The sequence below is a fragment of the Eudoraea adriatica DSM 19308 genome (genome assembly GCF_000382125.1).
In the GTDB taxonomy this organism is placed as follows: domain Bacteria; phylum Bacteroidota; class Bacteroidia; order Flavobacteriales; family Flavobacteriaceae; genus Eudoraea; species Eudoraea adriatica.
The window spans coordinates 459,972-517,642 of sequence record NZ_KB907548.1; the positions used below are offsets into that span (position 1 = coordinate 459,972).

Annotated in this window: 51 protein-coding genes and 3 pseudogenes (2 of these 54 cut by a window edge); 36 read left to right on the forward strand and 18 right to left on the reverse strand. The window is 36.7% G+C overall.

Features of this window, described 5'->3' with window-relative positions; translation table 11 throughout:
- Positions 1 to 71, reverse strand: the beginning of a protein-coding gene (locus tag G504_RS0109130) for a (2Fe-2S)-binding protein (protein WP_019669865.1). Its footprint begins 418 nt before the window's first position; 71 of the gene's 489 nt are visible here — the first part of the coding sequence; it begins with the start codon at positions 69 to 71; its stop codon lies beyond the left edge, outside the window.
- Between the two features lie 820 nt (positions 72 to 891).
- Between G504_RS0109130 and G504_RS0109140 the strand changes: the two genes are divergently transcribed.
- The 7 genes from G504_RS0109140 (at position 892) to G504_RS19175 (ending at position 11,299) form a co-directional block, all read left to right on the forward strand.
- Positions 892 to 3,141: a tetratricopeptide repeat protein gene (locus G504_RS0109140; RefSeq protein ID WP_083930718.1), complete on the forward strand. Its 2,250-nt coding sequence runs from the start codon at positions 892 to 894 to the stop codon at positions 3,139 to 3,141.
- A 170-nt stretch (positions 3,142 to 3,311) separates the two neighbouring features.
- On the forward strand, positions 3,312 to 5,768 hold the full coding sequence (locus tag G504_RS0109145; protein ID WP_019669868.1) for a hypothetical protein: 2,457 nt from the start codon (positions 3,312 to 3,314) through the stop codon (positions 5,766 to 5,768).
- A gap of 143 nt (positions 5,769 to 5,911) precedes the next feature.
- Entirely contained in the window at positions 5,912 to 7,138 is a 1,227-nt protein-coding gene (locus G504_RS0109150) for an aminotransferase class V-fold PLP-dependent enzyme (RefSeq protein ID WP_019669869.1), read from the forward strand.
- A 150-nt stretch (positions 7,139 to 7,288) separates the two neighbouring features.
- Entirely contained in the window at positions 7,289 to 7,555 is a 267-nt protein-coding gene (locus tag G504_RS0109155) for a hypothetical protein (RefSeq protein ID WP_019669870.1), read from the forward strand.
- Between the two features lie 342 nt (positions 7,556 to 7,897).
- Complete coding sequence (locus tag G504_RS0109160; protein WP_019669871.1) at positions 7,898 to 9,685, forward strand: hypothetical protein; 1,788 nt, start codon at positions 7,898 to 7,900, stop codon at positions 9,683 to 9,685.
- 28 nt (positions 9,686 to 9,713) lie between these two features.
- A complete protein-coding gene (locus G504_RS0109165; RefSeq protein WP_083930720.1) occupies positions 9,714 to 10,268 on the forward strand; it encodes a DinB family protein in 555 nt (184 codons plus the stop codon).
- Positions 10,269 to 10,522: 254 nt separating this feature from the next.
- Positions 10,523 to 11,299, forward strand: a complete 777-nt coding sequence (locus tag G504_RS19175; RefSeq protein WP_019669873.1) for a DUF6090 family protein — start codon at positions 10,523 to 10,525, stop codon at positions 11,297 to 11,299.
- A 248-nt stretch (positions 11,300 to 11,547) separates the two neighbouring features.
- Here G504_RS19175 and G504_RS0109175 read toward each other — a convergent pair whose 3' ends face one another.
- Entirely contained in the window at positions 11,548 to 12,852 is a 1,305-nt protein-coding gene (locus G504_RS0109175) for a serine hydrolase domain-containing protein (protein WP_019669874.1), read from the reverse strand.
- 259 nt (positions 12,853 to 13,111) lie between these two features.
- Between G504_RS0109175 and G504_RS0109180 the strand changes: the two genes are divergently transcribed.
- From G504_RS0109180 to G504_RS0109190, 3 genes are all read left to right on the forward strand, one after another.
- The gene (locus tag G504_RS0109180) at positions 13,112 to 14,368 is read left to right on the forward strand and encodes an MFS transporter (RefSeq protein WP_019669875.1); all 1,257 of its coding nucleotides are present in this window, start codon (positions 13,112 to 13,114) and stop codon (positions 14,366 to 14,368) included.
- A gap of 148 nt (positions 14,369 to 14,516) precedes the next feature.
- Positions 14,517 to 15,038: a YybH family protein gene (locus G504_RS0109185; RefSeq protein WP_019669876.1), complete on the forward strand. Its 522-nt coding sequence runs from the start codon at positions 14,517 to 14,519 to the stop codon at positions 15,036 to 15,038.
- Positions 15,039 to 15,407: 369 nt separating this feature from the next.
- The gene (locus G504_RS0109190) at positions 15,408 to 16,427 is read left to right on the forward strand and encodes an META domain-containing protein (protein WP_026348483.1); all 1,020 of its coding nucleotides are present in this window, start codon (positions 15,408 to 15,410) and stop codon (positions 16,425 to 16,427) included.
- Here G504_RS0109190 and G504_RS0109195 read toward each other — a convergent pair.
- Positions 16,411 to 18,174 carry a mechanosensitive ion channel family protein gene (locus G504_RS0109195; protein WP_019669878.1) on the reverse strand — a complete coding sequence of 588 codons (1,764 nt, stop codon included), beginning with the start codon at positions 18,172 to 18,174 and terminating at the stop codon, positions 16,411 to 16,413. The genes G504_RS0109190 and G504_RS0109195 overlap by 17 nt on opposite strands.
- A 350-nt stretch (positions 18,175 to 18,524) precedes the next feature.
- Between G504_RS0109195 and G504_RS0109200 the strand changes: the two genes are divergently transcribed.
- The gene (locus tag G504_RS0109200; protein WP_019669879.1) at positions 18,525 to 18,794 is read left to right on the forward strand and encodes a hypothetical protein; all 270 of its coding nucleotides are present in this window, start codon (positions 18,525 to 18,527) and stop codon (positions 18,792 to 18,794) included.
- An 89-nt stretch (positions 18,795 to 18,883) separates the two neighbouring features.
- On the opposite strand, the gene G504_RS0109205 is transcribed toward G504_RS0109200, so the two are convergent.
- A complete protein-coding gene (locus G504_RS0109205) occupies positions 18,884 to 19,213 on the reverse strand; it encodes a winged helix-turn-helix transcriptional regulator (protein ID WP_019669880.1) in 330 nt (109 codons plus the stop codon).
- Positions 19,214 to 19,353: 140 nt separating this feature from the next.
- Between G504_RS0109205 and G504_RS0109210 the strand changes: the two genes are divergently transcribed.
- The 5 genes from G504_RS0109210 (at position 19,354) to G504_RS18450 (ending at position 25,971) form a co-directional block, all read left to right on the forward strand.
- Entirely contained in the window at positions 19,354 to 20,175 is an 822-nt protein-coding gene (locus G504_RS0109210) for a CPBP family intramembrane glutamic endopeptidase (protein WP_019669881.1), read from the forward strand.
- Positions 20,176 to 20,224: 49 nt separating this feature from the next.
- Complete coding sequence (locus G504_RS0109215) at positions 20,225 to 20,593, forward strand: cupin domain-containing protein (RefSeq protein WP_019669882.1); 369 nt, start codon at positions 20,225 to 20,227, stop codon at positions 20,591 to 20,593.
- Positions 20,594 to 20,695: 102 nt separating this feature from the next.
- Positions 20,696 to 21,916 carry an alpha/beta hydrolase-fold protein gene (locus G504_RS0109220; RefSeq protein WP_019669883.1) on the forward strand — a complete coding sequence of 407 codons (1,221 nt, stop codon included), beginning with the start codon at positions 20,696 to 20,698 and terminating at the stop codon, positions 21,914 to 21,916.
- Positions 21,917 to 22,000: 84 nt separating this feature from the next.
- Positions 22,001 to 24,067: a serine hydrolase domain-containing protein gene (locus tag G504_RS0109225; RefSeq protein WP_083930724.1), complete on the forward strand. Its 2,067-nt coding sequence runs from the start codon at positions 22,001 to 22,003 to the stop codon at positions 24,065 to 24,067.
- Positions 24,068 to 24,228: 161 nt separating this feature from the next.
- On the forward strand, positions 24,229 to 25,971 hold the full coding sequence (locus G504_RS18450) for a hypothetical protein (protein WP_019669885.1): 1,743 nt from the start codon (positions 24,229 to 24,231) through the stop codon (positions 25,969 to 25,971).
- Between the two features lie 343 nt (positions 25,972 to 26,314).
- Here the strand turns inward: G504_RS18450 and G504_RS0109235 are convergent, their stop codons facing one another.
- The 3 genes from G504_RS0109235 to G504_RS0109245 all read right to left on the reverse strand — a co-directional run bounded on the left by G504_RS0109235 (position 26,315) and on the right by G504_RS0109245 (position 29,959).
- Positions 26,315 to 26,674, reverse strand: coding sequence for a cyclic nucleotide-binding domain-containing protein (locus G504_RS0109235; RefSeq protein WP_019669886.1), 360 nt, complete (start codon positions 26,672 to 26,674; stop codon positions 26,315 to 26,317).
- Positions 26,643 to 28,028, reverse strand: a complete 1,386-nt coding sequence (locus G504_RS0109240; protein ID WP_019669887.1) for an NAD(P)/FAD-dependent oxidoreductase — start codon at positions 28,026 to 28,028, stop codon at positions 26,643 to 26,645. The genes G504_RS0109235 and G504_RS0109240 overlap by 32 nt, the downstream gene beginning before the upstream one ends.
- A gap of 272 nt (positions 28,029 to 28,300) precedes the next feature.
- On the reverse strand, positions 28,301 to 29,959 hold the full coding sequence (locus tag G504_RS0109245) for a DUF885 domain-containing protein (protein WP_019669888.1): 1,659 nt from the start codon (positions 29,957 to 29,959) through the stop codon (positions 28,301 to 28,303).
- Between the two features lie 434 nt (positions 29,960 to 30,393).
- Here G504_RS0109245 and G504_RS0109250 point away from each other — a divergent pair, with 434 nt between their 5' ends.
- Positions 30,394 to 31,821, forward strand: coding sequence for a M20 family peptidase (locus G504_RS0109250; RefSeq protein ID WP_019669889.1), 1,428 nt, complete (start codon positions 30,394 to 30,396; stop codon positions 31,819 to 31,821).
- A gap of 329 nt (positions 31,822 to 32,150) precedes the next feature.
- Positions 32,151 to 32,900 (forward strand): DUF6090 family protein, encoded by a 750-nt coding sequence (locus tag G504_RS19180; protein WP_019669890.1) that lies wholly within the window; start codon positions 32,151 to 32,153, stop codon positions 32,898 to 32,900.
- Between the two features lie 64 nt (positions 32,901 to 32,964).
- Here G504_RS19180 and G504_RS19465 read toward each other — a convergent pair.
- A pseudogene (locus tag G504_RS19465) lies at positions 32,965 to 33,144 on the reverse strand (magnesium chelatase subunit ChlI family protein); the annotation flags it as partial.
- Positions 33,145 to 33,157: 13 nt separating this feature from the next.
- Positions 33,158 to 33,568, reverse strand: a complete 411-nt coding sequence (locus G504_RS0109260) for a nuclear transport factor 2 family protein (RefSeq protein ID WP_019669891.1) — start codon at positions 33,566 to 33,568, stop codon at positions 33,158 to 33,160.
- 819 nt (positions 33,569 to 34,387) lie between these two features.
- Here G504_RS0109260 and G504_RS19185 point away from each other — a divergent pair.
- The 3 genes from G504_RS19185 (at position 34,388) to G504_RS19655 (ending at position 35,854) form a co-directional block, all read left to right on the forward strand.
- Positions 34,388 to 35,131: a DUF6090 family protein gene (locus G504_RS19185; RefSeq protein ID WP_019669892.1), complete on the forward strand. Its 744-nt coding sequence runs from the start codon at positions 34,388 to 34,390 to the stop codon at positions 35,129 to 35,131.
- Positions 35,132 to 35,199: 68 nt separating this feature from the next.
- Positions 35,200 to 35,628 carry an SRPBCC family protein gene (locus G504_RS0109270; protein WP_019669893.1) on the forward strand — a complete coding sequence of 143 codons (429 nt, stop codon included), beginning with the start codon at positions 35,200 to 35,202 and terminating at the stop codon, positions 35,626 to 35,628.
- Positions 35,629 to 35,716: 88 nt separating this feature from the next.
- Positions 35,717 to 35,854 (forward strand): hypothetical protein, encoded by a 138-nt coding sequence (locus tag G504_RS19655; protein WP_157473173.1) that lies wholly within the window; start codon positions 35,717 to 35,719, stop codon positions 35,852 to 35,854.
- Here the strand turns inward: G504_RS19655 and G504_RS19470 are convergent.
- From G504_RS19470 to G504_RS0109280, 4 genes and pseudogenes are all read right to left on the reverse strand, one after another.
- Positions 35,851 to 36,147 (reverse strand): four helix bundle protein, encoded by a 297-nt coding sequence (locus G504_RS19470; RefSeq protein WP_083930730.1) that lies wholly within the window; start codon positions 36,145 to 36,147, stop codon positions 35,851 to 35,853. The genes G504_RS19655 and G504_RS19470 overlap by 4 nt on opposite strands.
- 191 nt (positions 36,148 to 36,338) lie before the next feature.
- Positions 36,339 to 36,449: pseudogene (locus G504_RS19475) on the reverse strand (magnesium chelatase subunit ChlI family protein); the annotation flags it as partial.
- 56 nt (positions 36,450 to 36,505) lie between these two features.
- Positions 36,506 to 37,237, reverse strand: a complete 732-nt coding sequence (locus G504_RS0109275; protein ID WP_019669894.1) for a CPBP family intramembrane glutamic endopeptidase — start codon at positions 37,235 to 37,237, stop codon at positions 36,506 to 36,508.
- Between the two features lie 113 nt (positions 37,238 to 37,350).
- Entirely contained in the window at positions 37,351 to 38,481 is a 1,131-nt protein-coding gene (locus G504_RS0109280; RefSeq protein WP_019669895.1) for a helix-turn-helix domain-containing protein, read from the reverse strand.
- Positions 38,482 to 38,831: 350 nt separating this feature from the next.
- On the opposite strand from G504_RS0109280, the gene G504_RS0109285 reads away from it, so the two are divergent.
- The 4 genes from G504_RS0109285 (at position 38,832) to G504_RS19200 (ending at position 42,279) form a co-directional block, all read left to right on the forward strand.
- A complete protein-coding gene (locus G504_RS0109285) occupies positions 38,832 to 39,548 on the forward strand; it encodes a DUF6090 family protein (RefSeq protein ID WP_026348485.1) in 717 nt (238 codons plus the stop codon).
- A gap of 300 nt (positions 39,549 to 39,848) precedes the next feature.
- Positions 39,849 to 40,637, forward strand: a complete 789-nt coding sequence (locus G504_RS19190) for a DUF6090 family protein (RefSeq protein ID WP_019669897.1) — start codon at positions 39,849 to 39,851, stop codon at positions 40,635 to 40,637.
- A gap of 95 nt (positions 40,638 to 40,732) precedes the next feature.
- Positions 40,733 to 41,536, forward strand: a complete 804-nt coding sequence (locus G504_RS19195; protein WP_019669898.1) for a DUF6090 family protein — start codon at positions 40,733 to 40,735, stop codon at positions 41,534 to 41,536.
- A gap of 20 nt (positions 41,537 to 41,556) precedes the next feature.
- On the forward strand, positions 41,557 to 42,279 hold the full coding sequence (locus G504_RS19200; protein ID WP_019669899.1) for a DUF6090 family protein: 723 nt from the start codon (positions 41,557 to 41,559) through the stop codon (positions 42,277 to 42,279).
- Between the two features lie 287 nt (positions 42,280 to 42,566).
- Here the strand turns inward: G504_RS19200 and G504_RS19205 are convergent, their stop codons facing one another.
- On the reverse strand, positions 42,567 to 43,385 hold the full coding sequence (locus G504_RS19205) for a DUF6090 family protein (RefSeq protein WP_019669900.1): 819 nt from the start codon (positions 43,383 to 43,385) through the stop codon (positions 42,567 to 42,569).
- Positions 43,386 to 43,750: 365 nt separating this feature from the next.
- Between G504_RS19205 and G504_RS0109310 the strand changes: the two genes are divergently transcribed.
- The 5 genes from G504_RS0109310 (at position 43,751) to G504_RS18490 (ending at position 47,877) form a co-directional block, all read left to right on the forward strand.
- Complete coding sequence (locus G504_RS0109310) at positions 43,751 to 44,521, forward strand: DUF6090 family protein (protein ID WP_019669901.1); 771 nt, start codon at positions 43,751 to 43,753, stop codon at positions 44,519 to 44,521.
- Complete coding sequence (locus G504_RS0109315; protein WP_019669902.1) at positions 44,518 to 45,261, forward strand: DUF6090 family protein; 744 nt, start codon at positions 44,518 to 44,520, stop codon at positions 45,259 to 45,261. The genes G504_RS0109310 and G504_RS0109315 overlap by 4 nt, the downstream gene beginning before the upstream one ends.
- 20 nt (positions 45,262 to 45,281) lie before the next feature.
- Entirely contained in the window at positions 45,282 to 46,004 is a 723-nt protein-coding gene (locus G504_RS19210; RefSeq protein WP_157473175.1) for a DUF6090 family protein, read from the forward strand.
- Positions 46,005 to 46,152: 148 nt separating this feature from the next.
- Entirely contained in the window at positions 46,153 to 46,875 is a 723-nt protein-coding gene (locus G504_RS0109325) for a DUF6090 family protein (RefSeq protein WP_026348486.1), read from the forward strand.
- A gap of 270 nt (positions 46,876 to 47,145) precedes the next feature.
- Positions 47,146 to 47,877, forward strand: a complete 732-nt coding sequence (locus G504_RS18490) for a DUF6090 family protein (protein ID WP_019669905.1) — start codon at positions 47,146 to 47,148, stop codon at positions 47,875 to 47,877.
- 251 nt (positions 47,878 to 48,128) lie between these two features.
- Here G504_RS18490 and G504_RS0109335 read toward each other — a convergent pair whose 3' ends face one another.
- On the reverse strand, positions 48,129 to 48,701 hold the full coding sequence (locus tag G504_RS0109335; RefSeq protein ID WP_019669906.1) for an REP-associated tyrosine transposase: 573 nt from the start codon (positions 48,699 to 48,701) through the stop codon (positions 48,129 to 48,131).
- Positions 48,702 to 48,944: 243 nt separating this feature from the next.
- Positions 48,945 to 49,658, reverse strand: a pseudogene (locus G504_RS18495) (YifB family Mg chelatase-like AAA ATPase); the annotation flags it as partial.
- 96 nt (positions 49,659 to 49,754) lie between these two features.
- Between G504_RS18495 and G504_RS0109345 the strand changes: the two are divergent.
- From G504_RS0109345 to G504_RS0109365, 6 genes are all read left to right on the forward strand, one after another.
- Positions 49,755 to 50,519: a DUF6090 family protein gene (locus G504_RS0109345; protein WP_019669908.1), complete on the forward strand. Its 765-nt coding sequence runs from the start codon at positions 49,755 to 49,757 to the stop codon at positions 50,517 to 50,519.
- A gap of 239 nt (positions 50,520 to 50,758) precedes the next feature.
- Positions 50,759 to 51,130, forward strand: coding sequence for an ArsR/SmtB family transcription factor (locus G504_RS0109350; protein ID WP_019669909.1), 372 nt, complete (start codon positions 50,759 to 50,761; stop codon positions 51,128 to 51,130).
- A gap of 1 nt (position 51,131) precedes the next feature.
- On the forward strand, positions 51,132 to 51,734 hold the full coding sequence (gene merTP, locus G504_RS0109355; RefSeq protein WP_019669910.1) for a mercuric transport protein MerTP: 603 nt from the start codon (positions 51,132 to 51,134) through the stop codon (positions 51,732 to 51,734).
- On the forward strand, positions 51,734 to 51,943 hold the full coding sequence (locus tag G504_RS19980; protein WP_083930726.1) for a GDCCVxC domain-containing (seleno)protein: 210 nt from the start codon (positions 51,734 to 51,736) through the stop codon (positions 51,941 to 51,943). Before merTP ends, G504_RS19980 begins: the two co-directional genes overlap by 1 nt.
- A 269-nt stretch (positions 51,944 to 52,212) precedes the next feature.
- Positions 52,213 to 52,974 carry a DUF6090 family protein gene (locus G504_RS19215; protein WP_157473178.1) on the forward strand — a complete coding sequence of 254 codons (762 nt, stop codon included), beginning with the start codon at positions 52,213 to 52,215 and terminating at the stop codon, positions 52,972 to 52,974.
- Between the two features lie 194 nt (positions 52,975 to 53,168).
- On the forward strand, positions 53,169 to 53,783 hold the full coding sequence (locus G504_RS0109365; RefSeq protein WP_019669912.1) for a hypothetical protein: 615 nt from the start codon (positions 53,169 to 53,171) through the stop codon (positions 53,781 to 53,783).
- A 246-nt stretch (positions 53,784 to 54,029) separates the two neighbouring features.
- On the opposite strand, the gene G504_RS18505 is transcribed toward G504_RS0109365, so the two are convergent.
- Both G504_RS18505 and G504_RS18510 read right to left on the reverse strand, forming a co-directional pair.
- A complete protein-coding gene (locus G504_RS18505; protein WP_019669913.1) occupies positions 54,030 to 57,071 on the reverse strand; it encodes a restriction endonuclease in 3,042 nt (1,013 codons plus the stop codon).
- 5 nt (positions 57,072 to 57,076) lie between these two features.
- Positions 57,077 to 57,671, reverse strand: partial view of a site-specific DNA-methyltransferase gene (locus tag G504_RS18510; protein ID WP_019669914.1) — the end only. 1,241 nt of this gene lie beyond the right edge of the window; only the last 595 of its 1,836 coding nucleotides appear in the window; the start codon falls outside the window, past its right edge; its stop codon occupies positions 57,077 to 57,079.

A 57,671-nucleotide genomic window follows, 5' to 3' on the forward strand; every position in this document is an offset into this window, starting at 1 on the left:
ATAACCCATAATAAAGGAGTTGCCGGATCAACATCTACCTCTAAACTCTGATTGTTTATTTTTAAAATCATAATATTCTTTATAAAGGGATATCAAGTATATGAAAACCATCCTTATAGATTTTCCTAAACTACAGCAAATTATGGCTCCGGGCAAGTTTAATGATAAATTAGATTCCCAATATGTTTTGCATTTTTTGGGTTACCAAAGGCGCTGTGAATTGGAAAGTTATATTTAGAGAAAAGAATCAGGTGGTTGTTTTGACATACACCGGTTCTAATTCCGCAAAGAACATATTTGAATCTACGTTTTCAGTAATAGAACTTATCAAAAAAAGGTATATAAAACTCAGGCAGGGTCACGGAATATTATTATTAAATTAAACGGGGCTGACGTTTTTAAGCTTCCCTTCGAATTGTACATAAACGGGTAATGAATAAAGCCATTCGCATCGTACTTATCAAACCGGAAGATATTGAATTATAAATAATGGCTTCATTCACGAAATATCTACCAGGAAGCTGGGTTTGGAAACAAAATTTTTCCGGAACGCAATCTAGCCCTGAAATGGTTGTTGGAAGAGTATTGAATCTGATTATCTTTTATTCAAAAAAGATACAACCAGTTAAAGAATAGTTTCAATTAATTAAATAGAATCATTTTCCAATTCTCCTAGTCCTTGCTGATAGCATTTCCCCATTTTAAACCACCATCAATTTAATATCCAAAATGATAACTATTGTTTCTCTTGGAAAACCAATCCCAGATTATATGGGTAAACCTAAAAGCTGATAAAAATCATTGCCTTTTAAATATACTGCGCCTAAATTGATTAAGAATAATAATTCTTTCGGTCATTAACATGACCGGCTAGTATAACGGTATCTTCACATGCAACAGCATCGACTCGCAGCTATAATGTTTACCGATATTGCAGGCTATACTGCCTTAATGGGTTCAGATGAGGATCGCGCCTTTGAGGTGTTAAAGAATAACCGTGATATACATACCCATTTCCTTAAAAAGTACAATGGGACCCTGGTAAAGGAAATGGGAGATGGAATGCTAATCAGTTTTGATCTTCCTTCTTATGCGGTTCGTTGTGCTATTCAAATTCAGATAGCTTGTCGCGAAAAAAATATTCCTTTGAGAATTGGTATACATGAGGCAGAAGTGGTATTTGAAAATTCTGATGTGTTTGGCGACGGGGTTAACATTGCTTCCCGGTTGCAGGAATCCACGAAAGAGGGTTGCATAAGCATTTCTGAATCGGTCTACCGGGATGTTAAAAATAAGGCTGATATAAAAACGCAATTTATAGAAGAGAAATCTTTAAAGAATGTCGATGAGCCGGTTAGAATGTACAATGTCAGCTGTAAAGAAATTACAGTCAGAGAAAACCTGGCAGGGAATGTTGTAAAAGATCAACGGAAGACGCTAATAACCCGACTTCTCAGAACAGTAACTCCTGTCGCGATTACCATTGCCATTGCCATAATTATTTTTATTACCTATAGTGGCACTACCATTCCTTTTACGGAAAGGGATTGGATTGTGATAACGGATTTTGAAAACCTAACCGATGAAACAATTTTTGATCATTCGTTGAATACAGCCTTTGTCCTTAGTATAAATCAATCTCGATATTTAAATGTTTTAACCCGCAAGAGAATTATAGAGACATTAAAGCGAATGGAAAAAGACAACATAACAAATATCGATGAAGAAACCGGTACTGAAATAGCCATGCGCGAAGGGGTTGAAATAATAATTGTACCAACTATTAGTAAGGTGGGAACCCAATATATTCTTACGTCCAAAATAGTGGATGTTAAAACAGCAAATATCTTAAAATCAGAAGTGCTTTATGCCCAAGATGAGGATGAAATTATCGAAAAACTGGATAAGCTAAGTAAAAAGATCAGGCGAAGCCTTGGAGAATCTATAAATATGATCTCGGACCAAAGTAAACCACTCTATAAAGTCACTACCTCTTCTTTGCAGGCACTTAAACAGTATTCCCTGGGTATTGAAAGTCACCTCCTCCTCGATTTTGAAACGGCGAAAAATCATTATAAAAACGCAATAGTTCTTGATAGCAATTTTACTGCTGCAAAAGCTTCACTGGGGAATTTACTTTTTGAAAAATTTGATAGGAACGAAGGACGCAAATGGTTGGATGAGGCTATAATATCTGTTGATAATCTTACCGACAGGGAAAAATTTGCCATTCTTGCCTTTTATGCAGTAAATGTTGAAAACGACCTTGATAAAGGCATTGAATACACAAAAAGGCGGGTTGCGTTATACCCGGATGATCCGGCCGCGCACCATAATTTGGGCTGGTATTTTCAGAATCAGGGTCATTATGATATGGCTTTGGACGAATACAAAAGAACACTTCATATTGATCCGTATATAATCCTTACCAATAGTGGAATAATCAGGATATATATGGAAAATTATGGTCAAATAGATTCTGCTTTGGTCTGGTCTAATCGTATGATTGACTATTCACCTGATAATCCCTGGGGTTATTTTTATCTGGGCTCATGTTATATCGGACTAAATGAATTTGAGCAAGCTGAAGCAGCTTATCTTAAGGCAGCAGATCTTAACCCGGGTTTTTTAATTAATCAATACCGACTGGCACATGACTACCGGCTTCAAGGAAAGTATGACAAAGCGATTGTAGTTTTGGAAACAATCCTTGAAAAAAATTCTCAGGAAGCCTCAGCTCATTATGATCTGGGAATAAACTATAATTTAATAGGGAAAAGTGAAACCGCCAGAGATCATTTTCTTGAATATCAAAAAACCGCCATAAAATGGCTAGATGACTATTCCAATGACCCAAAATCATATATTTATAACGGAATCACACTTACTCGTTTAGGAGAAAAAGATACAGGTTGGGAAATTGGAAAAAGAGCAATGGAACTCGATTCAACAATTTATTTTGAGTATACTAAATTACTGGCGGTTCAGGACCGAAAAAATGAAGCCCTCGACTATTTGGAAAAAGGCCTTAAAAATGGATACAGAGACCTGGTCTGGATAAAACTTGATCCTGATTTACAAGTACTACATGAGGAAAAAAGGTTCAAAGATTTAATCAACAGCTACTTTAAAGGTCTTTGATATTATTGCCTATTCTTATAAAATTAAATAATATCCAGTCCAACAATAATTGCTTAATGTTTTCAAATCAAGAAACCGGCAGAACTGCATCGTAACCTTGGGAATGCTACAAAATTTAATTTTAGATTCAATCTCATTGATTGTCTTCATTATTAGGACTATATTTAATCATGGGGAAAACTTTCTATGTACTAATGCTGTCTGTACTTTTATCCAACGGACTTCTTGCACAAAACAATTCAACAATAGAAGAATCTTACAAATCCTATTTTGAACTCCCCAGAGAATCAATATTCCTGCACTTAAACAAGAGTACTTATGTTGTCGGGGAAGAGCTTTGGTTTAGCGCTTACGCATACGACAGGAAGAATGGAGTGCCCTTTACCCAAACCACCAACCTGCAGGTTTCCATATACAATGAACAAGGGCTACCCTTAGAGGACCAACTGGTAATGATGGTTAATGGGTATGCCAAAGGGAATATCAGTATTGACTCCACCTACGCAAGTGGCGACTACTTTATAAAAGCCTCAACCAACTGGATGAGAAACTTTACCGAGGAAGATTCCTTTGTACAAAAGATACAGGTCATTAATGGAAATACAAAAGTCAGGCAACTGGTTGAAACAAAATACGATCTGCAATTGCTACCGGAAGGAGGCAGCCTGGTGGAAGGATTGGAAAGCGTAATTGGTGTTAAGCTTATAAACAGCGATGGCCGCAGCGTAGTTTTTGACAAAGGCAGCCTGGTTAATGATCAGGGGGAAAGCATTATGGATTTTAAGGGTAATGCTTTCGGAATGGCTAGTTTTCCCTTCCGTCCTCTAAATGGTAGTTACAATGTGAGTATTAAACTGGGAAACAACAGGGAGGTAATGGCTCCCCTGCCCCCCGTATCGGAAAAAGGCATTGTCCTCAGGGTAGTAAATAATTATGGTGAGAGTGATATATTAATAGCTTTGACCACCAACAAAAAGACTTTAAAGAATATTAAAAATGAAGAATTCAGGCTTCTGATTCACAAGGATGGAGATATTGCAACGACAAGATCTCTTGTTTTTGACACTGCGCAAATGGAAACCCTCCTTTCTATAAACCGGGAACTACTCTTTCCAGGGGTAAACACGGTAACACTATTTGATGAAGAAAACAAGCCCATTTTAGAACGCCTCTTTTTTAATCCGACGAGATTAAAGGACATGCAAGCCGAAGTTTACATTGATGAAAAAGTAAAGGATTCCCTGGTGATTGGCCTCAAGGTATCATCAGAGTTTGCAAATAACGGGAGTCTCAGTATTTCGGTATTGCCCTCAGGAACAAGGGCCTACAATCAGAAAGTCAATATTTTATCTGAATTCTTTTTGAAACCATACCTAAGCGGATATATAGATAATCCAGCTTATTATTTCAGAGAATTTGGGCCAAGAAGGAATTTCGACCTGGACCTGCTTCTGCTTATACAGGGGTGGAGCAGGTATGAATGGAAGAATATCTTCAACCATGCGCCCAATGTCAACTTTAATTATGAAAATGGTCTCACCCTCAAGGGACGCTTCAACAACATTGATACGGACAAGTTTCCGCAATTTGTTATGGAAGATTCCAGATATCATAATTCTCGAGTGGTGTTATTAGATGGGCCGGATTTTAGTATCCCAAACCTTTTGGTTGAAAAGGGAGAAGAAATAGGAATAAAGCTCGTCAGGAATAATGGCGAGTTGAAGTCGCCTGGTCTTTATGCAAGAATTCTTACCTCTTCATGGCCTGGCTATTTATCCAACACAGAATCAAATAACACTCCGGATATCAATGCTCCGGAACTACCAGCACTGGACTATGCGTTAGAGAATAAAACCATCTTTTTAGATGAAGTGAACCTAGTTGGGGAAAAGCGAAAATTTTCTAATATAATTGGCCGGAAAGAGATCGTAGTAGATCAACAAGTAGTAAATATGTACCCACGGGTAACAGATCTTATCCGAATGAAAGGATATAATATTGTGCCGGGGATGGGTTCTGTTGGGATAAGGAATAGAAGGAGTCTTGGTGGTGCACCCCCTGTAATATATTTAGATGGCACACGTATTTTGGCTGAAGGATCATCGCCCGCATCCTCTTCATCGCAAAGTCAGGGCAATGGCTTCGGAGGTATGAATAAGACTCCGGGTACCCCTGTAGCATCCAACTTTCAGAATTCCGGTGGTTTTAGTTTTCTTTACGAGCTGTATACCGCAGATATTGAGCGTATTGAAGTCAATCCCAGGCCTGATGTTACAGAGGGCGTAAATGGTGCAGGTGGTGTAATCAGGATTTGGACCAGAAGGACCCGACTTCAGGGGAATTCCACTGCAGCGGATAAAAGAAAATTTATAGATACAACCAACGGTTTCGATGTTCCAAAAAAGTTTTATACCCCAAAATACATTTATGCTAATCCTCTTTTTGAGTTAACAGGAGCCATCCACTGGGAACCCCTTTTAACCATAGGCCCCAATGGCAAAGCACTATTTAATATTGCAGATACCGGAATGCAAAATATATCGTTTTACATAGAGGGTATGTCTGAAAACGGTAGTCTGATCTCCACGATTAAAACAATTAACCTGGCAGAAAAGAGCAATCCATGAGGGTCTAACTCTACTCAATTCCGGAAGCATTTGATTTTTGGCGTCAAACATCGTATAAGTTGTGTAGAATAATTCTCTATCTTAGAGAAAACAACCAGTTACTTCAAATAGTGATCAACTATTAGTCAACATTCTCATTAGTTATGAAACTCGATTTACCATTTATACGCACACAATTTCCTGCTTTTACAGAACCTGCGCTTCAGGGATGGGCTTTCTTTGAAAATGCCGGGGGTTCTTATCCCTGTATCCAATTCATTGATAAACTGACTGCCTTTTACATGAAAAATAAGGTGCAGCCCTATTATCCGTATCCCGCATCCATGAAAGCAGGAGAAATGATGGATGCTTCCTATAAACGGATGGCGGAGTACCTGAATGCAGATGCCTCCGAAATACATTTCGGCCCCTCTACCACACAAAATGTGTATGTGTTGGCCAACGCTATGCGTCCTATGTGGAAAGACGGGGACGAGATCATTCTTTCATGTCAGGATCATGAGGCTAATGCCGGAGCATGGAGGCGATTAGCAGAAAGGGGAATTAAGATTGTAGAGTGGCATGTAGATAAAGATTCAGGATTGCTAAGCCAGGAGGACTTGGACCGTTTATTCTCTGAGCGAACCAGGATGGTAGCATTCCCCCATTGTTCAAATGTAATCGGCCATGTGAACCCTGTAAAAGAAATAAGTGAAAAGGCACATGCCCATGGAGCACTTTGTGTGGTAGATGGGGTGGCTTATGCTCCACATGGCCTGCCAGATTTAAAGGCGTTGGGAGCAGACATTTACCTGTTTTCCTTATACAAGACTTTTGGGCCGCATTTGGGGATGATGTACGTTAAGAATGAGTTGATTAAAAAGATGGAGAACCAGTCGCATTTTTTTAAGGAGGGTATCACCAGAAGTATGCTTACCCCTTCAGGCCCGGATCATGCGCAAATTGGATCAGTTAGCGGTATTTTGGATTATTTTGATGCAGTTTATGCACATCATTTTACGAAAGAGGCATTGCCTTCTCAAAGGAACATTGCCCTAAACAGATTATTTCGTTCTCAGGAAAAAGCCCTCCTGGTGCCTCTACTTGAGTTTTTGAGATCCCGGGGCGACCTTAAGATTTTAGGTCCTGATTATGCAGATCAAAGGGTCCCCACCATTTCGATCCTTCCTCTTAATAAAAGCGTAAAAAAGGTATATACTGACCTCACTAACCATAGATTAATGTTAGGCATGGGCAATTTCTATGCTGTGCGGCCTCTTATGGATATGGGTATTCCCCTGGAGCCGGGAGTGTTGCGAATGTCTTTTTTGCATTATACCAGTATGGAGGACATTGATCAGTTAATAACCGGTTTAAAGACCGCCTTATAATAACTCATTCGGATAACCGGTGCTTCCCGCGCATATCCTAAAATCATCCTAATTATTTCCGGGCTGCCATTTTTTAACAAACACCACTGATGAAATATTTAGCAAAAAGAATCGTTCTGATTCTTTAACCCTTTTATAAAACAGATAGTTATGTTTAAGAAATGTATTTTAGGAATGTCCGTTTTAGCAACAATGGCCTTTGGCTTTAGCAGTTGCTCAGACGACGACGCTGACGATAGAAATTGTGATTCCTGCGATCTGCAAGGCCAAACCATAGAGATATGCGATAATGGTAATGATACTTATACGGTTACAGCGGCCGGGCAATCTGAAACAATTACAGCAGAGGAACTTGAAGGAGTATCACCCGCTGAATATATAGGACTGATATGTAGTTTAGGAGATCTTATTCCATAAGTTATTAAATTACCTAATATTAATATTTAGCCCAGCCTTTACCAGGTTGGGCTTTTTATTTGACCCCATACTGCTGCTGGATTACTACCCGGGTTTTAGCAGAATCAGAGGAAAGCGTGGATTCTAAGAATTAAAAGGAGTTACTATCGTTGCCAGGTGTCTTATCTGCAAGGGAATATCAGGTGTTTCCAATCATTAAAATAATGTGGGCTGAAATAAAGTTATTGGTCTAATATGGCTCCTCGATAAATATAAACAAGCCTTTTGAAAACCTGACAAATATCATTGCGCTTGCAGATTAAATATGATAACCTTTATAACTAGTATAATTATGTTCCTGGAATGAAGTTTTTTGAAGAGCTGAAACGCAGAAATGTTATTAAGGCAACAATGGCCTACATAGTTGTTGCCTGGGTATTAGTTCAGGTTTTAACAATAATTCTTCCCGAATTTGAGGCCCCAGGATGGGTGTTAAAAACCCTTATGATTTTAATGGCCGTGGGTTTACCCATTTGGATGATTTTCTCCTGGGTTTATGAGGTAACTCCTGAAGGTTTAAAAAAGACGGCTAATATTTCCTCAGATGAATCTATAACATCAGCAACCAATAGACGTCTGAATGTGGTTATAATTGTAGTTTTAATTATTGCCATTGCTGTTAATTTTATTGATACATCCGAACCACAGAATACTCCCGCGGTTTCCACCTATGACTCAAGCAGAGATAATACAATTGCGGTATTGCCATTCCTGGACATGAGCCCTAATAAGGATCAGGAATTTTACAGTGATGGTATAGCCGTGGAAATACTAAATTCTCTTTGCAAATTCAAAGAATTAAAGGTGGTTGGAAGAACCTCTTCTTTCTCATTCAAAAACACAAATGAGGACATAAGAAGCATCGGTGACAAACTAAATGTGAATAATATTCTTGAAGGCAGTGTTCAAAAGCAACAAGATAAAATCATGATTTCTGTACGATTGACAAATTCAAAAGACGGCTATACCATCTTCTCAGAATCCTATACGGAGTCATTGGAAAATATATTCGATTTGCAGTCAGCAATAGCCATGGATATAGCTCAAAAAATAGAATCAAAATTTTCACTAGGTGCCAATAAGTTATACCCCAGAAAAAAAATCGATCCCCTCTCCTACGAAACATTTTTGAAAGGAAAACTTGAGTTCGTCAACGGTCCGCTTAATATGAAACGAGGTGAAATCTTTAAAGCAAAAAAATATTTTGAATCCGCAGTGGCGTTAGATTCCAGTTTTGCCGAAGCTAATGCTTATTTGGCTCTGGTTTATTTTAACCTGGCAGATTGGGCCATATCAGGTGAGGAAAGCCAGAAAAGGGATATAGCTCTGGATTCAGCCAAGATGCTGGCCAAAAGAGCTCATGCCATGGATTCACTGAGCTCTGGTGCCCATTTGGCCATGGGCAGTTATTATTTTCATGAGTACAATTGGATACAGGCAGAGAAAGCAAAAAGACTTGCTGTAGCCCTCAACCCTGGCGGGGCGGAAGAAAAGTTTATGCTGGCCTCTTTCTTAGCTCAATTTGGACAAACTGATGAAGCCCTTAAATTGGATCTCGAAGCCATGAAACTGGATCCTTTGGACGAAATGGCTGAATTGAAATATATACGCGATTTGTTCCGTGCTGAAAAATTTGAAGAAGGTATTTTAAAGTGCAATACACTAATCAAAGAAAACCGCGCTCCTGTAGGCACATATCAATTCCTTTGGCTATGTCATGCCGGATTGAAACAATATGAAGAAGCTGGTAAAGCTTTTTCTAAATATGCCGAATTGATAGGTGAAAATGAAATCTATATCCTATTCCGGGATAATGATTTTAAGCCTGCCATTGAGAAAATGTTTACCTATGATAAAGAATCAAATTTGCAATTTCTCAGTCGTCCAATTATCAAAGCAATTTTCTATGCCTACCTGGAAGAGAAAGAAAATACACTCAAATACTTAAGCGAAGCATATGACAAACGGGAGCCTCAAATTTCATTTTTGCGAGATTCGAGGTTTGATTTTATGAAAGATGACCCAGAATATAAGGATTTATATGAAAAAGCAGGGTTTAAAGCCTATGACGAGCATTTAAGAAAGTTATAGTAAACGTAGAAACAAAGTTATTAAATCAATGATGGAAAGAAGGAAGTCTTTGAAATTGATGTCAGGGTTTGCACCAATGATATTTTTACCAACCAATAATACAGTAATTCCAAAAAAAATTGATTCCGCACAATTGTTGCGAATGTTTGTATTAAGAATGAAGAGCATTGAATCATATTGCTACGAACTGTTTAAATCTATGCCATTATCTGATTTTGACTTTCAACCCACTGCGGAGATAATGCCATATGGAAAGCTATTTACTCACATAGGAAATGGATTGGAGATTTATGCCGGAGTTCTCGATGGTTCATCAGTAGATAAAGAACCCGACTCCTCTGACAATAATAAAATTTTGGACTATGTTCAGAACGGTTTTAATCACTTTAATAAGGTTTTAAACCAACAAAATGACAAAGATCTCTTTTCCAGCAATCATCAATATCCTGATGAAGCACCATGGAAAGAATTTAGCATTGCAGAAATAATAATGCTGGCCTATAGTCATACCACCCATCACCAAGCCCAGGCTGCAGTTTATTTAAGGCTAAAAGATATTACCCCTCCCAAATATCGATTTTAGAATATGATCTATAGCCTCTTTTTTTAAATGGGATAAAGGTTGCTCCCGCAAATTCCCACTCCATTGTATATGCAAGTATACTGTTTTGGCTTAATGAATATTTCTTAGGCTACATAGAAATAATGCAAGGTAAGAAGGTTCCTTCTATAATGCTGGACTACGTATTTTTCTTTTAAGTAAATAACATAGATTGACTTAAAGTCTTAAACAAATTCATTACCTTAGAAAGAACAGCCAATTCCTATGTTCGTCTCATGATAACTTTCTTTGGTAAAATTCGCAGAAAACTTGCTGATGACAACAATATTCTGAAATATACCCGCTATGCCGTAGGTGAAATTTTATTGGTGGTTATAGGGATTTTGATTGCATTACAGATTAATAATTGGAATGAGGAGCGGCAAACAATTATTAAAGAAAAAAGTTATTTGCGGTCAATATATCAGGATTTAAAGACAGATCTCGGGAATATTGAAAATAATATAGAAAAATTATCCAATCAGTATGCAATTGGGTTTAGAGTACTTAATTCCCTTGAACAAAAAGAAACAATAAGAATAGATTCTGCAACCCTGGCAACAAATATTGGCTGGGAATTAACGCAGATTATCCCTGTGGAGCGCAAGGAGAATACCTGGGATGGTCTTAAAGTACGAGGAAGCGAGACTTTAATATTTGGCGATTCTCTTAAAGTGCTTTTAAATAATTTTTATGGGGACTTTGACCTCAATATTGAGCGGTTTAACCAGTTGCCCAAAAAAGTGCGGGAAGATTTACGCCTGGAAACCGGTAAGTGCCATGATTATAACAGTGTAAAAGGAGTTTATGAAAACGGAATTAATTCTTATGGAGAATTTTCTCCTTACCTGCGTTTTTGTATTTTGTCTAATGATAAAATTCCTGCACTTATTGGCGCTGTTAGCCTATCCTGTATAGTTAATATAGGTTTGCAAAAGGAATTAAAAAAAGAAGTGGAAAACGTAATTTCCTATATGGAAAATCAATTCCATTTTTTACAAAAGAAAACCTGAAACGGTTCTGCTTTCCGATTTTAAATCAATTTGAAGGTTTTTCTTTTCGTTCTGATTTTATCTTCTTTGGGAGAATAACTATACTTACGTATTGCCAGTATTGAAGCCGGGCATATTGGAATTAATTAGGTTCCCATCCTGGCTTTTGCTTTTGGGAAGTAACGATGCCAGCCAACAGTAAAACAACGGTTTAGTTATCTAATATGGTTTAACAAAATAATGTTGTTACCATTATTCCAAAGCGCTACTCATAGGTGAAGCATATTGTTAGGAACGCTGTTAGATGCTATCCTGGTGGCAGACTGGTCGTAGACCTTTTTAATAATTTCGTACAAGTCCGGCACTACAGTTCTTGCAAGCCTGGAATTATTGTTCAATAGTACACAAATCCCCAGATCTGCCTCGGGATAAACCGCTATTTCATTTCTGAAATTGTTTACACTCCCACCGTGGTGCCAAATGGTTTTTTCTTGCCTGGTCTGGTCCTCAACAAATTTGTGGATCCTCCACCCATAGCCATAATAAGATGCCTGGTGTCCCGGCCAACGCTGGTAATATTTGTAGTGGCCTTTAATTTCTATGGCAGGGTTAAAAGCTTCTTCTATTTCCTGCTTGCTCATAATCTCCGGGTTATGCCCAAGTAAAAATCGCATCCATCTGGCCATATCATCAGCGCTGGCATTTATACCTCCTGCGGCTATGGCATTGTAATAATTGTCCCTGAGCTTTTTGGATCTCCAGCTATTTCGTCTTTTTGAATGCGGTATTGCAATATTTTCTGTTTTTGCCAGGGTCTCATAATCCATGGTGGTGGAACACATTTCCAATGGCTTAAAAAACCTGTCCTTCAATGATGTGTTGATGTCCTCGCCGGTGGCTTTGTACATCATCTCCCCGGAAAGGGCAAACAGGGCATTCTGATAACTATATGTTAAACCGGGGTCACTTATAGGATCTACGTCTTTGAACCTTTTTGCAATTTCTGTCAATGGCAAACCGGCCTCAACCAAATTAGTATAGCTGTGGTATGGTGCTCCTGAAGTGTGCGATAGAATATTGGCTAAAGTAATTTTATCTGTATTACTGGGATCTCCCAACTGAAATTCCGGAATATAATCGCTAACCTTAGCTTCCCAGTCTATCTTGCCTTCATTTTCTAAATTGGCGGCCAATATCCCTGTGAATCCTTTAGAAAGAGATCCGAGTCTGAATACCGTTTGACCGTCAACTCCTGCATCGACGTTAATATTTCTTTTGCCGAATCCATCGGAAATCACAATCGAATCTCCTTTTACAATACTCACCCCTGCTCCTACTATTTGTCCTGATGCAATTGCTTTATCGAAATAGTCCTTTATGGCAAGCCTCAATTCCTGCTGTTTCCATTTATAGCGCTGAACAAATTTTTGATCTGCTTTGGTTTTAGCTGATTTATCTGTTGATAAGGCCTCTTTAGAGCCAGAAGTCGTTGCATCTGTTTTAATACTCATAGCAAGGGCAAAAAGGGCAAGAGCAAAAATCGACAGGACTCCCAGGATTTTGTATCGCGGCATAGGAAAAATACTATTTCGTTTGAGTTGTAACAAGATGAAAATAGGCTTTTATAAATTATTAACCGATTAAAAACGTGATTATTATGTATTTCATTGTTTTTCAGAGTGATTTTTATAGAAGTTGGAGGTAGAAGGTGGAATTGGGAAGTTGGAAGCGGGAAGAGAAATCTTGGTGTTATTGAGATATATTATCTTAGATGGTTTAAGTTGGAGATAATACTAATACAATTAGATCCTTACCTAAAATAAGCAAAACTCAATGCATAAAAATAAAGCCCCGTGGTACTTCCTCCTGTTACTAATACTAGCCGGGGAGTCTGTATTTATTCTTCCTTTTGTACTTTCAAGGGTCTTCAGGCCAACTGTCCTGGAGGCCTTTGGCCTGAACAATGTGGAATTGGGCATTTGTTTCACCGTATATGGCATAGTAGCCATGTTGTCTTATCTTTTTGGAGGACCCCTCGCCGATAAATACCCGCCCCGGAAATCGATAGCTGTGGCATTATGGATGACTGCCCTTGGAGGGCTGGTCTATGCCAATTTTCCCGGTTATACTATATTAAAAATACTTTATGGTTATTGGGGCTTTACAACCATTTTCATTTTCTGGGCCCCCATGATCAAGGCTACACGGGTCTGGGGTGGAACTGCTTCTCAGGGCAAAGCGTTTGGGTTCCTGGATGGTGGACGAGGATTAGTAGGGGCCCTGTTTGGGGTTATGAGTGTATTTGTTTTTTCACTATTCATAGATATTGACATCTCAGAGACAACCCTTTATGAAAGCAAATCTGCATTCAAGAATGTAATTTTAATTTGTTCGGGAATAGTTGTCCTTGTAGGCTTTTTGGTATGGTTCTTTATGAAAATGGATCGAAAAGCAGAAGAAGAGATAATCCTTGATAAAATAACGATATCTGAAATAAAAGAGGTACTTCGTTTGCCGTCCGTTTGGTTATTGATGATCATTATTTTATGTGCCTATGTAGGCTACAAAATTACAGATGTATTCTCCCTTTATGCCCGGGATGTGATGTTATATGACCAGGTGCAATCGGCCCAGATAGGTACTTTTTTGTTGTTTATCCGGCCTGTGATTGGCGCTTTAATCGGGGTTTTGGCAGACCGCACAGAAACCACCTATTGGTTGGTGGTTAGTTTTGTAGTCACATTTTTCGGTTCATTATTGTTCGCAACTGGTATTATTTCAAATTCAACGACAGCATTGTTTTTTACATCTATTTTGATCGTAGCAACCGGGGTTTACGCTGCCCGTTCTCTGTACTTCGCGGTAATGGAGAGGGGACAGATCCCGCTGATGCTGACAGGAACTGCTGTGGGCCTTATTTCACTTATAGGATATACACCGGATATATTTGCAGGACCGGCAATAGGATTTCTCCTGGAAAATTCACCGGGGGCAACGGGTCATCAGCATGTGTTCTGGCTGCTGGCATTATTTTCCTTAATTGGTTGTATCGCTGCCTGGTATTATTTCCGATTGTATGGAAAAAAGTAGCGTAGTTGCAGTGATCCAAAGCGGGAATCAATTATCCTGACATCAGTAATTTTATATACTGTCGTGGTGCTTAGTCCAATATCGGATAATTCTTTTTAATAAATATTGTACCTTTTATAGCAATTATTGACCAATCAATTATAAAATTATGAAAGCGAAATTGACATTTACTCTGACTATTATTTTTGCGATTTTAATAGTCGGATGCAAACAAAAAGAACAAAAAGTTGAAGTTGAGGAGGTGAAAATTGACCTTGTAAATGATGTCTTTCCAGAGTCTGAGGAAGCCATTAGGAAAACTATGGACAGTATTGCCCAAAGTGTTATGGATGGTGATATTGCCAGATTGATTTCCTTTCATGCATACAGCCCGAAGTTTACTGAATTTAAAAATGGAGAGCCAAGAAATGGTGGCCAGGAAAATGAAGAATTTGAAAGAAATGTATTTGGCTCGGTAACGGAAATCGTAAAATTTGATATGAATGATATGCAAGTTGCTGTATTCGGTGATGTGGCCAATGTAACCCTGCATTCCGATTTTCAATTAAAATTTGGAGAAGACCTTGCCGTGGTTAATGAACAAATCTCCCTGTTATTTGTTGATACAAAGGATGGCTGGAGGATAGTCCATGAGCATCCTTCTCCTTTAAAACAAGAAGAAAATGAATAAATTTCTGAACATACCCCTTCAGAAGGTAAATTTTTTAAATTGTTGTATTAAAAGGATCCGTATGTCACATTAGGGATCTGTTACCCTATTTAGATAAGAAGGTTATGTACCTCATTTTCATTTCTTTTTCGCATTCTAAAATAAAATCCATATACCTTACGCACCTTTAACACTGATTGTTATTGAGTGCTGAATCTATAAGAAAATGCAGCGATTATATTAAAGGCATTGATGGGTGTTAATGAGCAGGCAAATGATTATGGAAAAGTAAAATTATTTAAATGTGCTGATAAACCTAAAACTCGTGCAGTAATAGGAAAAACCATTTTATATTGGATATCTTATTGGAAAACCAAAATCTTAAACCATATGAAAATTCGGGTCATTGCAGCTTTTGTACTGTTTATATTTATGTCTTGTTCTTCAAAGAATGAGGAAACTATAGTTTTTTGGATTAGTGGCTTTAAACCTGTTTGCGATATGGGTGCCGGTAACACTAATTGTTTATTCATTTCCAAGACAGATAATTTACAACAAGAGAATTGGGAGCTGTTTTATTCCGCCATTGAGGGTTTTGAATTTGAAGAGGGCTTTTTAAAAAAAGTAAAAGTCCTGGTAACGGCACAGGACGATGCAGTTGCTGCCGATCAGTCTGCTATGCGTTATACACTCGTGAAGGAATTAGATAAAACAGAAGATAGCCGAGTATTACTGGCAAGGGACTGGGAGCTTGAATCTATGGCAGATCAGACCTTACAGACCAATCATCCGACGCCTTCCCTGACATTTAATTTATCGGGGATGCAGATAAACGGTAATGCAGGGTGTAACACCTATACTGGTAATATTAAGGAATTGGGTTTGGAAAGAATTACTTTTGATAACCTGCTCAATACTTTGCGTATCTGCGAAGCCCAATCTGTTGAAGATTCATATTTTAGTGCCATTCATGAAGTAAAGTCATTTAAAGTAAAAAACGATAAACTCTATTTACTCGATAAAGATGGAACACTAAAGTTGACTTTTACTCAAATGACTAAAACAAAACACAGGATAAGAATTAATGATATATGGGCAGCAGTAAGAATAGAGGGGTATCCTATTAACAGAATGGTAACTGTTCCAGGATTGGAGGTCAACACCACTGAAATGAAAATTTATGGAAATGATGGCTGCAATGACTACTTTGGAACGGTTAAGGATCTTACTGAAACCGCCTTTACTATTGAAAATATAGGTCCTACGAGGAAAATGTGTCCGGATATGGAGATTCCGGAGCGCTATAAACAGGCCTTGCTTAAAGTTAGAACCTACACCTTCAATGAACGTATTCTTATTTTAAATGATGATAATGGCAATGAGGTTCTCGCCTTTATGAAGGTTGATTAGAACCTTCGGGCGGATACTTTATACTACCTTTTAAACTTTCAATGGTTTGGTTATCGAAATTGGGTATGTTTAATTCATTATTCGCTATCCATTCTTTGACTTTGGCCTCAGCTTCAGTCTTTTTTGAATCTGAAAGTCCTTGATCCTGAGATAAATAAATAGTCTGAGAAGGAAAGGCGAACCCACTACCACTTTCTTCAATAACTTTTGCCAGTCTTAAATTGATATCTTCTTTAATACCAAGAAACTCATTCCAGTCTGCAGCCCGGACATAAGCAAAAAGTTCAACATTTAAAGAATCACTGCCATACCCCAAAAAACGGACACGTGCAGGATCCGGATTAACCTTGGGATGCGCATAAAGAATTTTTCGCAGTTCTACCAGGATATAGCGCATCTGATCTGAGGAGGTCTCGTACCTTAAACCAATATTGGTGTGGTATAAAAACATGTCTCTTTTGGCATAATTTTCAATTAACTGGGATGAAAAGTCTGCATTTGGTATAGTAACTATGGTACGCCCAAGTGTCCTGATACGCGTAGAGCGCATGCCTATTTTTTCGACCGTACCCAGGGTGTCACCGAATTTACAAAAATCGCCGACGCTCACGGGTTGATCAAATACCACTGATAAGCCCCCAACAATATTTTCCACTGTTTTTTGAGCACCCAGGGCCAGGGCAATACCACCAACACCTAATGCGGCAATACCCGCGGTTACATTAAATCCAAGGGTGTCAAAGGCTATAAGAATCGCAATGATAATAAGCGTAAATTTTGCACTATTCCTAAAAAAGGAAATCGCTGATAGGCCCCCAAAACTATTCTTCTCACGCAGGCGTTCTTCTCCGAGCGAGGACAGGGTGTCAATTAATAACCAGATGAATATAAATAAGGCCATCCACATTGCTATAAGATTCACAACGCTAAAACCTTGCCTTACAACAATGGATAGTTCCAGTATTCTGGATACGTTAACAATAACGATTACCGCCAAAACCAATCGTAATGGAATGAGAAGGGCTCTTAAAAACTTACTATATTTATTTTGATTGAAATTTCGCCAAAATAACCGCACCATCAATCTAATAAAGAGCGTTAGCAACCAGGCTATAAAATAGGAAGCAAAAGCCAGTGCTATAATGAGCAACCAATCTAAAATGGGAGCCCCCTGCCATTTGGAGAATAGAACACCACTGGCAGCCGGTTTACGTTCATAACTATCAGGATTTGCATTGATATAGGCTACGAGCCCTTCTGTAGTTTCACTTGAAACCAACCAGATTTCCTCATTGGTAGTTTTTGGAATCCGTTCCAGTAAAATAGAAATAGTATTACTATTTAAGTTAATAGTTCCAACCTGTTCCAGTATAGACCTTAAGCCATCATTGATATTGCCTTCAGGATTATTGCTAATAATACTAACCGGCGAAATGCTTCCATATTTATTGAGGACAACTTCAAATTTCTGCACCATGTGAACTACTGCTGAATCGCTGCTTTTTTCAGTAATAGCTGAAAAATCAAAATACTCCACTGCTCTTTCAAAATCTTCGTTAGCAATAGATTTGAATAATCCTGTGACCGTTCCTCTTGGGGTTGTGCGTCCTAACGGATCAGAACTAGCGCTATTTTCTTTGACTTTAGCGCTGTCTGTGTTGGTTTTAGGCAGAAGTTGAACAGCATGAACCTTAGTGGCCAGGATAAGACTAAAAACCAGGATAAAAGCGATGTGTATTTTTTTCATATGTATTTATATTAAACGGGGCATTTCAAAAAACGAAAGTAACAAAGGTCTTCTTATTTTACCAAAAAAATCTGTGCTCAAGATTTTAGATATTCGTCATTTAATGATCACTAAATTTAATGTAAACTTGTTCCCAATTTTAGATATTAAACAGCAGTTATCAATAAAAATTAGTTTATATTTATATTAGCACACTGGTTCGCCTATTACATCAAAATTAGAGTTCCCCCATACATATGATAAAAACTAAGGATACCCCCTTCAGGTATTATTATTGAAGGCAGGACCAATACTATTTGTGGCCATTATTAATGAAAAATTAAACACCATATCTTGGAAGGGCTTATAAAATGAACTTAATCAGCGAACATTGGGAACCTGCAGAAAATCCCACAAAGGAACAATGGCATGAATTCATGCATAAGTTTGAGAAGGATCCGGCAAAACTGATGCTATGGGAAGGAATTCCTACAGATGAAACCAAATCAAAATTATCAGAAATGGAGGTTGGATCCGTAGTATTTTCAGCATGTGCCAACACCCCTGCTTCTGGTGATTTTCTTACTGTCATGAACCAGAACATTGCCAACCTTAAAAGTTATATAGACGAATCAAAATAATCCGCTTTTAGCTTTATTGGCAAACCTATTTCAAAAAGGGTATCGCATTACACAGATTTAAAACCTAACAAAAAATATTTCATTTTAAATTAACTTTTATACCGAGCCATTTGATTTTCTCCCCAACTTCTTAGTTGTCCAATTAATGGAATTAGTTCCTTACCTGTCTCGGTAAGTGAGTACTCAACCTTAGGAGGAACTTCCAAATATACCTTTCTTGAAACTAACTCATCAGATTCTAATTCTTTGAGCGTCTGAGTAAGCATTTTAGGGGTAATTCCTACAATAGCTCTTTTTAATTCTCCATATCTTAAAACATCATCCCTAAGTACCCATAAGATGCGCCCTTTGTATTTACCTCCTACTCTTTTAAAGGCATAATCTACCGCACAATGTGCCTTCTCCTTATTTATTTTCATTTTTTTTCATTTTTAAAATACTGATAATCAACATTAGTATACTTTTAGTATGTACAGTACTTTTAAGTATGTACTTGTCAAATATATACTATTTCTCGTTATTTGCAATATATCCTTTCAACAATAATTTAAATAAACATATGATACCCTCTATTAAAAATCAATCCCCCTTTGTCATTGCCATTTCAATACTTGGAGTTATTGCACTAATTATGCTTGCACCCACAGAAGCAATGTTCAACAAAGTAATTAATGATGATTTTAAGTTAGAGTATATAGATCTTACATTTAAAATGGGCCTGATTTTTTTTATTGGCTACAGCTTTATAAGAATGCTAAAAATTCAAACACTTGCGGGCTTGTCAAGACAATTCCCCTGGAGATTCAAATATTTGAATTTAATCCCGGTATATTTATTCATCATTGGGCTTCTTAGTATCTACTCACGCGACTTTTCACAAATAGCGCCCACCAATCTTTTACTTTTGCTTTTTGCCTGCCTGATGGTGGGCTTTGCAGAAGAGTATCTGTTCAGAGGTTTATTACAAGCACTCTTCTTAAGGAAATATGCTTCACGCAAAAACGGCGTCTTTCTGAGTAGCCTATTGGCCTCGGTGTTTTTTGGTGCTTTTCATCTCCTAAACCTGGCCAGGAACGATAATGTAGGGCAAGTGCTGGTTCAAGTGGTTTATGCGATATTCATTGGATTCTTTTTTGGGGTATTGTTACTAAAAACCAATAAATTGATTCCTATTGCATTTACACACGGGCTTATTAACTTTTTCTTTTCACTGGCTTTTTTACCCGGTATTAAAACCCTGCAAGATGAGGCTGCGGAGACTGTTTCCTTTGCTCCGATAATATTGTTCTTACCACTGTTTATTATTGGCCTGTTGATTTATAAAAAACTCAACAAAAAGGAAATTATTGAAAAACTGGAGATTGAAAATATACACCATTAAAAAAGCGGATAGAGGCCTTCTTAGAATGTCTTTGCCCAATTAACAAAAAATGAATTCAAAAATAAACATACCGGTTACCCTGAATACTATTCCTAATTATTTTTCTCCCAAAATTATCGGGGAAGTGAATGATGTATATATCAAAATTGTAAAAATATTGGGTGAAAAAGTGCCTTGGCACAATCATAAAATTGAAGATGAGCTCTTCTACATTCTAGAGGGGTCTCTGGAAATTGAAATTGAAAACAAACCCTCATTTCAAATGAATAAGGGGGAACTATATATCGTAAAAAGAGGTGTAAATCATAAAGTGAGTTCTCAAAACGAATGCCATCTTATGCTGATAGAAAATAAAACAGCTTTGCATACTGGAGAGGTCTCCGCCGAAATTACAAAAACCATAGCAGAGCAAAAATGATTGAAACTCTAAACACACTTTAAGCCAATCAAAAAATATAGCAATGCTAACACAATGTAACATTAATGTTAGGGAAACGTCTTAAATATATACTATAATACTATGAACTATAAAACAATAAAAATTTCATTTGCAGCACTTGTTATAACATTTTTTCAATTTAGTGTTAATGCACAGTTGGCAGACAAAATAGCATTAACTGAAGATAATCAGCTTTTAGGTTTAGGAACACAGCATATCTTAAAATCTGAAATCTTACAAAAAGACCGTCCAATTATTATTTCATTACCCATTGGTTATGAAAACAATAAGGATACCTATCCTGTTCTTTATCTTTTGGATGGGTTGGGGAACATAAAACATCAGGTTGGTACGGTAGAACTCTTAACCGAATCTGGAGTCATTCCCCCAATGATCATTGTGGCCATAGAAAGTTTGGATAGGGCAAAAGATTTAACGCCATCAAATGCAGGAGCAGATGCTTATGCAGGAGCTAATACAGACATACCTCAAAGTGGAGGCGCTTCTAACTTCCTTGAATTTTTGGAAAGAGAATTAATTCCATATGTAGAATCAAACTTTCGAACGCATCCGTATCGCCTTTTGGAAGGGCATTCTTTTGGAGGCTTATTTTGTACATATGCACTGATGAATAAACCAGAACTATTCGATGCATTCATCATCCAGGCGCCCGCTTTATGGTGGAATAAAGAGGAAATGACCGGGCAAGCTAAAGAATTTTTCAAATCTAATGTCTCCCTGGATAAAGCCGTTTACTTTGGAACTGGCGGAGCAGAAGGCTGGGGGATGCGACAAGAGTTACTTCGTTATGTGGATGTAATCAAACAAAATACCCCTAAAAACTTCCGTTGGAAGCATGAAGAAATTCCTGGTGATGAAGAACATGATGATTCTCGTTTATTACTTAATTATTATGGATTGAAATTTGTGTTTTCCGACTTAAAGGCTTCGGAAGATTTGCAAAAGAATTATAGTGATGAAGCATTTTTAAAAGGTGAGCAGGAACTAATAGAGAAATATGGACAAAATGCCCGGAGGCCAGCCAGTGATTACGGTGGCATAATTATGGAATTGCTAAATACCGAGAATAACTTGGGAGCAATTACGGTGTATAAAAGAGCGGCCGAAGCATATCCAAAGTACATTATGTTTTTAAACACTTTAGCTACCTTATATGAGAAAACAAACCAAATAGACAAGGCAATTGAGACTTATAAGTCGGCGATTGAAGTTTCAAATAAATTAAAACTGGGAAACGAAGAAGGTTATCAAAAAGAAATTGAAAGGTTAGAAAAAACCTAACAATGTATATGCAAACACAAAGCATTAAAATATACTGTGCTTCTTCATATACTAAACATTGACAAACATTAAAAACAGAATAAAATGCAACTAAAAAAACTATATCTATTAATTATACTAACAATGCTTTGCGCTCAAAACTTGTTTTCTCAGGAAACGAGTGATATTGTTATTGGAGAAAAATTAGCCAAAATCGAAACCAAAATTCAGGCATGGAAAAAGCAAACCAAAGCCCCTGCTGTTTCTGTGGCGTTCCAGTACTACGATTTTTATTATGAAAATGCGTGGGGTTTGGCAGATATTGAAAATCAAGTCAAAGCAAAACCTGAATCTTCGTATCAAATTGCTTCAACGACAAAGCCTATGACCGCCATAGCAATTTTGAAACTTTGGGAAATGGGAAAAATCGATTTGGACGCTGAAGTACAAACGTATTATCCGTCTTTTCCGAAGAAAAAACATCCTATTACGATTCGCCAAATACTATCTCACACAGCAGGGATTTCCCATTATCGAAGCGACAGTAAAGAGGAAAAACACATCAAAGAACCTTACTCTTCAAAAATGGCGATTGATATTTTTAAAGATTGGGAATTAATTTTTGAGCCAAACACGGATTGGAGGTATTCGAGTTATGGCTACAACCTTTTGGGCGCGGTGATTGAAGAGGTAAGTGGTAAATCGTACGAAGATTTTTTAAAAGAACACATTTGGGTACCCGCAAACATGGAAAATACCATGATGGATGACCCGATTGCGATTGTTCCGAATCGAGTTCGAGGCTATTTTAAAAATGGAGGCAAAATCGAAAATGGTGAATATCTGGACATTAGTAGTCGATTTGGAGCCGGCGGGGTACGTTCGACCGTTCAGGATATTGTTAAAATGGGAATTGCCTTGAAAAATGGAAAAATTCTAAAACCTGAAACAGTTGAATTGATGCTTGAACCTATGGGCGACCAAGGTTGGAATGAATATGCGTTAGGAATTTCGGTCCGTCCTTATTTGGGCCAACACATCATTATGCATAGTGGCGGAATGCCTCAAACCAGTTTTTTGTTTATCGCTGCGCCTGCGGATAATTTATCTTTGTCTATTGGGTCTAACCTGGGACGGCAAGATGTAGAAAGTTTAGGGATTAGTTTGGTTCAGATCCTATCAGGAATTGACACTAAAACTGTCACCGCAAAAAAAACAGAAGATAAGTTGATGTTGGATGCCATAAACGAAGTTTATAATTTTGGGCAAGGTTATTACCAGAAAATGGGTAAATCCAAAGTTAATAATGATAAAAATTTAGCTTCAGATTTTAAGTATTTCAATCGGTACATTAATCCAAAATACATCAGTGATAAATCTAAAGAAGCTCAGGAACAAATCAGGGCTGGGCATCAAATTCAACCTGAAAAATCATTGATTTGGGATAGAGTAGGCGGATACATGGCAAGCCAACTAAATCAAAATTACTACCAAGAAGGCGCATTAGCTTTTTTCAAGGCATATATTGGTTTGTACAAAAAAGATAAATCCATTTCGTACCGTTTTACAAAAGGTTTTGAAAATGCTGTGGAGAAATATTATCAAGATTGGCAAGTTACCAAAGCACTGGATCCTAGCTTGACACGCTTTGATAAAAACACAGATTGGGATCAAGTACCGATTCAATTGGACAATGAATTGAAAAAGTATAGCGTATATCCTGATTTTTATGGTGATTTGATTGACTACACGTATTCAAATTTACTTTTTCAGAAAAAATATGACGAAATTTCTGAAATTACAAGCCTTGCGGATACCTATTTTTCCGAGCGTTTTTTTACTGAGTTTTTGAAGGGGTTCAAAGCATTGAGTCAAAAAGATTTGAATAAAGCAAAAACTTATTTCGCAAAAGCCAATGAAATTGAAAATCATTTAGAAAATCCGAATTGGATTGGCTCATTGATTTTACAATTAGCCCAAACCGACCCGGTAATGGCATTTAGTTTGGGCGAAGTTATGGCTACGTATAATCCAAAATCGTACGAATTTCAGATTGGTATGTCAAACTTAGCCAGAAAAATGGGTATGAGAGAAAAGTCTATTTATTATGCTCAAAAAGTTTTAGAGATAAAGCCTGATGACGAAATGGCTTTGAAACTTATAGGAAGTTAATAGTCAATTAATAGTTAATCCATCAGGTGAGTGTTCTCAAAAGTTGCTAAAAAACTGCACTCATCACAAACTAAAACGATCACGGCTGCTAAATGGACCCGCGTTGTGTAACTACAGGTTGTGCCTTAATAGATGTAAAATAGAAAATATAAATATCCAATATGAAAACTAATTTAATCACTACCTTAAGTATTTTCCTTTTAGTATTTCTTACTATCTCTACTGCTTTTTCTCAAGCAAGAAATATCCATGAAGAAAACCCAATTGAATACTTCAATAAAAGAACTGAAGCTCTAAGTCTTGCCAAAAATCAGAAGTGGCAAGAGTTGATTCCCATAGTGGAAAACCTCACGCAACAGTATCAGAAAGATGGAGACCTCTTCTATATAATAGGGCTTGCTTATTATGAAACCAAGCAATATCAAAAGGCTATTACGGCACTAAAGAACACCCTTGACCTTGGTGGAACTAATTTAAGTGGAATCCCAACTGGTTCTCGTCCTTCAAATGACATTATGATAAAAATTGCCAAGGCTTATGCCTTAAATGGTGATAAATCCAGTGCTATGTTATGGTTGCAAAAAGGGTTTGCCGCACGCTATGATGAAAAACCGTTTTTAAAAGACGACCCTGCGTTTAAAGCCTTTAAACAGGATGAAGATTATCTATCGTTATTTGGAAATGATACACAAGAAGAAATAACAAGAGAAGAAGCTTGGGCCAAAGATCTAGATTATTTAGAAAAACGCACTCTAGAACTTCATTACAATTTACATCGCACCTTAGCCGAAACTGATTTTACCAAATCATTTTTGGAGCTAAAATCATCCATAGACTCCTTGTCCGATGAGCAGATTATTGTTGAGCTAATGAGAGTTTTCGGAGGTTTGGGCAATGGCCATAACTTAATCCTAGCAACATCTCCAAAAGTGGGTGCATTAAAAAAACTCCCTGTTCAATTTTATCAGTTTAATGATGGGGTATTTATTATTGAAGCTGATGAAAACTTCGAACAATGGATTGGCTATAAAGTAGAATCGATTGAAAACACGCCTGTTGAAGAAGTACTTCAAAAAACGAATGCAGTTAACGCCAGGGATAATGATATGCAAACACTTTGGTGGGGTTCTTATTATATGGGATTACCTGATGTATTAGAGAGTTTAGGAATTATTAAGAAGGCGAGCCAAGTAACAATAACTTTAAGTGATAAAAAAGGAAAGTCTCAAAAAGTAACAATGAATCCTATTAGTTGGAATTTTGACACCCTAAATATACCAAAGCTAAAAATTGAACCACAGCCCTTATTCTTATCAAAAATGGATGATCCATATTGGTTTAAATTATTGCCAGAATATAGCACTATCTATATTCAATTTAATGTAGTCACACAGAAAGAAGAGAAGTCTATAGAGGATTTTAACATGGAAATACGTACACAGATAGCTCAAAATAAAACGGGAAATTTAATTTTAGATTTGAGACACAACCACGGTGGAGACGGTTCTTTATTACCACCAATGCTAAAAACCATTATGAATTTTGAATTTAAGAATCCAAATGGAAAAATTTTTGTGATTATGGGACGGGGAACCTTTTCTGCAGGGCAAAACCTTTTAACGGACATCACGAGTTTTACAAATGCAATTCTGGTGGGCGAACCCAGTGGCTCAAAGCCCAACCATATTGGAGATGCGGGATGGTTTCAATTACCATATTCAGGATTAAAGGGAATAGTTTCCACACAATTTCATCAAACATCAACAGCAGAAGATTTTCGTAAATGGATTGCACCACATATCCCAGTTACTTTATCTTCAACAGATTATTTCGAGGGGAATGATAATGCATTGGATACTATATTTGAAGTAATAAAAACTACTGAATTTAGAAATAAGAACTAGGCATGAAAATGTATACAACATATTTAAATGCCCATATAAAGGCCTTTCAAAAAAGATGATCTAATTAAATGATATAAAACCTATTTTTAACCAAAATGAATCTATGATGAACAAGTTAAAACTATTAACTGTAATAAGGTTTTTGCTACTTGGATTTGCGTTTAAAGAATCTGATAAGCCTTAAAGCGAATCTAAAAATGCCCCCTCGCTGGCGCGAGCGTCACGCTCATCACCTTAAAGCTGTCAAAAACATTTTGGTTTTAAAAACGTCCTTCATACCCAAATGCATTCCTTTATTAAATCTTTTGAGTATGGTTTCCGTTAAAACCGCTGGAACCAAAGATCAGGGATTATTGATCTTTTCGTTAGCCTCCCGTAATCTGTTCGACATTTTTTCCAGCAACCTGTATGCCAGGGAAGAGTCCCGGTTTATGGACTTAAAGAAATTACGCTTGTCAATTGTGAGTATCCTGACCTCTCCGGCAGCCCGAACAGTACATGAGCGCACATCGTCTTCAAAAAGGCCCATTTCTCCAAAGAATTCGGATTCACCAAGTTCCGCTACTTTTTTGTCGCCTTCAGGCGTTTCATGTATCACATCTACCCTGCCCTCCTGGATTACATAAAGGCATTTCCCCTTGTCTCCTTGTTTAACAATGATTTCTCCGTCCTTATAAAGTTTGCCGATCTTCTTGCTTTTCATGACTGTGGCGATTAATTACTGATATGTTCGATACTAAAGTACTTTTGGCAAGTTCAAAGAGAAGACCGGGGTGTAGGAAGCGCCTGAGGATATTTCTGTAGCCGGCGCTGCCGGTGAATGTGTCCCAAAGAGCAGAACTCATCCTGAGGGCCGAATGCTCAAGTGCTTGTTCTTTTCCAACCATGCCCAGCAACCCTCTTTTCAAAATAGTAGATTTTTGAATGATCCTTGTGACCCAGAAGATCAATTTTCCAATCCGGTTATCCTTGTCGAGGTCGCTGCATTTGGGTTTATAATATTTTTCAAAGTGACTTTCACTGATCCCTTCAAAAATAACGGTACTCGCGGCGGCTTTTGCCGTAATAAAGGCGGCTCCTATTCCATTTTTGTATAATTTGGAAGAGGCCGAGTCACCGATCAGCACCACCCTATCGGCATAAGGATGATTGCCTTGTTTTATGTTGATATAGGGATAGCACTGGCAAGGCAAGGCCTTTTTTACCGGAAAATCTTCGGGGAAACAAGACCTTACCGCTTTGGAACTGATAAAATTCTGCACGATATCTTTGTCTATGTCCTTGCCCAACAACACAAGGGTTACATAATTGTATTTGGGAATCAGTGCTCCAAAGGTAATTTGCGGCAGATCCAACAGGAAAACATGCATGGAACTTCCCAGTTTTTTCTCTATATCGCGAGGCTTCATTAAAAATTCGCTGATGTAAGCACGGGTAACTTCCGGCAGCGAATAGGAAGGACAAATACCTTTAAAAAGTTCTAAAGCTTTAGGATTGAGTCCGACAGCTCCAACTACCAGATCATACTTCCGTAAAGGTGATTTAGAACACCCCACCATCACTCCTTCCTCCGTTCTTTCCAGGAGGGTTACCTTTTCAAGAATAAGCCTGGCCCCGTTCTCCTGGCATAGACCCAACAGGTAATTGTCAAACCCTTTCAGACTATTGTCCAGGCAACCTCTTGGCCCGCATCCCCTAAACACTGATGCGATACGACGTTCATCAGTTGGGGCATGGATCTTCCTTGTCCCCTGCTCGGTATGCATAGTATAGGTTTTGATTCCACGTTGTATAATATCTGAAGGGATCACCAAGCCATCTGTGGCCAATTCCTGAACCAAGGATTCTGATATAATTCCTCCGCAGTGATTGCACCCGGAAGAACCTACCTTCGTGAAATCCTTGGCTTCAAAAATATCTAGTTCAAGTTCAAGGTCAAATCTTCTGGCGTACTCCAGTACATAGTAGCTAAAAAAGCTTCCGGCAGGCCCACCCCCAATAACGGCAATACGGGAGCCATCTGTCAATTCCATATCCTGCGCAGTTATAAAAGACATAATAGTTGCTGTTAGAAATGATTTGGGCGAGTCGAATATGAAGTATTTCAAATATGGTATGCGACCGCAGCCTAAATCCATTTAACCCCGTAAATTAAAAGTAAGTCCTTAAACTTTAACAGAATATGATATTTATCATCAAAGTTGTTCGTTGCTCCGGACTGCTTCTTTAGGTAATTAGAATGATAAAGCTAAGCATGAGGTTAGAAGTATGAGGTTGGAGGTTGGAGGTTCGAGGTTGGAGGTTAAAAGTTCTTATTTCTCACATATAATTATTTTGACTCCATAATTACTTCCAAATTTTCATTAGAGCCTGTCATTTCCCAATGCCCTAAAGAGACAGGTATGTTCCCAATACTATTTAAGGTATCAAAAAAGTCTTTAAGTACAAATGGTTTTCCCTCCTGCTCCAAGCGTTTGGCATAGGCCGCCATGGCATTTTCCAAAAGATACTTTCCTGTAATATAACTGGTGCCGTATCCCGGTTGTCGAAGGTATAGATGCTGTTCAAAAATTAGTAACTCCTTTTCCGTTTTCATCCATCCCCTGGGCGTATACTCCGAGTGTATTGCTCCGGCCTCCTCCATCGTCATTTCATTGGCCTGAGCATATAGCGACCCCAATCCCCTTGCAGCCCTTTGAGCAATCATTATATAAACTATTTCTCTGGTCCTTGGACTATCGCTATAAAGGCCGGCTTGCATAAACATTTCCTCAACAGCTGTAGCAGTGCCTTCATTTCTGGAATCAAAAATATTATATAATAACGGACCGCGGCGTATTTCACTGTTATGAGGTTCAAACTCCATTCTTGCCAATTCAAACCAATGATAAAAATGCGAATACAAAGGCCTGGGGTCATAATGCTCTCCTATCAGGAAAAAGTTTCGTTTCTCCCTGGGAACATATTCACCAAGATGTTCTCGCAAGGCAGGTTCAAAATATGGCTTTACCGTTACTATCTCCTGCTCATCTAAAAAATTTATCAGGCTATTTGCAGCATCGTCTGCAAGCTTTACATAAGCCTCCGGAGAGTTGGCATCTTCTAATGCCGGTAAATCTCTATTCTTATGTTCTTCCAATTTTAAGGAATTCCAGGCCCTTGCCAGCTCTCTTTTTAAAATCATGACCTCATCTTCCCAGGTCAAAGGAACAAGGTGTACATTTTGAAGGTACCATGTGTAATTTTCCTTACCAATTCCTGAAGGTCCGGTTTTAGAACCCGACTGGTCCTTTAACCACAATGCGAAGTTATCTGTAGAAACAATGGCCCTGTTTATGGCAGTTACTATTTCCTTATCGCCTTTTAATTCCTCTTTTTCCTTAAATTCTTTTAGGACTCTACTTTGTTCTTCTATATCTCTGATACCCGTAATCCACAAATCCTTTGCATTACCGGTCAGGTTCTTCATGGCCTGTTCATTTAAACGAGGGATTACATTAAGATCTTCAATCAGGCGTGTTCGCTCACTTTCGGATAAAGGATGGCTGTATGTCCATAATTCTGTGGTTCTATGATGTGTGGGGCCCTCATGTGCCGGAACATCGCTTTTGGAAGTCCAAACTGATTTATAAAAGGCAGGGTCCCGTTCCCATGGCCTAAGCACTCTATAATTAAAATCATAGCCATTCATTTCGGCCCATACTATCATCCAATCAACCTGTTTGGGAACAGACCAGGAAGTAGTATCTATGGCTAGCAGCTCGGTTCTTAATAAATTAAACTGGGGGTGTCTTTTCTCAAAACCAGAGCGCGAATAATCCGGGACCCCATTAGATTGTAGTGGGTTTTCAAATGACCTCCATTTTTTAAAAAGACTTACTAAGGCCTCATATTTATTAGTGTTGTATTCTTTTTGTACAGGTGCCTTTTCCTGTAAACAGCTTACAAACAAGATTGAGCTAATAATAACTAAAGTAAAATATTTCATATTGGCCTTGTATTTTTAATTCCTAAATATATGAATTCCCTTTACTCCCGGAAAACTCTTGTTAGCGGGAATGTTACGAAACCAGGCCGCTCAAATTAAATTCCAAAATATCAACTCCAAATTCCAGTACGGATAGTAGCAATCCGTTCTTTTTCTATTTGGGATTTACCATTTGTAGTTACTGCTACTGGCGCAGCCTTTGAAGGGCAACCTCTGATATGCTCTTCAATGCGGGGGTAAAAGCGTTAAGTAAAATCACACAAATCTAAAGTCTGATACAATAATTGACTTAGGCAGCCTAACCGATTACTTACGCTATTTTGAAGCCATTCGATTTTAATGGAATATTTATATCCTATTCTCCGTAAAACTTCTAAATTTGGAAACCGTTAACAAGAATCAAAAAGAACAACTTCATCATTTATAATCCCTATATGAAAAAATCAGGCTACATCTTCCTGGCTGCAATCGTAATGATAGCCGGAATTCTATTGGTCAACACGCTGATGCTTACCTCAAAGCAGGTGGCCCCGGATGAACTGGAACCACTGCAAATTCCTGATGCGGTTATCCGGAATTTATCCGGAGCGGTTACATTTCCCACCATTTCGTACAATGAAGACGCAACCCCGGATTCTACTGCATTTTTTGGGTTTCACCGGTTCCTTAAGGCAACTTTCCCCCTGCTGCATGAAAAACTGAGCCTGGAAAAGATTAATGATTACAGTTTACTTTATACCTGGAAAGGTTCCGATGCGTCAAAAAAACCAATTATTTTGATGTCACACCAGGATGTTGTCCCGGTAGATCAGCCAACCCTGACCAAATGGGAAGCCGGCCCCTTTGAAGGAAAAATAACAGATGACCTTATAATTGGCCGGGGAACCATGGACGACAAGAGTTCATTAATGGCAATAATGGAAAGTGTAGAGATGTTGCTGGCAGAAAATTTTACCCCTTCGCGCACCATTTACCTGGCTTTTGGCCATGATGAGGAAGTAGGCGGAAGTAAAGGAGCGGCAGGGATTGCGGCCCACCTAAAGGATAAAGGAGTACATGCTGCCATGACTTTGGATGAAGGCGGATTTTTATCAGAAAATATGGTACCGGGTATTGACAATACGGTTGCCATGGTTAACCTTGCCGAGAAGGGTTTTGCGTCCTTCCGGCTTATCGTGGAAACTAATGGAGGGCACAGTTCCCGGCCTCCAAGGGAAAACACCATTGGGATGCTTGCCCAGGCCATTGTGGACCTTGAAGAGAATCAACTTCCCTATAAGCTGGTCTCTCCAATCGATTATCAGTTTGAGTACATGGGGGCCGAACTCCCTTTTACGGACAAAATAAAATATGCCAACCCATGGCTATTTAAAAATTCCCTTTTACAATCCATAAATGCCCATACCACCACGGCCGCCACAATTATAGAAGGCGGAGTTAAAAACAATGTAATCCCCACTGTGGCAGAAGCTACAGTTAATTTCAGAATACTGCCGGGAGAGACCATTGAATCTGTAAAAACACATATACAAAATACCATCAGTGATAAAATAAGGGTGGAAACGGTTGGTTTCCTTACCAATCCCTCACCGGTATCCGGTATTGATTCCGAGGCCTTCATGGTGCTGGAAAAAACCATACGCTCTGTATTTCCGGAGGCAGTGGTAGTTCCCGGGCTGGTTGGCGGGGGAACAGACGCCCGCTATTTTTACGATATTTCCGATGATGTATACCGCTTTTACCCGCTCAGGATTAATGCCGAAAGTTATACCCGGTTTCACGGGATAGATGAAAAGATTTCAAGGGAAAACTATAAAGAAATAATCACTTTCACTTACCATTTAATCAAACGCTATCCCTGAACAGGCATTAATTTTCAGGATACATTTTTACAAAGTATTTGTTTAGAATGACTTCGTATAGCGAATCCAAATTCTAAAAAATCCCTTTCAGTTAATGGCATTTTAAGGGTAGCTAGATTTGACTGGAATACTGGTATTGCCAAAAACTATTAGTACGAATTCCTTATATTGCTGCGCTAACCGTCAACCACAACTTCAAATGATAAATTTTTTCAGGACCGGGCGTATAGAAAATGTCTGGCAGACATTTTTAGCAGGACAAAGCGCAGCTATGGGCCAGATGAAGCGAAGATACCATCCTGCAGCGCTGGAATTATAAATAAACAAGTATGATTAAATTCTTCAGGCACATTAGAAAACAATTGCTAACTGAAAACAAAACGGGCAAATACATTGCCTATGCCATTGGTGAGATTATCCTTGTAGTAATAGGCATATTAATAGCGCTACAGATAAACAATTGGAATGAGGAAAGGGTAGCTCGTAGAAGTGAGCAAAAACTACTAATGAGCCTATTGGAGGACTTCAAATCCAATCTGGCTTCTCTGGAGTCTTCCCTAAATGAAATTCCGAATTTAATCGAAGAATACAGTTTGGTTTTGGAACATGCAGGAAGAATAAACAATGGATTGTCAGATACAATGAAAGCTGACATCATCGTCACGGGGTTTATACGGACCATCCTTGTTGACGGAACGTTAACTTCTGTGCTTGGCTCCACTACTTTGGAATTGATAAGCAATGATACCTTAAAGAGACTGCTCACTTCCCATCCTGCCCGCCTCAGGGATTTCAAAGAATCAGAAAACGACCTGATTGACTATGTGCATGAGGTACAAAGACCTTTGTTCAGGTCGTATATAAACTTATCCGACTTTCTATTAGATGAACCAAGGTTTGATGAATTTATAAAGCATGTCGAGCAATCGGATTATGAAAGCCTTTTAAAAAACCGGGAATACCTCAATTCCGTAATCGGCATCAGATCCATAAATAAAGACTTGTTGAATCAGTGCAGAGAGCTGTACGAGCATACCCGGGAAATAAGCTTGATCCTGGAGGACGAATTAAAAAATTAGCTAATGGCATAGTGCATTTTTTGCATAGGACCATTTCTATTCTATCATCCCGCGATAAACATATTTACGTAACCCTTTCCTTGTCTAAGCTAAGATTTTGTATTGCTTCACAGATGTGGTTCCCATCAATATTTAGGCTGTTTTCTAAATCGGCAATGGTTCTGGCCACTTTTAATATCCGGTCATAAGCCCTTGCAGACAGGTTGAGGCGTTACATAACATTTTTTAAAAGATCCCCGCTGGCGCAAGCTTCTAGCTCAGCTGTTAGTATGCACCCCCATAACTTCCTGGAGTGCAGCGGTGTTTGTATATTGCTGAAACTTGGTGACCTTACCCCCTTTAAACTGCCAGATATGGCAAAACTGTGAATCTTGCTCCTTGCCCGTTGCCTTAAAGGTTCCGGTGTATCGGCCTTCAATAATTACGGTTTCTCCCGCATCGTAAAACAAATTCGGGTGCACCTCGAAACCGTCCCATTCTTCTGCCAAACGAGCAAATAGTTGATTCAGTACCGCGTCCGGGCCAACAAAAGCTTCTCCACTGGGCATATACGGATTTCCTTCGGCCTCATGCCATTTAATTTCAGGATCCATGACACCAAGTACGGCTGGCACGGCGCCCCTTCCAAAAGCCTCGTAGGCATTCTTAATTATAGTTACATTACTCATAGGAATATATTGGTTAAAGGTTAATTTAAATTTGAAATACTTCTTTACCAAACACGGGTTTTCCTGATCACAGTTCCTTAGGCAGCATAAAACGTGCAATTGGTGAAGGAATTATCGATAAGATAATGCAATTATGACAAACCTCAAAACAATAATCTAACAACTCAACTAATACCTCGTGTCTTAGGTCAGATGCGGTGAGGTTTTATTGCTAAAAATACCAATAGATCATTAATAGGTATTGGGGCTATACTAGACAGAAATTTTACAGAAAACATAAAAAGCAATTAAACATTTCCTGTTCCGGAAGCATAATGAAATAAAAAAATATTTTTGATTTCCCCTCGCTAGCGCGAGCGTCACGCTCGTGATCTGAGGAAGGACGAAATAAGAAGTATGAGGTACGAAGGAAGAAATAAATGGGACGAAGGAAGAAATACGAGGTGCGAATTAAGAGAATATGATTATTGGTTTTGTTTTTTCTTGTTTTTCCGGGCAGTTTTAATTGATGACACTACAATCGCCAAAAGTTCATTCGCCTCATGCCCACCGCTGGCGCAAGTGTCACGCTTATGACCCCTCGCTGGCGCGAGCGCCACGCTCGTTACCAAAATGCTGGTTAGTGGGTTTAATCTTTCAAAGATCCATCATACCTAAGTGCAAGCCTTTATTATCAATTTTGAGAACAGTTTCCTCGCAACCTACAAGCGCTACATCTGTGATTCTATCTAATGTGGCGGTCTGCTTACCTCAATACTTATCTTATTACCGGCGTGTTGGTTAATTCTGTATCTTAGGAAGAACAACCAACTACTTCACATGATTAAGTTCTTTAGACACATTAGAAAACAATTATTAACTGAAAACCCGCCTGCCGGGTCACGGATGGCAGGCAAGTTCAGTAAATACCTTTTATATGCTATTGGCGAAATTGTGTTGGTGGTTATTGGAATATTAATTGCTTTAAGTATTAATAATTGGAATGAAGAACGAAAAACAAGAAAAATAGAGAAGAGAATACTCGAGGAGCTCGTTGAAAATCTGGAGTTTAATACCGATAGACTGGAGCAATGGGTAATACAAAATCGCCGGCATAATAGATCTAGCGAGATAATAGCCAAAACTCTCGAAAACAAACTTCCCTATAATGATTCTTTAGGTAGACATTTTGGGTGGGCGACCACCATGAGAAGAAGTGAATTATTGTCCGAAGTTGGGTATGAATCGTTAAAAAATGTGGGCTTAGAAATTGTTCAAAATAAGCAATTAAAAAAGTATATTGTATTACTTTTTGAACGTAATTACAAAGAAATTAAATCCAAGATTGAACAATTAAACCCTCTTATCAATGAATTACTTAATGTTCGCCAAAAGCGGTTTATACGATTGCAAGGTTTTAATTTCAAGCCATTAGACTATCCCAATCTTCTAATTGATATTCAATTTCAAAGCTATATGGCCTCACTCAAAGAGGAGAGAGGCTGGTTTAACCGCTCCTTGGAAGATAGCCTTCAAGAAACGCAAAAAGTGCTACAACTCGTAAAAGAGGAATTAAATAACTAATGAAAGGCTAACAATGTTTATAAACCATAAAAAAACGGACAAAATAATTCTGCCATAAACCAATTAATATGACGCATTCTATTTATCATGATTTGGTAATTAAAGCACCAATCAAAAAAGTTTATGATGCTATAACTGAACCAATGCATTTAGTTAATTGGTGGCCTCTCAAGTGCGAAGGAAAACCAAAAGAAGATGAAGTCTATAATTTCTTCTTTACACCTGAATATGATTGGTATGGAAAAGTCATTAAATCAGAAAACGAGAAATCTTTCCACATCAAGATGACAAAATCCGACCCGGATTGGGATTCAACTACTTTTGGTTTTGACCTGAAACAAAATGAAACTTATGTGCAGGTTAAATTTTCGCATTTAGGGTGGCCAGAATGCAATGCTCATTACAGAAGATCATCATTTTGTTGGGCTATATTGCTCAACGGATTAAAGAATTATATAGAAAAAGGAATCATTGTTCCATTTGAAGAAAGAGAATAACCTATTGCCAGCAAGGCATATAAAATTATAGCACCCTCGGTGGCGCAAGCGTCACGCTCGTGATCTGAGGAAGGACAAAATAAGAAGTATGAGGGACGAAGGAAGAAATAAATGGGACGAAGGAAGAAATACGAGGTGCGAATTAAGAGAATATGATTATTGGTTTTGTTTTTTCTTGTTTTTCCGGGCAGTTTTAATTGATGACACTACAATCGCCAAAAGTTAATTCGCCTCATGCTTTAAATTTTTGATTTCTTTTCTACCCGTGTCCGGGACCTCTTGAAATAATTCTAACCAATAAATGGATTCGTCTGCTTCTTCTTCTACAATTTTAAGTTTATTTATAAAATCTGCTGTTGACTTCGCCCGCTGGGAGGCCCTATAGCTGGCTCCTACCGAACTTGAACATCGTATTAGCTGTCTCGCCCACGCATCATATTCCCGAGATTTAGGGATGTTCTTACAGAACTTCCAACAGTCAATCGCAAACCTTTTAGTTCTAGATTTCAGATCCTGTATTCCTCTATTTTAGTGTCATTTCCAAATATTGTCACCGAAAATTCCATCTCGTACTTCGTACTTCCAACCTCGAACCTTAATTAGCCTAACCACCCTCTTTATTAAATTCCAAAATACAAACCCCAAATTCCAATGTTCACATTTGCTTTTTTCTTTTTTGGGATTTGAGATTTGAGATTTGGTGCTTATTATTATCCAAGCCACCCCTCTCTGTCCAAACTACGATACTGTATGGCTTCCGCTAGGTGTGACGCCTCAATGTTTTCTTTGGCCTCAAGGTCCGCAATGGTCCTCGATACTTTAGAGTAATAATTTCAATTATAGCATAAACCTGTTCTAAAAGTTCGAACAGATGTATTTAGTTACTGGCAAGATAAATCTGAACAAAAAGCAGCGTATCCATATAGATATGCGCAATAATCAGCGTCCATAGCCTTTTCTTTAGTACAAAATAGCTAATTCCCATAGCCAAACCCATAAATCCGGTTTGGACCATCCCCATAGCACCCCATTCATAATGAATTAATCCGAAGAAAACCGAACTAAGAAGTACAGCTATTAGCTTGCTATATTTGAAGGATTGTGTTATTTCAGCAATGCGATTGATTAAAAATGCACGGTAAATTACCTCCTCAGCAAAAGAAGAAATGAAGTATACTCCCAAAAGTGACAGAAGGAGCCCCCCCAGATTGTCTTTTAAAAAATCATATCTACTAAAATCCGCACTATCGGGAATTCCCGTAATATTAGCCATAATAATAGCACCCAGAATGAAGCAGCTGACAGCAAATACAAATACCACCAAAGATTGTCCAAAGGCGCGGAGGCCTTGCTTTAGACTAACCGGATTGAAGGTCAGTCCAAATTCTTTCCAGGACTGTCCGCGTAGTTTCAGACTGGTCCAAATCATTGCTAACATAAGGAGATTAGCAACCCAAACAACACCATAGCTACGAATAAGATCTTCACCAACCCATGAACTTGTACATTTAATAAACAAGAGGGCCGGAAGAAATACCAACAACATTTCGCCAAAGCAGTATATCCAATTCTGGTGGTCCGATTGTACATTTTCCATCTTAGTTTCCATATTATTTGAATTTTAAGTTAGATTCAAAACTATTGTAGAGAGAAATGGAAATCGACCGTCTTCAGGAAAACGGACGAAATAAATACAACTATTATCGCAAAATTTAAGTCTAACTAGGTTTGGGATAGACTTTTTTTAAATTCGGATGGAGTTTTACCGGTCAGTTTTTTGAATTCCTTGTTGAAGGAAGATTTGGAATTAAATCCGGCCTGAAACATGGCTTCAATTATGGTTATTTTCTTATCAGGGCCTTGGAGAATTGTTTTTACCTCTTCACAGCGAAAGGTATTTATGAAATCATAGAAGTTTTGATCGAATCCCTGATTTATAACCTGGGAGAGCACTTTTCCACTTACGCCTAATTCCTCGGCTAAATCTTTACTATTCAAATCTGGATTCAGGTATAGTTGATCTGTCAGCATCAAGTTGGTAAGCTGATTTTTGTAATTACTAATATCAACCGGACTAAGATTAGACATCGCATACTTTTCAGTTTCTTTTTTAGCAATACCAGAAAATATAGCAGGTTGATTTAGTGCTTTTACCAATATCAGATTAATGAAGTAGAAAGTTACAAGAAGTAATACTGTGACCGAAACATACAAGAATATCCTATTGCTTATAATAGGTGTCAGGTTATGAATCATTGCAACAATAGTGATGACAGTAAAGGCCCGTAGCATAAAATTGAGCCAGTCTAGTTTAATCCCGTCTATACTTGAATACTTATCTTTTATTACATCATGATACATTTTGATTGTGCTCCAGGATAACCACAAATAGTATAATATATGTAAATATATAAACAGACTAATGACATATACCCAGGCAGGAAAATCTGCGGTGGTAATTTTTAATGCAATTTCCGGCCCGGACTCCTTGTCCAGGGAAACAATTAGAAATAGCACAAAGCATGTATATATGACATAAGGCACGAAATTCCACGCATCTCTCTTTTTAAAAGCAAAGTCGTGGAATACTACAGCCCGGCAATAGAAATACAGAATAGGGCCATACAAGAAAAAAAAGGCGTCATCTAACAGATGAACCATTGGGTTGGGAAATATGTGCCCGCTAACTCGGGCTGCAAAATCTATCAGATTAATAGCGAACAAAAAAAACAGCAAAGCCAGCAGGCTATTGTTTCTTTTAATTCCTTTTTTGTTCGTAAACAGGTAGAACGCCAAGAACAAAAATTGGAAAGCCACTAGGATAGAAAGAAATGCGCCCAGGTTGTATTTCATAACAATTAAATATAAGCAAATCTCTATAAAGGAAGAGAGTATCAATAGGTCTTCGATACGTATTTACTGAAATTTACCCCAATCATCCTTCTCTTATTATTTCCAAAATTCAAATTCCAAATTTCAAAAGAGTTGATCAAGCATATGGTTATACAGGGTTTGAGATTTGATGCTTGAGTTTTGGTGCTTCCTTTTATCCAAGCCACCCTTCCCTATCCAGACTACGATACTGAATGGCCTCAGCTATGCCCCTGAATGTGTAACCTTTGAAATATGCCAATCTTAATGATGTTAAAACCTTACAAATATTTCAGTACCTTGTTAAGGTAACCACCAACCACTTCCTTACCATGATTAACTTCTTTCGAAAAATTCGTAAACAACTGCTTACTCAAAATAAAGTCTCAAAATACCTATTATATGCCATTGGCGAAATTGTACTTGTTGTCATCGGTATTTTGATTGCTTTAAGTATTAATAATTGGAATGAATGGAGGAAGGATAGAATTATGGAGCGGGAGGTTCTTGGTCAACTGTCTGAATCGTTGACTAAGAATTGTGAGGCGTTAGAAGACACCATCGGGGCAGCGATAGAATTAAATAATTCAAGATATATTATCACCTCCGCCCTTGCTCAAAAAACACCTTATTCGGATTCTCTTGAGAATCATTTTTGGGTTGCTAGTTTAGATTTTCGGCATACTACTTTCAGCTATTCCGGTTATGAAATTTTTAAAAATGAAGGATTTAGTGTTTTAACATCATCAGAATTAAGAGTGGCAATTGTGAATCTGTTTGAAAGTGACCTTAAGCGCCTTGAAGCCAATGAATCTGAAGTAATTAGAAATATTCATATTGAAGAAGTGGCAAAATTCATGATAGATAATTTCAATAATAGAAGAATTCCAAACGATTATGCATTGGTGCAAAGTAATCAACCGTTTTCGGAAAATTTAAAAGCCATTAGTGAGCGTGAGGATTGGCTAAATGGACAGAGAAGCAGATTGCTTGAGAAATGCAGAAGAGTACTGCAATTCATTAAGGAAGAATTGGAAGAAGCGGACTAAGGAATTGGCAGTGATAAGAATGCTTTTTTTACGATCCCCCCGGTAGCGCGAGCGTCACGCCCCCCGGTAGCGCGAGCGTCACGCTCGTGACCAAAATTGTTTACTGGGTTTGATCTTTCAAAGATCCATCATGCCCAAGTGCAAGCCTTTATTATCAATTTTGAGAACAGTTTCCTCGTAACCTACAAGCGCTACATCTGTGATTCTATCAAATGTGGCGGTCTGTTTACCTAAATAATTATCTTATTACCGGCGTGTTGGTTAATTCTGTATCTTAGGAAGAACAACCAACTACTTCACATGATTGGCTTCTTTAGAAAAATTCGTAAAAAACTGGCCGATGATAACCAGTTCTTCAAATATTCCAGATATGCTATTGGTGAGATTGTACTGGTTGTTGTGGGGATACTGATTGCCTTGCAGATCAATAATTGGAATAATGATAGGCTAAAAAAGGAACAATTAAACACATTTCTCGTAAGACTTACTGAGGACCTGCAATCTGATAGGTTAAACCTAAATAGGAAGGTAACTGGATACCAAAAGGGTGCTTTGAGGCACAACCATGTACTAAAAATATGTGGTCTTGACACCGTAATTATTGAAGAACTTTATCGACCAGAGAAGGAAACTGAAATATACGATTGGCAATGGCAAGGACCATATCCAGAGGAGTTTGATTTTAAGTTTTTTAAAAACGTAATTATAATCACCGGGCATGTACTTCGTTTTAATTCAAAAAACAGCACGATAACTGAAATGAAAAACACCGGGATTTATTCAGAAATTAAGAATGTTACCTTAAAGGATGAATTAGATACCTATTATAATGAAATTGTGGAATTTGATGCAAATCAAATTGATCTGGCCAAAAATTGGATACAAACCATGATAGATGACGGTGTATATCCAGATAATGACATGGATAGAATGGACGATCCTAAGGAACTGATCACCAAAAGCCCTAAAAGAATCAGTCTGCTCAAATATTTAATCCGAGAATATAGTTGGAAACATTATTATAGTGGACGACTCGCCCAAAGAATCGATTCAATGATTCCAAAACTGGAAGCCGAAATTAATTGGTAATCTTGGGGGTCTTATAAGTTAAATATGGTTAGGTTGATTTATAGTCTCTTATAATAATTCCTTACCTTAGGTAGAACAACCAACTTTAACTTTACATGATTGGCTTTTTCCGTAAAATCCGCAAAAAACTCGCAGACGATAACAAGCCGTTAAAATACATGAGGTATGCTATTGGAGAAATTGTGCTTGTGGTTATTGGCATTTTGATTGCTTTACAGATTAACACATGGAATGAAGAATTAAAAAATCAAAAGAATGAATATAGCTTTTACAAGGATATTCTTAGCGATCTTGAAAAAGATAGTATAAAATTAAATGGTCTTACTATATATTATAAGAATAGGATTGAACATGCAGGTTGGCTTTTAAAAAAAGTTAGAAATCCAAATAGTCCGCTTGAAAATGAAGAATTTGGCAAACATGTTGAACCTTTATATATTGGTCCGCTACAAGTAACCTACAATTCTTCCTACGAATCGGCAAAAAGTTCTGGTGCATTCGCAAATTTTAAAAACGAGGAAATACTAAAAAACCTAAACCAATTTTACGCTGATTTTGAGGAACTAAATGTTATTATGGAATCAACATTACGTTCGTTGGAATCTAAATTAGAACCTCTAATGTCAACCGTTCCGGAAAATTTTATCACTTCGGAAAGTGGGGCTTATGTTATCATGTCCGAGTGGCATGGTAATAGCGGATTTTATGAATTTATAGACGATATTAAAGATAAACGAAACCTCACTGTCGATATAAAAACTTTTATACAAAAACCTCAATTTGAATATTATTTAATTGGAGACCTTGGTAGATCATTCAATGCACTGACAAGTCTAAAACTCCGAGAGGAGCGACTTTCCAAAATAAAAAATGAAATTAAGAAATACATCAAAGACTAAAAATATTTCAGAAATAAATTATGATCAACTTCTTTAGAAAAATTCGCCAGCAACTCCTTAGTCAAAATAAGGTTTCTAAATATCTTTTGTATGCTATTGGCGAAATTGTATTGGTGGTAATTGGGATATTGATTGCTTTGCAAATCAATAATTGGAATGAAGAAAGGAGAGATAGAATAATTGAGCAAAAGGTGCTTGAAGGGTTAGCTAAGAATCTTGAAATGAATATTGAAAGGTTTGAGAAACGCTTAAATAATATTCAGTGGTATAGTAAATCTGGAGAGATTATACTTTCCATAATTGAGAACAAAAGAGAAGAAACGGATACACTACGTCAACATTGGAATCCGGCTCTAATAAACGGCTCGGGTGAAATCATAACAATTGCTGGATACGAAGCTCTAAAGAACGTTGGATTTGAGATTATTAGTAATGCAGTGGTGAAAGATGAAATCATCAATCTTTATGAGGACACTTATTTACTACAATTGAATCTTAGGCAGAATTGGGGTACTGAAGTTAAACCTGACCTAGATAAGTATATTACTGAGCACTTTTCATGGAATATAATATCTCGAGAAAGGGTTCCACATGATTATCACTTTATAATAAATGATAACTATTTTATTGGATTAATAAAAACAGCTGCTCTTCAGAGAGCTTTCATTACAAATGCTTTAAATAAAAGTCTGAAAGAATCTCAAAGAGTTCTCCAACTCATCAAGGATGAATTGAAGGAATGAGATTAATTATCTCTAAGTGCTTAAGAGAGTATAGAATTGAAAAATAACGAAAGCACAACAATGAATATGAAATCATAGCTCCCATAAGGTTGCTAAGCTTCATTTACTAACCGTTATGCCAAACATGAATAATCATCGGACAAGTACAGCAATGTTCCTAAGGAGATTTGAGGATTAAATTAAACATCTTTCGTGTGTGAAAAACTAGCCTCGATATAATTTGTAGAATATTTCACATCACTTATTACAGATGTAGATAATACTAAAAAGAAACTATGTTTAACTTGTTAATTTTTCAAGATCTGTTCTTCTTTTTCAATAAGTCTTATCAAGTCCAAAGCCTTTTTTTGAGATTGTGAGGCCCAAATGCAATGATAATTTACTTCAAGAGCCAGATATCGCAATTGGTGTACCACATCTTTTTTGCCCTTTAAAGAAGCAATAGGATCTTCCAAATCTGAAACATCTAAGTTAAATATACCGTACTTGTCACGTAAAAATCGAGTGGTTTCATTCGCCCATTCTTCATGTTCTTCGATGGCATAACCTTCAAGGCGTTGGGCCACAAAGCTGTAATAATCACCAATTTTACTTTTTAGAATGGCGTTGTGAATGTTGGAGAAGGAGCCTGTGGAATATAACTCATTGATTACTGATTTGTTAAAAGTAGCGCCTCCGAAACCACGGCCAAGCATGGAAAAAGCCAAATTGGTAAACTTTCGGTTTAATGAATCTGGAAACGAACCCTTCCATGTATGATTTACATCATCATTTTTAGAAACATCAATCCATTCCATTTCTGTAAAAGTTTGTGTGTTCAATTCTGAATGTTCAAGTATATAAAAGATACCTTTTAATCGTGTTTTATTGAAAGAAATGTTAGATTCCAAAGAAGCAATATCGTCATTTAGAGCTCCTCTTAAATTGGTCAAATAAATATGAGTCTCCGTTTCATCTTTTTGGCTTTCATTCCAGTTATTAACTTGTAATGCCAATAATATTCCAATCATTACAAGAAGAATTTCTCCAAAAGCATATTTTAAATACTTTATCGTTTTACTTTTCTCCATAAGTTCGTATCGAATTTTTCTAAAGAATTTTATCATTGGTTAGTAGTTGGTCATAATGAAAATTAACAAAGGGATAGCATCATTGACAATATCCTACCTATGTGTACTAAGATAATAAATCTTTGATGTCCATACGGGTTCAGTCCTCAAAATGGATATAAATTACAATTGTCTTGGCAGATCTATGCCCGTGGCGTAATTGATCTGTTCTATTCTCCAAAAGAAGGGATAGATTTAATTCATAGAGTATTTAACAGCACTTCTCACTGATGTGGATAGTACTAAACGGTAACTAATAATTTATGATATAGGATTACTTACTTTTAAGTCTAATTGAATACAAATTATTGGAATAAAATATTTCCGTACCTTGATAAGGAAACCACCAACCTCACCTTTTTATGATTAACTTCTTTAGAAAAATTCGCCAGCAACTCCTTAATCAAAATAAAGTCTCCAAATACCTTTTGTATGCTATTGGCGAGGTTGTTCTTGTAGTTGTAGGTATTTTAATCGCCTTGCAGATCAATAATTGGAATGAAGGAAGAAAGTCAGACAAAGTTGAACTAAAAATACTTCAGGAATTACATGCTGTCTTAAAAGGAGGAGCTTTTCCAGGAGAACTTGAATTTCAAAAAGGACAAATAGAAGCAAATGAAAAATCAAAGGCATCTTGCGAGTTAATTCTCAGGTACTTTCAAGATAACTTGCCATATCAAGATTCTTTGAAGTCTCACTTTGCAAATGCCCATACTCGATACATAGGTCAAATAAAATCACATGCCTATGAAAATGCAAAAAACTATGGCCTGGGCTTTATCGGCAACGATTCCTTAAAAGAACTGTTAACGTGGGCTTACGAAACAAATTCCGCTGTACTTGAAAAACTTTATGAAAGAAATAACCTATACGAATATGGTACGGTTGTACCGGTAATCACCGAGTTATTTGAAAGCATCAACATGAACATGCCAGATAATACAAAAGAGATGATCCCCCTGAACTACCAGTCACTTAAAGGGAATACCATCTATGCTAACATACTTCAATCAACTATTCATAAACGAAACGAAATTATATTTTTTCAAGATTTACGCTATCAAAGAATGCTAAAAATCGCGACATTTCTCGAGGAAGAAATTGAATTAAAAAAAGGAAAGGCCAACCAATGATAAAATTCTTCCGTAAAATTCGCCAGCAACTCCTTAGTCAAAATAACGTCTCCAAATACCTTTTGTATGCCATTGGGGAGATTGTATTGGTTGTGATAGGTATTTTGATCGCGCTTCAAATTAATAATTGGAACGAAAATAAAAAGGACATTGCCAAAAGCAGTGATATACTTCTCGAGATAAAAGAAAATATCCAATTCAATAACTTGAGGTTTGAGGCTGACATAAAGGAAGAACGAAGTGTTATCAATTCAATCGATATCGTATTTGAAAACATTAATGAATATAAGGTTTACAATGATTCATTAGACTTTCATTTTATCAATACTACATATTATCCTACTGCATCAAGAAAATCTTCGGGGTATGAAACATTAAAATCACAAGGAGTAGAACTAATCAAATCCAATAAACTTAGACAAGGAATCATCGATTTATACGAGAAGACCTATAATGAAATATCAGATGTTGCCAGGGAATCTGGAGTAATTCACGATATTAATATAATACCGCTTTTTACAGAATTATTTCTTACCCACCCATCTATTCCCAATCAACCATTTGAAAAGATGGGAGCAACTCCCTTTGATTATGACAAAGTAGTTCATTCACAAAGATTCAGGGGTATTTTAAGTTTTTGGCGTCATTCAAGAACGGTTGCTATCCAATTGAGACAAAATGCAATTAGTGAAAACAATGAATTAGTCGATGCAATAATTAAAGAGATTGAAGAAAAATAACGAAAGGCTAACAATATCCTATGATCAACTTCTTTAGAAAAATACGCAAACAACTGCTTACTCAAAATAAAGTCTCCAAATACCTTTTGTACGTTATTGGCGAGATTGTGTTGGTAATGATAGGTATTCTGTTGGCATTGCAGGTGAATAACTGGAATGAGTTTCAAAAAGATCGGGAAATAGAAAAAAAAGCTCTTTTGAACCTTGTTGAGAATATGGAATTGACCATCAATAAAGCCGAACGTAAGATAGCAAGAATCCAAAGGCATAACAAATCAGGTCAAATAATCTTTGCTGCCATTAAAAACGGTGATCAAACTATAGACACCTTAGGCCGGCATTTTCATTGGGCTTTGATGAACCATGCAAATTTAGCATTATCAAAAGCTGGCTATGAGTCTTTAAAGAATATCGGTTTTGAAATAATAAGAAATGAAATATTGAAAAAAGAGATCGTCAACCTTCATGAGAATACCTATATAGAACTGAGTCGAATGCAGAAGTGGGGCGAAGAGGTTAGGCCTGATTTAGATACTTATTTAATTGATCATTTTATTAGGTATAATAATGGTAACTGGATGCCAAGAAATTTTAATGAAGTAGCTAAAGATCATTATTTCTATGGCTTAATCAATATTGCGGAGGGACAGAGAAATTTTTATATGAGGGAATATAAAAAAATGCTTGTTGAGACTAAGAGAGTTCTTCAGCTTATCCAGGATGAATTGGGAGAAGTAAATTAAAGTATAGCTAAACGTGCATGCAACTTATCAAACTAAGGCAAAACTGTTACGCTTTATTAGGTGGTGGTCTTCTATTAATTATTTTTAGACTGATTTTAAGTCTCTTATATTAAATCATTACCTTAGGAAGAACAACCAACCACTTCACATGATAAAATTCTTCCGAAAGATTCGCCAACAACTTCTATCTCAAAACAAGTTGAGCAAATACCTCTTTTATGCCATTGGCGAAATTGTACTTGTTGTAATTGGGATTTTAATTGCATTGCAGATTAATAATTGGAATAATGAAAGTGCCGATAGAGATAAAGAGATTAACATTTTGACAGAAATTAAACAAAACTTAGAGGTAAATGTGAATCAGTTTTCTGCAGAAATAGTGAACCAAGATTCAATTATTCAGAATATTGATATTATAATGGAGCAAATCAAAAATAACATTCCTTATCACGATTCATTGGGTACTAAATATGCTTCTATTGCTTGGACAGAGGAATTTAACATAGCAAATTCTGCCTTCGAAACATTAAAGACATTGGGTTTTGATTTAATCTCATCTAACTCTTTGCGAGAAAACGTTATTCATTTATTCAATATAAGGTATATTAGATTTTCCGATGTCATAAAAAAGGTCAGTAGTACTGAACATAGCCAATTAAATACGGTGTATTTACGACATATTGAATTTGATAAACGAGGTAATGGCACTGTCAATGACTTTGAAAAACTAAAAAAAGATGCTGAGTTCACTAATATGTTAAGTAGTCGACGTATATGGAAGGTTGATATTATAAATACCTACAAAGAACTTATTGAGGAATCTTTACAACTATCCAGAATGATTGACCAAGAATTAAAAATAAGGGAGTAATAGGTAGAAGCTGCATTATCCCTTAGATTAAAGATAAAATGAACTAATTGTTATGATTAAGAAAGAAGATAAAGAATAAGGAAAGGCTAACAATGTGAATAATCAACTCGCCCGAACGTACCCTTCGGTACGGGCGGGTGGCTACCTATCTCCTAATATACTATGATTCTATCTAATTTGGTGATCTTCTATTCGATTATTCCCAGATTGATTTTAAGTCTCTTATATTAAATCATTACCTTAGGAAGAACAACCAACCTCTTCTTCATTATGATCAATTTTTTCCGTAAAATCCGTAAAAAACTGGCTGATGACAACAAGCCTTTAAAATACATGAGGTATGCTATTGGCGAGATCGCATTGGTCATGATAGGTATTTTGTTGGCACTTCAGGTGAATAATTGGAATGAGCAACGGAAAGATAGAATCACAGAACAAAAAATTCTTAATGCCTTACAAGAAGATTTGTTGGTCAACATTAGCCGGTTGAGTGATGATATCATATTGGAGCAGCAAACAATAAATCAGGCCAATAAAATTATCAAGCACCTTGATGAAAGAAAGCCATATAATCCTTCTTTAGATGCAATTTTCTCTGAAGCCATATACTCCCCAGATATTATTATTTCGGCATCGAGTTATGAATCTCTAAAATTTAAAGGAATTGATATTATTCAAAAAGAATCTCTACAAAGAAGCATTATCAATTTATTTGATGTGGTCTATTCCAGCTTAATTGCTGAGACCGTGCGCTTGGAAAATCAATTTTGGCCTTCTTCCGTACTGCCCATGATACACAGGCATTTTCGTCAGACTGACTTCCGCGAACTAAAACCCACAAATTATGAGGCTTTGATGGAGGACACTACCTATAAGAATATGGTCATACATAGAACTCATTTCAGACAACTTGCTCTGAATTGGAAAACCAAAGCTTTACATGACACAGAAGAATTGGTTGAAATGATTGCAGTGGAATTAAGGAAAAAACAAGAAGATTAATTCTTTCAATGAAATAATGAAAGGCTGATGGTGTTTCCCTAACCAACAAAACATCTGTTATATTGTATAATGGAGTAGTCTATATTAAAATTTTAGTTGTCAAATGTAGTATTGATTTAATATAACTCCTGTATTAGACAATTATCATAAACTAGTTACTCTATAAAATGGATAATAACAGTTTCGTTAAAAATGAATCAATGTGATAATCACCAGTCCCCCGTTAGCGCGAGCGTCACGCTCGTGCTATGCTAAAAATCCATTAAACCCAAATTCATACCTTCATTATCTATTTTTAAAACAGTATTATCTTCCGAATAATTTCTTGCACTACTGTATTTCCAATGGATGGGATCAGTCACAAAACCCTGTACTACTGGGTTGTTATGGATATACTCAATTTTTTGTTTAATTACTTTTCCACTCCATAGTTCTATGGGCTTATTATGTTGTTGCCAGAATTGCATATTGGCGACGTTACTAGTTTTTTGCCCTGCTCGTTTCATCATCCAAAGCAGCCATTCTTTTCTGCTCTCTTGCGGATTCTCTTCAATGGCTTTTATCAATTTTCTTGCAGTAAAACCTTTAAAATCCCTTAGCAATCCCGAAGGGTCCTCAAAATCAGATCGAAATATTATATGAACATGACTAGGCATAAAACAATATGCAAACACCTCCATGCCCTTTTCTTCACGACAATATGTAATGCTTTCCTCCAAAATTGAAAAATATATTTGCCTTGTAAATACATCTATCCAATATACCGTGGCAAAGCTTATGAAATAAACAGCAGTTGGATTCTTGAACTTATATTTTCTACTCATTTACTTTTAAACTGATTATATTTCAATAGCACGAGCATGATGCTCGCGCTAGCCTAAGGGCTGTCTTGCCCACGCATCAAATTCTCGTGATTTTGGAATATTTTTGCACAAATTCCAGCAGTCAACTGCAAATCTTTTAGTTCTAAATTTCAGATCCTGCATTGCCCTATTATTATTCCCATTTTAAATAGTGTAACCAAAAATTTGACTTTCGTACTTCGTACTTCCAACTTCGAACCTTAATTAACCTAACCACCCCTCTCTATCCAAACTTCGATATTGAATGGCTTCACTAATATTGTTTCCATTAATTTTTGCGGTTTTTTCCAAATCGGCTATAGTCCTCGCCACTTTTAAAATCCGGTCGTAAGCCCTTGCAGACAGGTTGAGGCGTTCCATGGCATTTTTTAGTAAGGCCAGAGAAGCATCGTTCAGTTTGCAGAATGAACGAATTTGTTTGGTATTCATTTGTGCATTGTAATGAACCGATTCCAAACCCTCAAATCGCAATGTCTGTATCTCCCTTGCTTCAGTTACGCGTTTTCGAATAGCAATACTCCCTTCCCCTTTGCGCTCATCTGAAAGTTTTTCAAAAGGAACGGGGGTTACTTCTATATGGATATCAATCCTGTCCAACAAAGGACCTGATATCTTGCCTAAATACCGCTGCATTTCAGCCGGGGAAGAGGTAACAGGTGAGTCAGGATCGTTAAAATAACCCCCGGGACTCGGATTCATGCTCGCTACGAGCATAAAACTACTGGGATAGGTTACTGTAAAGCGGGCCCTTGAAATGGTCACTTCACGGTCTTCCAAAGGCTGCCGCATAACTTCCAATACGCCCCGTTTAAACTCGGGCAATTCATCAAGAAACAACACTCCGTTATGGGAAAGTGATATTTCACCCGGTTGCGGATATGCCCCGCCTCCGACAAGAGCCACATCAGTGATGGTATATAATGTGGTGGTCTTCATTTTGAATTTTATCAGACTGATCTATACCTCTTATTTTATTTCATTACCTTAGGAAGAACAACCAACTACTTCCTTACCATGATCAACTTCTTTCGTAAAATCCGCAAGAAACTGGCTGATGATAGCCAGTTCTTCAAATATGCCAGATATGCTATTGGGGAAATTTTATTAGTGACTGTGGGAATCTTACTAGCGTTACAGGTTAATAATTGGAATGAAAAACGGAAAACTAGTAAATTAGAAATGGAGACTTTGAGAAATCTAAAGCAAGAAATTAAATCGAACGAAAAATTGATTGCTGAATTTATAAAGCAATATGATGTTGATAAAAAATCGGTAATTGTTTTATATGGCTTGTTCGATGAAGATATTCATACAGTTACCCAAGATAGTCTGAATCAATTAATGTTAAACTCTTTTCTAAGTCTAAATCTTCACTTAAATCAGAGTGTGTATAACGAAGTTATCAGCTCAGGGCGGCTCTCAATAATTCAAAACAAAGAATTGAGCAAAATGCTATCGGAATGGGGTTCTACCATTGAGCAGGCAAAATCTCGAGAAGAATGGGCGGAACAATTCTCTCGAGAATACGTTTTCCCCTTCACATTAGATTATTTCACATGGAAAAACGTTGATAAATTAGATCCTATCATGCAATCATTTAGTACTTCGGATAGTAAATTAGCTGTAGATAATAGATTAATATTGAAAAGCCTGAGATTTGAAAACCTCATTGCAAATTGGATTTATAACTTGGAAATTATTAAGGACATGTATGTAAAAGTGTCAGAAAAGGCGAGTATAATTGTTGATACTATTGATAGGGAATTGAAGACCAATTAAATATAGTTAACATCTACTGTTTATCTAATCCTTTGACTTCTTGTTCAACTACTAAAACATCTGTTATAGTGTCTAATGTGGTGGTCTATTTATTTTTGTTATGAATCAATACTAAAAAGGTTTAGCGGATAGAATCCAAAAGTACATAAAATGGCAATTATAAAGAGAGACGCACATAAGGTATTTAAGTATTTGCTTAAATAATTATATAATTATAACTTTGTTTAAAATAGTATATTATGAAACTTAAAACTAGCTGTATCAGGGCAGAAGCTGACCACGTTCAAATAATGCGTTGCAAAGAAGATTTGAACGCTGTTGCAATTTCTATAGAATCTATAAGCAAAATTATGGCATTAGCGGGCAATGAAGTTCGGTTTAAAATACTGTTTTTATTACAACAGGAAACCGAGTTATGTCCATGTGACTTTGCCGATATTTTGCAAATGAGTGTTCCTGCTATTTCCCAACATTTACGTAAGATGAGGGATGCTAATGTCATAGCCACCCGTAGAGAGGGTCAAACTATCTTTTATCGTATTTCATTAGAGAATAAAGCTTTTTTGGCTGCCATATTGAATAATATAGAATCTGAGAGAAAAATTGCATAATATGAAAAAAACTGTGACATCCAATCGAACTGCTTTTGCTGGAATATTTTCAGCCATTGTAGCTTCACTATGCTGTATTGCGCCTGTCTTGGCGTTGCTTTCTGGTACTACGGGAATTGCTTCTACCTTTTCTTGGGTAGAGCCGTACAGACCTATTTTAATAGGTATTACCGTTTGCATTCTTGGTTTTGCATGGTATCAAAAATTAAAACCACGTTCAGAGGATATTGATTGCGCCTGTGATGATGATAAACCTAAATTTATCCAATCCAAAACATTCCTATTTTTAGTTACCATTTTTGCGTGTACAATGTTGGCATTTCCTTACTACTCTCATATGTTTTATCCCAACTCAAATACTGGAAAGCAAGTAGTTTATGTATCTGAAAGTAACGTAGTTGAATTGACATATTCTGTAGAAGGAATGACGTGTACAGGATGTGAAGCGCATATTGAAAACGAGATAAATAAACTAGAGGGCATTTTAGAGGTCAATGCAAATTATGAAACATCCAAAGCTTTCATAAAGTATGATAATAGTTTGGTGACCGCAGATGAAATAGAATCAGCTATTAGGAAAACGGGATATAAATTAATAGAATAATGGAAGTTATTTTGGAATCCACGATTACATGTCCAAAGTGCGGGCATAGCAAGGAAGAACTGATGCCAACAACAGCTTGCCAATTCTTTTATGATTGTGAAAATTGTAAAGAAGTATTAAGACCCAAAGAGGGGGATTGTTGTGTATTCTGCTCCTATGGTACGGTAGCTTGTCCACCCATTCAACAAAACAAAGATTGTTGTAGTTAGTCTTAGAAACACTATCAAACCGTTCTCTTGTAAAATAGACTTTTCAATGACTCTTCAAAAGATATAGGTTTCTACTTTTTCAGGTCAAATCAGGTATAGTTTCTATATCAATAAGCATCTTACAATTAAGAATAGCTACCCCCCGACCTTTACGACATCTTTTACTCTGTCTAATGTGGTGGTCTTTAATTTTCAACTTAATCATTTAGGATAAAGCTATAAAGGATAATTCAGTATCTTGGTAAAGCAACGGCCAACCACAACTTCGCATGATTAAATTCTTTAGAAAAATTCGCTACGACCTAATGGAGAAAAACAAAACTGGTAAATACCTTAAATACGCTATTGGTGAAATTGTACTTGTAGTTATTGGGATTTTGATTGCTTTACAGATTAATAATTGGAATGAAAATAGAAAAATAAACAAAGAGGAATTACAACTTATAGAATCACTTCATAAAGAATTTACTTATAATAAAAATGAACTCGAACGTTCGATAAAAAGAGCACAACTAATACAGAAAAGCTGTGAAACAATTTTAAATAATACTGGGAATCGTGAAATGAAGCTATCCAAAATTGAAAGTGATTCTCTTATAAATTGGGGTTTAACAAGCATAATAACTTATGACCCAAGTAATGGTATATTAGAAAACATTATAAGTTCAGGAAAGATTCAGATTATCAAAAATGAAAAACTGAAGAACTTACTTTCCAGTTGGAATGGATTTCTGAATGATGTTAAAGAAGATGAAACCTGGGCGGTGAATGAGCGAAATCAATTCATTTTTCCTTTCTTATACAAAAACTCGAACTATACAAGTATTACTAGCGATGGTAAACAAAACTCACAGATTGCTTCTGGATTTGATGCGGACTACAAGGAAGTTTACAAATTGTTGGAGTTTGAAAATCTTGTAAATAGTACAAGGATTTGGAACAGAAAAAATGAAAGAAATTATAAAAATCTAAAAAGGAGCATAGATGAAATAATAGCTCTTTGTCAACAAGAGATTTCTTTAAAAAAATAACGAAAGCACAACATTGGCTATAAGTAATTGCTTGTTCTCGCCCACTCTATTCTATATCCCAAAAACCAACCACTGCAACATCAGTTATATTATATAATGATGTGGTCTATAAAAATCTTAATATTACCGTACTAAATACTATTACAAATCCATTCATTATTTTAGTTACAATTAATAATTACCTGGAACGAAACATGGATAATACTCGAAAGAATTTAATTGAATATTTTAATGAATCTTGGGATAAAATGGTAAAGCTCCTAGAGCTTGGGAGATCAATGGAGTTCCTTATCAGGATTGCATCAGAAATTAAATCTCACCAGGGATTTATTGAAGCTGCTACGTGGGATGAATTTAAATCGACTGATCATAAGATTCAAAGGAAAAAGTTGGATAAGCATATTGATGACCTTTTGGGAAATAATTCGGATAAAATGAAAATTGCCAAACAATTGGCCGACAAACTTGCACATGCTGACTATTTAGGTGCAAGAAACCGAATTGAATTATATAAGAATAAGTTTGGATTAAGTGCAGTTCTTAATTCCGAGCCCATTAAAGTCTTGAAGGCTAATAATATAAAACATGAAGATGGGTCAATAGGTTCTATAAAGTATTTACTTACTAGTAATGCCCAAAATATAACATTGGAAGAATTTATAGTTTTTGATGGGCAAGGATATGTACAAGCTTCAAAAGAAATTCTTGAAATTGCAGAGAAAGAAATTAATGCGCTTATACCCAATATTAAATTAAGATGTTCTACACTAGTATTATCCAGGGGCCTTAAACTTGGAGAAAAATGCTAGCACCAGATAATAAAACTTGATTGCATTACACTAATATCAATTGTAGTTGAAAAGGAATAAACGGCATCATAAGACTGAAAGTGACTAAACTTAAAGCTCTATTTGACATAAACATAGTTATATCACAAATATTATACCTGATTATCAGGCGATTAGCTTTTCCTGTTTAGAGAATTGGGTATTTTATTGAGAATAACGCAATATTTTGCCATTTTGACATATCAATTTGAACAACTCTTTGACTTTTTAAAGCAGCCCATTTAATTCTGCATCTTCTTTTTTTATATACCACTTATCCTCATCTCCCTTTATAACATCATAATCAATTCCAAGTGATTTAAAATGTTTCTTGGCCACCTTAACTTTATTTATTTCGTGTACAAACCTTAGATTTTCAATAATAGCAGTGCCTTTTGTTTCTCTAATTAATTGAACCTTCACTCCATCGGAATCTTTTCTGAGAACTCCCCAATCAGGATTATAGTTACCTATAATTTTAGGGAAGTCAATTTTATATTTTGATGGGAACTTGAAAAAGAATTGTACATTATTATCAACCTCCAATTTACTACTCACAAAAACTTCTTCAATTTCCGAGTCTTTTTGGGTGCGATCGTATAATCCATGATTTTCAGACTCAACTATCTCAGTTTGTACGTAATCTATTTTTTCCGGGAAGAGTTCTTCTAAATTATCTTCTTTCATGTCCTTGGATAGCTCAAATTCAATGTTCTCAGCTACATGAATGGCAAGTGCATTTTTGGTTATTTCTATCAACTTGTTTGTAAACCCTTCAGGATTTCTAAATAGTTTAGGCAGCTCATCATACGGAACAGCTTTAAGAATTTTGAAACAGGTTTCCTTTGTTAGAGAAGTTGCCTGTTCAAGTTTGTTGACAACATTGAAAATAGGAAATTTAGAAAGTCCTGATTTAGAATCTTTTGATTTAACGTCCCTATTATCACTAACTGTATAGGTTTCTGGTTTAAACTTTGAAACTTTAAACCCATTTTTAAATTCAATATCTGGATTAGACTTTTTTGACTCAATTGAGTTTACCTTAAACCCTCTCAATTTGGGTTCTTTTAAAAGCTTTTCTAGATCATCATTTTCAGAAATTAGTAATCCTCCATCAAATAAATCACCTCCCAAATTAATTCGGTTACCTTTAGTATCTTCTTTTATGACACTAACCACAGCAGTATTGTTATCTTCAAAAGATTTGATTCTGAAAGTGAACGTAGTAATTACAAAGTTACCTTTACTGATGACTACCTTTGGTACAGGAAAAGTATTGTTTTTCTTGTCTTTAAATTTCTCTTTGATTTCAGCTAATAACTTATCTGAATTTACATTTATCGTATAAATTGATTTCAGCGTTAGTTTTTTCCAAAAATCTCTAAACTCTTCGCTTGTGTAGAACTTATCTTGTCTCTTAGCAGGGGCTCTCTTTGGCTTTGGCTTTGGCGGAGCTTCTCCTTCTTGTTCTAAGTATTCCTGCTGCAGCGTGTTCGCAAAGGACTCGTAGCTTTCATTGGCTATGACTGTAAGAATATTTACCTGGTCATCATTAAGTCTTTCAAGTTTTTGATTAACTGCTAACCTTAATCCCCTTCCTATCTCTTGCCTTTTTTTGTCTTTAGAGAGCGTTTGATTAAGGGTACAAATCTGAAATACATTTGGATTATCCCAACCCTCTTTTAAAGCGGAATGTGCAAAGATGAAGCATACATCATTATCAAAGGAAAGTAATTCTTCCTTTTTCCTCATGATAAGCTCAAACTGTTTCTTTTCAGCTTTTCTTTGCTTTTCATTTGATGCCTCATCATCTAAATAAATAGTTTCCTCGTGGCCTCCCTTTCGCTTATATCTATAACTAGCAAAATATGACGCTTGTACTTCTTCCGGGGTTTTATCTTTAAATCTTTCAAGCTGGTCTTTTAGCTTTCTAAATTCTTCATTAAAGATTTTCTTTATTATTCCTGGTTGAATACCATCTCCAACATAGTTCTTCACTTTATCAATAAAGAACAATGATAAAACTTTTGCTCCGTGCCTTTCTACCTTTTTTTGATGAGCAATATGCTGTGCAAGAGTTTCTTTTATTTGATATCTAAATACATCTGGTTTTGATATTCCATCTCCTCCATAAGCAGTCAATACTGTCCCGTTTTCAAATTCCACAAATTCTTCTCCCTTAGAGGATCCAATATTGTGAATTTTCATTCCTTTATGCTCTTCAATATGGGTTTTATCAAAAAGATTATCTCCAGTTTTAAGAATGACTTCTTCTATCTTTTGGATTCCATTTTTACTCGTATAGGTTGCCAAAGTTGCTTTTGCACTTCTTCCTGTTCCTGAGACTTTTTTAAGTGAAATAGGAACTTTTCCTCCTAATTCTTTTTGCTCTACACCAACTACTTGAATCCTCTTCACCAAGTTTCTCCTAAATGCTTCTACAGGCGTTAGCCTATAAACTAAATTTGGAGTTTCTCTATGTGTTGCAGAATACCTTAAGGAGAATAATGGTTTTAATGTGCATAATGCATCTTTGGATTTCTGGGAACCCATGTTTTGAGGTTCATCCAATATAACAATAGGTCTTGTTTGTTGAATGTACTCATAAGGCAATAATTCTCCTGGTAATTTATCAGTGGGTTTGTAAAGATTGTTTGAAACAGAATTAAAAGCTGCCAATGTGATTAGGAGAATTTCAATGTTTTTTGCTGTAGCAAAGGTTTTTACTTCTTGTATTCTACTGGAATCATAAGCTCTTAGGGCACAAAAGTCATTTCCATAAATAGTTTTGAAATGATCTCTTGTAATTTCCCAACTCTTTTTCGCTCCTTGATAGATAGCAATAGATGGTACAACAATTACAAACTTATTGAAGCCATACTTTTGGCTGAGCTCGTGAATAGTTCTTAGATAAACATAGGTCTTACCAGTACCCGTTTCCATTTCTACTGAGAAGCTTGGGTACTCATAAGTATCATTGCTCACTCCTTCTAACATTTGACCTCTTTCTTTTTCCAAGGAATGGCTTACCCCAATTTTCATAGTTGGTGTATCCCTTGCGTCCATCTGCATATCAAATTCCTCTTGAACAAACTGTAGATTTTCCAGAAGGAAATCATCATCTAAATCTTCATCTTCTGGAAGATTTGGCGCTATCTCACTACCTAAAGTGAACTGAGTATGATATTCTCCAATACCTTCGAACAAATCCACTACATTTTTAATGGCCTTTAACTGAAACTCCTGATTGGGATTAAATTTGAATTTCATAGGTCTTAAATGGTAAATAGTTTACACTGATTATCAAATTGCTGTTTTAGCGAATCATTACCTTCAAATGCTTTGTCCAGGCAAACAAAATGGTCGGTGTGTTGCAAATCAAGTTTGCCAAAATCTGTATCCTTGAAACTATATAACATAGTCACATACAAAGTGTAAGGCACCCACTCATGAGTTATTTTGAATATGCCAGATACTACTTCTACCTGTTCTGAAGTTAAAGGAAACCCTTCCTGTAAAATTACTTCTGTAATAAAGTCTTGGGTAATAACTCCATCTTGCAGGGGGGTTTTATAGGCCAGTTCTAAGTTATTAAATAAGTCTGGTAAAGCTCCATCTTGGTCAGGGACAAACTCTTGCCATTTATAAATGGTAGATGTATTTTGTTTATAAACTTTAAAGCCTTTTTTCAATTTAGATGAAATCCTTTTTAACCTTTCCTTACCTATATCTGAAATTTTTAAATACCCATCTCTATATGCATTAGTTTTTTCATTACATATTTCGGGCAACTGAATTAAAATAAAATTTACATGTTTAGATTCTAATTCAAATGCCGCATGTCCAGTGGAAGCGCTTCCAGAGAAAAAA

Bases quoted from the DNA above. Each gene is read 5' to 3' on its own strand.
- G504_RS0109140 (WP_083930718.1), top strand. From the start codon at position 892: ATGCAACAGCATCGACTCGCAGCTATAATGTTTACCGATATTGCAGGC.
- G504_RS0109145 (WP_019669868.1), top strand. From the start codon at position 3,312: ATGGGGAAAACTTTCTATGTACTAATGCTGTCTGTACTTTTATCCAAC.
- G504_RS0109150 (WP_019669869.1), top strand. From the start codon at position 5,912: ATGAAACTCGATTTACCATTTATACGCACACAATTTCCTGCTTTTACA.
- G504_RS0109155 (WP_019669870.1), top strand. From the start codon at position 7,289: ATGTTTAAGAAATGTATTTTAGGAATGTCCGTTTTAGCAACAATGGCC.
- G504_RS0109160 (WP_019669871.1), top strand. From the start codon at position 7,898: ATGAAGTTTTTTGAAGAGCTGAAACGCAGAAATGTTATTAAGGCAACA.
- G504_RS0109165 (WP_083930720.1), top strand. From the start codon at position 9,714: ATGATGGAAAGAAGGAAGTCTTTGAAATTGATGTCAGGGTTTGCACCA.
- G504_RS19175 (WP_019669873.1), top strand. From the start codon at position 10,523: ATGATAACTTTCTTTGGTAAAATTCGCAGAAAACTTGCTGATGACAAC.
- G504_RS0109175 (WP_019669874.1), bottom strand. From the start codon at position 12,852: ATGCCGCGATACAAAATCCTGGGAGTCCTGTCGATTTTTGCTCTTGCC.
- G504_RS0109180 (WP_019669875.1), top strand. From the start codon at position 13,112: ATGCATAAAAATAAAGCCCCGTGGTACTTCCTCCTGTTACTAATACTA.
- G504_RS0109185 (WP_019669876.1), top strand. From the start codon at position 14,517: ATGAAAGCGAAATTGACATTTACTCTGACTATTATTTTTGCGATTTTA.
- G504_RS0109190 (WP_026348483.1), top strand. From the start codon at position 15,408: ATGAAAATTCGGGTCATTGCAGCTTTTGTACTGTTTATATTTATGTCT.
- G504_RS0109195 (WP_019669878.1), bottom strand. From the start codon at position 18,174: ATGAAAAAAATACACATCGCTTTTATCCTGGTTTTTAGTCTTATCCTG.
- G504_RS0109200 (WP_019669879.1), top strand. From the start codon at position 18,525: ATGAACTTAATCAGCGAACATTGGGAACCTGCAGAAAATCCCACAAAG.
- G504_RS0109205 (WP_019669880.1), bottom strand. From the start codon at position 19,213: ATGAAAATAAATAAGGAGAAGGCACATTGTGCGGTAGATTATGCCTTT.
- G504_RS0109210 (WP_019669881.1), top strand. From the start codon at position 19,354: ATGATACCCTCTATTAAAAATCAATCCCCCTTTGTCATTGCCATTTCA.
- G504_RS0109215 (WP_019669882.1), top strand. From the start codon at position 20,225: ATGAATTCAAAAATAAACATACCGGTTACCCTGAATACTATTCCTAAT.
- G504_RS0109220 (WP_019669883.1), top strand. From the start codon at position 20,696: ATGAACTATAAAACAATAAAAATTTCATTTGCAGCACTTGTTATAACA.
- G504_RS0109225 (WP_083930724.1), top strand. From the start codon at position 22,001: ATGCAACTAAAAAAACTATATCTATTAATTATACTAACAATGCTTTGC.
- G504_RS18450 (WP_019669885.1), top strand. From the start codon at position 24,229: ATGAAAACTAATTTAATCACTACCTTAAGTATTTTCCTTTTAGTATTT.
- G504_RS0109235 (WP_019669886.1), bottom strand. From the start codon at position 26,674: ATGAAAAGCAAGAAGATCGGCAAACTTTATAAGGACGGAGAAATCATT.
- G504_RS0109240 (WP_019669887.1), bottom strand. From the start codon at position 28,028: ATGTCTTTTATAACTGCGCAGGATATGGAATTGACAGATGGCTCCCGT.
- G504_RS0109245 (WP_019669888.1), bottom strand. From the start codon at position 29,959: ATGAAATATTTTACTTTAGTTATTATTAGCTCAATCTTGTTTGTAAGC.
- G504_RS0109250 (WP_019669889.1), top strand. From the start codon at position 30,394: ATGAAAAAATCAGGCTACATCTTCCTGGCTGCAATCGTAATGATAGCC.
- G504_RS19180 (WP_019669890.1), top strand. From the start codon at position 32,151: ATGATTAAATTCTTCAGGCACATTAGAAAACAATTGCTAACTGAAAAC.
- G504_RS0109260 (WP_019669891.1), bottom strand. From the start codon at position 33,568: ATGAGTAATGTAACTATAATTAAGAATGCCTACGAGGCTTTTGGAAGG.
- G504_RS19185 (WP_019669892.1), top strand. From the start codon at position 34,388: ATGATTAAGTTCTTTAGACACATTAGAAAACAATTATTAACTGAAAAC.
- G504_RS0109270 (WP_019669893.1), top strand. From the start codon at position 35,200: ATGACGCATTCTATTTATCATGATTTGGTAATTAAAGCACCAATCAAA.
- G504_RS19655 (WP_157473173.1), top strand. From the start codon at position 35,717: ATGAGGGACGAAGGAAGAAATAAATGGGACGAAGGAAGAAATACGAGG.
- G504_RS0109275 (WP_019669894.1), bottom strand. From the start codon at position 37,237: ATGGAAACTAAGATGGAAAATGTACAATCGGACCACCAGAATTGGATA.
- G504_RS0109280 (WP_019669895.1), bottom strand. From the start codon at position 38,481: ATGAAATACAACCTGGGCGCATTTCTTTCTATCCTAGTGGCTTTCCAA.
- G504_RS0109285 (WP_026348485.1), top strand. From the start codon at position 38,832: ATGATTAACTTCTTTCGAAAAATTCGTAAACAACTGCTTACTCAAAAT.
- G504_RS19190 (WP_019669897.1), top strand. From the start codon at position 39,849: ATGATTGGCTTCTTTAGAAAAATTCGTAAAAAACTGGCCGATGATAAC.
- G504_RS19195 (WP_019669898.1), top strand. From the start codon at position 40,733: ATGATTGGCTTTTTCCGTAAAATCCGCAAAAAACTCGCAGACGATAAC.
- G504_RS19200 (WP_019669899.1), top strand. From the start codon at position 41,557: ATGATCAACTTCTTTAGAAAAATTCGCCAGCAACTCCTTAGTCAAAAT.
- G504_RS19205 (WP_019669900.1), bottom strand. From the start codon at position 43,385: ATGATAAAATTCTTTAGAAAAATTCGATACGAACTTATGGAGAAAAGT.
- G504_RS0109310 (WP_019669901.1), top strand. From the start codon at position 43,751: ATGATTAACTTCTTTAGAAAAATTCGCCAGCAACTCCTTAATCAAAAT.
- G504_RS0109315 (WP_019669902.1), top strand. From the start codon at position 44,518: ATGATAAAATTCTTCCGTAAAATTCGCCAGCAACTCCTTAGTCAAAAT.
- G504_RS19210 (WP_157473175.1), top strand. From the start codon at position 45,282: ATGATCAACTTCTTTAGAAAAATACGCAAACAACTGCTTACTCAAAAT.
- G504_RS0109325 (WP_026348486.1), top strand. From the start codon at position 46,153: ATGATAAAATTCTTCCGAAAGATTCGCCAACAACTTCTATCTCAAAAC.
- G504_RS18490 (WP_019669905.1), top strand. From the start codon at position 47,146: ATGATCAATTTTTTCCGTAAAATCCGTAAAAAACTGGCTGATGACAAC.
- G504_RS0109335 (WP_019669906.1), bottom strand. From the start codon at position 48,701: ATGAGTAGAAAATATAAGTTCAAGAATCCAACTGCTGTTTATTTCATA.
- G504_RS0109345 (WP_019669908.1), top strand. From the start codon at position 49,755: ATGATCAACTTCTTTCGTAAAATCCGCAAGAAACTGGCTGATGATAGC.
- G504_RS0109350 (WP_019669909.1), top strand. From the start codon at position 50,759: ATGAAACTTAAAACTAGCTGTATCAGGGCAGAAGCTGACCACGTTCAA.
- merTP (WP_019669910.1), top strand. From the start codon at position 51,132: ATGAAAAAAACTGTGACATCCAATCGAACTGCTTTTGCTGGAATATTT.
- G504_RS19980 (WP_083930726.1), top strand. From the start codon at position 51,734: ATGGAAGTTATTTTGGAATCCACGATTACATGTCCAAAGTGCGGGCAT.
- G504_RS19215 (WP_157473178.1), top strand. From the start codon at position 52,213: ATGATTAAATTCTTTAGAAAAATTCGCTACGACCTAATGGAGAAAAAC.
- G504_RS0109365 (WP_019669912.1), top strand. From the start codon at position 53,169: ATGGATAATACTCGAAAGAATTTAATTGAATATTTTAATGAATCTTGG.
- G504_RS18505 (WP_019669913.1), bottom strand. From the start codon at position 57,071: ATGAAATTCAAATTTAATCCCAATCAGGAGTTTCAGTTAAAGGCCATT.